Raw genomic sequence first — 57,671 nt, forward strand, 5'->3', positions numbered from 1 at the left:
TAATTATCAATTGTTTTTCACGTTTTTGGCTTCCATTAAAACATTTTAAAGCTCTATAAATTGAGGTTTTATATATTTTTTATCTCTTCAATAAATTTTACCAAATCACAACATAAACTTCTCTTTTCTATCTAAAAATATTTAAACTTCATGTAAAAATCGTTTAAAAATGAATCATCCAATTCGATAAATTATTTTATTTGTATAAAAAATCAAAACTACAATCTCATTATATCAATTGAATGAGCAAAATATTTCCACCCAAAATAATAGAGTAATAGGATAGACAGTCAGTCAGTAAAAATCATTTACTATAAAAAGCTTCTTCTTTTTCTCTCTTACAAAGAATACAAAATTAAAACCCAAGAATGTTCGTACATTCTCGGGTTAAATTCTTTAATATCAGTTTAGACAGGGATGAAAGCAATCCCTTGCAACGTTTAATAAGTTAAGTAGGAAATTGGTCCGTACCTTTCACCTTTCCAATCACTCTACTGTAAAATATAACCTACTCCGTATAACCCATCAACATTTTTGCATATGGTGAATTTTCAGGAAGAATAATCACAGTTTCACCATCAATTGTCCGCTTATAAGATTCCAATGTTCGGTACAAATTATAAAAACTTGGGTCTTTACTGAACGCTTCATTATAAATTTGTGCTGCTGTTTGTTCTCCTTCAGCCCTTATTTTCTCTGCATCCGCTTCAGCTTTTGCCAGCAACTCTTTTACTTCGCGGTCTGTGTTTGCAATGATTCTATTTTTCTCAGCATCTCCCATTGATAAATATTCTTGTGCCTTCGTTTCCCGTTCGGAAATCATCCGTTTATACACAGATTCTTCGTTTTCCGCTGGCAGGTCGATCCTTTTCATGCGGATATCAGTGACGACGATTCCATAATTGTCTTTTTTCAGCAGTTCGTTGACCGTTTTTGTAACTGTTTCATTAAAGCTGCCGCGTTTTGATTTTTCTTCATTAATAATTTCATCATAATTCAATTGTCCAAGTTCTGTTCGAACAACAGAATAAATAAATTCACTCATTTTAGCTTCGGCATTTTCCAACGTACGAAGATTCGAAATCATTTTTTTCGGATCTTCAATTTTCCAAACGGCATAATTGTCAATGAGAATTCTTTTCTTATCTTTCGTATTGATTTCAGCCTGATCGACATTAAAAAACTGTTGATATTTCGGCAATGTAGAAACCGTTTGAATAAACGGAATTCTATAGTTTAAACCCGGTTCATCGATAATGCGAACAATTTCACCAAATTGGCGAATTACCTTATATTCGCCTTCTTTTACTATAAAAATATTTGTTAAAATTAATGCAATGATAATGAAAAACAAAAATATGCCAATCCCGATCCTCGAGTATTTTTTCCACTCAGTACTTTTATTTTTCAAATCTTCAAGATTTACAATTTTTTTATCACTCATTTTTACCACTCCTTTCCGAATCTTGTTGTTTCGGAGTTGGTACAACTTGGTTTCCTTCAAGAGGACGAATCGGCAAATATTTGATCGTTCCACCGTCATCGCTCATAATATAAACATCAGCATTTGGCAAAACTTGGTCTAATGTTTCAAGCACTAAACGTTTTCTCGTAATTTCAGGATGTTTTTTATATTCATTGTAAAGAGCATTAAAAACTGCCACATCTCCTTTGGCTTTTTCAATGCGGGCTGCCCGGTCACCTTCAGCTTTGGAAATGATCGCATCTTTTTCCCCTTCTGCCTCTTGTCTTCGTTTATTAGAATATTTATTTGCTTCGTTAATTTTCGTATTCATCATTTCCCTTGCATCCGTCACTTGTGTAAATGCTTTGCGGACTTCCTCATTTGGTAATTCTACATCTTGTAGCTTGACGGCAAGAATTGAAATACCAATATCATAATCTTCCATTAGCTTTGTCAAAAGGTCGCGGACATTTGCCTCCACTTCGGCTTTTCCAGAAGTAAGGACATCATCAATTTTTGAACTGCCGATTACACCTCTTAAAGAAGCAGATGTCGCATTATATAAGATGTTTTCAGGATCTTTAGCATTGTATAAAAATTTGCCAGGGTCTGTTATTTTCCATTGGACGACTAAATCGGCAAGTACGATATTTTCATCGCCTGTAATCATTTTTGTATCTTCAGGAAATTCCTCAACAACTTCCCCATTTTCCTCTCGATAACCAAACTGTAGACTGAACGTTTCTTTTGAAAGCTTTTTTACGTCCTGAATCGGCCACGGCATTTTAAAATGCAAACCAGGGTCAATAATTCCTTCATCAATTTTTCCAAATGTTAACAGGACTGCTTGTTCCGATTCATCGACGGTATACCAGCTTGTAAAACCAATAATTCCAAGTAAAATAATTAGAAAAAATAAACCGATCGACGTATAAATTTTTTTTAATGTAACCATAAACACATCCCCCTCCTTTTAGTTCTGTTACTCATAATACGTAAATTCGACCCATTTTGTTTCATTGCTTCTACTTCCATCATACAATATTTTTGAGGTAAAAACTTTTTTATATTTAAAAAGTTAAAAAAAGCTGTCAAAAGCGCTTTTGTACCTTTTGAACAGCTATACAAAAAGAGTGGTATTAGATGAAGGGGTTTTCTATTTAATCGTACCCATTATTTGTAAAGGAATGGTTATCAATATGTTAATCATTTGTTAATATGTTTTTTTGGCAAAATTACAGAAAAAGTTGTTCCTTCATTTATTTTACTTATAACTTCAATTTCCCCATGATGAGCATCAACAAGATGTTTCACAATCGCAAGCCCTAATCCTGTTCCTCCAGAATTTCTAGTTCTTGCTTTATCAACACGATAAAATCTTTCAAAAATCCTTGGAATTTCATCTTTTTCAATACCAATTCCAGTATCGGAAATATTTATTTTACAACGATCAACAAAATTGAAACAATTGATTTTAACCTTTCCATCTTTTGGTGTGTATTTTATCGCATTCGTAATAAGATTGATAAAAATTTGTTTTATGCGGTACAAATCACCTTCGACAATTATATCGTCTTCAACATTCTCCAACTGCAGCAAAACTTCTTTTTCTTTAGCCTTATTTTGAAGCATTACTGCAACGTCCTCTAGAACATGTTTTATGTTTACTTCTGTAATATTCAATGTAAAGCTTTCTTGCTCAATATTTGATAAATCTAATAGATCGTTGATTAAGCTTTGCAAGCGATCTGTTTCTTTTAAAATAATGTTTAAGAAATATTTCGCCATCTCTTTATCTTCCAAAGCACCATCTAAGAGTGTTTCTGAAAAGCCTTTAATAGATGTCATCGGTGTTTTTAATTCATGTGAAACATTAGCGACAAAGTCTTTTCTCATTTGCTCTAACTTTTTTAAGCCAGTAATATCATGGAAAACGAGGACGACTCCTCTCCATTCTTCCTTCTTTCCGATGATGGGTGCTCCATAAACTTCAAAATGGCGTCGACTTGTATGAAAAGAGACCATTAATTGTTTGCGGACAGCTTTTTCAGTAATAAATATTTCTTCAACTAATTCTATGATTTCTTTATGTTCAATTGCTTCATAATATAATTTAGCCATAAATTGGTCAATGTTAATTTTAAAAATATCTTTAAAATATCTATTCACTAAATTAATATAGCCTTTACCGTCAATTAAAATAAGTCCGCTACCCATGTTTTCAATAAGCGCCTTCAGCCGATCCTGCTGCATTTCTTGGGAACTTTTAAGTTTTTGCAAATTCCGGGCCAAATGATTAATAGATCGGGCAAGGATACCTGTTTCATCCGTGCGGTATTCATATGTACGAGCTTGATAATTTCCTTTGGCAAGCTCGTTTACAACTAATACTGCTGATTCGATCGGGTTCAAATGCTGTTTACTAATAATTGTTCCTACCAATAAAATTAAAAAGTAAGCTGCCACAAAATAAATCACGAGCAAAATGCTCATTTTTTCCTTCATTATTTGAAAAGGTTCTATTTGTTGAGAAAATATTAAATAACCATTATATTGATTGTCATTTTGAATCGGCATTACATAATGGATAATCCCCTTTTCTTCATCCATGACATGAACATCTTTAAATTTCGTTCTTTTTTGATCGATGATTTCCTCTAGTTGTGGAAATGTCTGGTAAAGCTTCTCCAATGAATATTGATCATTTCCCTTAGAATAGATGGTACCATTTGACAAAATCACCGTTATGTCTGTTTTCATACTTTTTTCAAGTCTTCGAAGCTTTTCCTTCATTTCAGAGATATCTTGATCTTTTATCATGAGTTCAACTAATGATGCTTCATTTTTGATCTTTTGTACATATGTATTGTTATGAAAATTTTCTAATACCTTAATTGTCATTATTCCAAGACCAGCGAAAATACTTCCTATTACTAATAAAACTGAAACTATTATTTTCGTACGAAGCTTATTCATTCCCTTTTGGGGCCTCCATCTTATATCCGAGACCTCTGATCGTTTTAATATAAGTTGGTTTTTTTGTATTTTTTTCAATTTTATCTCGTAAATGACTTATGTGGACATCAACAATTCGTGTATCCCCCACAAAATCATAATTCCAAACTGCGCTTAATAATTGGTCTCTTGTCATTACTCTTCCTTTATTTTGAGCAAGATATACTAGTAATTCAAACTCTTTCGGTGTTAATTCTAATTGTTGTCCTTCAAAAAATGCTTCATATTGTTCCGGCAAAATTTCCAAATCACCGATTTTCAATTTTTTTGAAGCATTGATGTCTAGAGCGGTATGTTCTTCTGTTATAACCGTTCTTCTTAAAATTGCTTTAATACGGGCAATCACTTCTCGAGGACTAAAAGGCTTTGTCATATAATCGTCGGCACCTAGTTCAAGTCCTAATACTTTATCAAATTCATCGTCTTTTGCTGTCAACATTAAAATAGGTATGAATACTTTTCTTTGCCGCAGTCTTTTACAAACCTCAATCCCATCCAATTTTGGGAGCATTAAATCTAAAATAACTAAATCAGGCGATTCTTCAATCGCAATTTTCAGCCCAGTTTCCCCATCCATCGCTGTTTTTACTCGAAAACCTGCTTGTTCCAAATTGTATCTCAACAATGTAACAATCGACTGTTCATCATCAACGACTAAAATCGTTTTTTGCATGAAACACTCTCCTCAAAATCTCAATGCATAAAATTATGTTCTAGTAATTATCATACTATGTTTTTTTCACAATCACAAAAAAAGCTCCTCGACAATGAGGAGCTTTTTTCACTTTATATTTGTAAAATTGAAAAGCTATTATTCTAACACTTTCATTACATTTAATACAGATTGTACAGATTTGTCTAAAGCAGCTTTTTCTTCTGGTGTCAATTCAAGTTCAATGATTTGTTCAATACCGTTACCACCAAGAATAGTTGGAACACCAAGATAAATTCCTTCATAACCATATTCGCCTTCAAGATAAGCAATAGCAGGTAATACACGTCGTTGATCTTTAAGAATAGCTTCAGCCATTTCAACAAGAGAAGCTGCAGGTGCATAATATGCGCTGCCATTGCCTAATAAATTAACAATTTCGCCACCGCCTGTACGAGTACGTTGTACAATCGCCTCTAACCGATCTGCAGGAATTAATTTTTCTAAAGGAATTCCTCCTGCGTATGAATAACGTACAAGTGGCACCATGTCATCACCATGTCCTCCTAATACGAAACCTGTGATGTCTTTAACAGACAAGTTCAATTCTTGAGCCACAAATGTTCTGAACCGTGCAGTATCCAGTACACCTGATTGGCCGATGACACGGTTTTTCGGGAAACCGGATTCTTTATAAACAGTATAAGTCATTGCATCTACTGGATTTGTTAAAACAATGATGTAGCAGTTAGGTGAATATTTTACAATTTCTTTTGTTACAGATTTCATAATTTGTGCATTTGTCGTAACAAGATCATCACGGCTCATCCCTGGTTTGCGGGCAAGACCTGCTGTGATGATGACTAAATCTGAGTCAGCTGTATCTTCATAGTTTGATGTACCAATAATATTTGAATCAAATCCTAGAACAGGAGAAGACTCCAACATATCAAGTGCTTTCCCTTTTGTAGGATTTTCTAATTGTGGAATATCAACTAATACGATGTCACCAAGCTCTTTCTGTGCAGCGATAAATGCTGCTGTTGCACCTGTAAAACCTGCTCCAATTATAGAAATTTTCTTCCGCTTCATTGTCATTTTCCAGTTCCCCCTATATATGTGATTTTAAGACTGGTCCAAGGGAATGGACCAGTCTCGAAGGACAAACCATTGAAGACTACCTATGAATTGACATTTCTATTTTTAAAATTAATCCATGTTTTTAATTAATTCATTACCAAATTCAGAGCACTTAACTTCTGTTGCACCTTCCATGAGGCGAGCAAAGTCATAAGTAACTACTTTGCTTTCAATTGTTTTTTCCATAGCTGTAATAACTAGTTTAGCAGCTTCATTCCATCCTAAGTGTTCAAGCATAAGAACACCAGAAAGAATTACAGAAGATGGGTTAACTTTGTCTAAGCCTGCATATTTTGGTGCAGTACCGTGTGTTGCTTCAAAAATTGCATGTCCAGTTTCATAGTTGATGTTAGCACCAGGAGCGATACCGATACCACCAACTTGTGCTGCAAGTGCATCAGAAATATAGTCTCCGTTTAAGTTCATTGTTGCAACAACATCGAACTCACGTGGACGTGTTAAAATTTGTTGTAAGAAAATATCTGCGATTGTGTCTTTAATAATAATTTTTCCAGCAGCTTCAGCATCAGCTTGAGCTTTGTTAGCAGCTTCTTTACCTTCAGTTTCTACGATGCGGTCATATTGAGCCCAAGTAAATACTTTATCGGCAAATTCTTCTTCAGCCACTTCATAACCCCAAATTTTGAACGCACCTTCTGTAAATTTCATGATATTACCTTTGTGAACAAGCGTAACGCTCTTACGATTGTTATCAATCGCATATTTAATAGCTGCACGAACTAAGCGCTTTGTACCTTCTTCTGAAACAGGTTTAATACCGATACCAGAAGTTTCTGGGAAGCGGATTTTCTTAACACCCATTTCGTTTTGTAAGAAATCAATAACTTTTTTAACTTCTGGAGTTCCTTTTGCCCACTCGATACCAGCATAAATGTCTTCAGTGTTTTCACGGAAAATAACCATATCAGTATCTTCAGGACGTTTCACAGGTGATGGAACGCCTTTGAAATAACGGACTGGACGCAAGCATGTGAAAAGATCCAATTCTTGACGGAGGGCAACGTTTAAAGAACGAATACCGCCACCAATTGGTGTTGTAAGAGGTCCTTTAATTGCAATTATGTATTCTCTGATTACATCAAGTGTTTCTTGAGGTAGCCATTCGCCAGTTTGGTTGAATGCTTTCTCACCAGCTAATACTTCTTTCCAAACGATTTTTCTTTCGCCTTTGTAAGCTTTTTCTACTGCTGCATCTAATACGCGAGACGCTGCTGCCCAAATATCTGGTCCAATACCGTCACCTTCAATGAACGGAATAATCGGATTGTTTGGTACATTTAATACCCCATTGTCTACAGTAATTTTTTGTCCTTGTGTCACTTTCCCTTACCTCCTAAACAATTTTAAACGGCCGATATTCTTTCTCTAAACACGGCCTTTTTTTCACAGCGAGAAGAGGGAAGTAATGATTCCCTCCTCCAACAAAATCTAGTATAAAATTTTTATGCACGGTTTTCAATCGGAATCCATTGTTGTTTTGTTGGGCCGACATAATCCGCGCGTGGGCGAATGAGGCGGTTATTGTCATATTGTTCTAAAATATGAGCTAACCATCCAGATGTACGGCTGATCGCAAAAATTGGTGTAAATAAGTCATGGTCGATGCCTAAGCTATGATAAACAGATGCTGAATAGAAATCAACATTTGGCGGTAAGTTTTTCGCAGCTCTAACAAGTCCTTCCATTTTTTCTGACATTTCATACCATTTTGGTTCGCCAGTAAGTGCTGTTAATTGCTTTGACATCTTTTTCAAATGTTTTGCACGAGGGTCGCCTTGACGATATACACGGTGGCCAAAGCCCATAATTTTTTGTTTATTAGCAAATGCATTTTCAACATATGCTTCTACATTTTCGATAGAACCAATTTCAGTAAGCATTTTCATTACTTGTTCATTTGCACCGCCGTGCAATGGTCCTTTTAATGCGCCGATTGCAGCAGTAATACCGGAATAAACATCTGAAAGAGTAGCTACACAGACGCGTGCTGTAAATGTTGAAGCATTAAGCTCATGATCAGCGTGTAAAACAAGAGCTTTATCGATAGCTTCTACAGCGATTTTATCTGGTTCTTCTCCATTAAGCATATATAAGAAATTTGCAGCAAAAGATAAGTCTTTACGTGGAGCAACTGGCTCTAATCCTTTGCGAATTCTTTGGAAAGCAGCTACGATTGTAGGCATTTTAGCTTGAAGACGAATCGCTTTACGATAATTTGCTTCTTTATCCATAACGTCAGCTTCTTCGTCAAATAATCCAAGCATAGAAACAGCTGTCCGCAAAGCAGCCATAGGATGAACTTTATTGATAGGATATGATCTAAAATGATCAATTAATTCTTGTGGGATGCTGGCATTTTCCGCAAGTTGTTGTTTTAATTCAGCTAATTCTTCTTTGTTTGGCAATTTAAAGTGCCATAAAAGATATACCACTTCTTCAAAGCTAGCATTTTCAGCCAAATCATCGATGCTGTACCCCACATAAGTTAATTGATCATCAATAATTGAGCTAACTTTAGATTGCGTGGCTACAACCCCTTCTAGACCACGAGTTACTGTCATAATACCCCTCTCCTTTACTAATAAAATTTTTACTAATAAATTCCCCAACCCAAAAGAATTTTTCTCTAAAAGAAAATGCTTTCATTTCTTTCTTGCGAAAAATGTCGGAAGGATAGACACAACACCATTATAAACAATTATCAGACTTTTGTGAATGCAATCTAAATAAAAAAATTGCGTAAAATACTAACTCGTTATTAATGTAAACAATTTTATGAGTAAATATGCAATTCCTGCGGCAATCAAAGGTCCAACGGCAATTCCTTGTAAAAATACTACAGCAAGAATCGTGCCAAGAACAAGCGCCGCCGTTAAATGGGGATCGTTGCTAAGAAGCCCGACTCCATACTTTGCAATTAGCGCAACAAAGATCCCTGAAAAAAGAGCAATCCACGCATATGCAGATTTCAATGAATCAAACAGCTCTTTAAAGCCAATATCTCCTGTTGCAATTGGTGTCAATACAGCAATAGTAATGACAATGACACCTAAGTTAATTCCTTTGGTTTGGAGAAAAGGAAATATTTTCCCATCCAATCCAATTAATTTAATTATTAAAAGCACTAAAATTGAAATAACTAGTGATTGGTTTTTACCGATGATACCTATCAGTAATAAAAGCAATAAAAATAAAACCGGATGTGAAATCATGGAGCCATCCTTCCTTTTTTTTCATAATAAATCGTAACATAATTGTCAAACTTTCGCCACACTCCATTTAACAGTCCATTTACTTTTTTACTTTCTTTCAAGTTTTATACATTGTAAAATATTACTAAGATAACAAAATGAAAGGGCGTTGCCATTGAATTCAACATATTTACATGCAACATTGAGGTTTTTGTTAGTACTTGCAATCGTCGTCATCACACCGATTGTCATTTACTACATCTCAACTGTTACGTATCCGTTCATCATTGCTTTCTTTATAGCTTTAATGATGAATCCTCTAGTCAACTTTTTAGAAGCGAAGACAAAAATGCCGAGAACTCTTGCTGTCATTATCGTAATGGTATTGATCATCGGAGGAGTTGCAGGACTGTTAACCTTATTAATCGCGGAAATTATCTCTGGTTCCAATTACTTAGCTAAAGTTGTTCCAAAACAATTCGAAAATCTTGTTGTCTATATCGAACAATATGTTACTGATCAAATCATACCATTTTATAATCAAATATTAATCTTATTTAATGATTTAGATGCAGGACAACAAGAAACAATTATAAAAAATATTCAAGATGTCGGTTCTGCTATTGCCTCTAAAGTAAGCGCTTGGATTGAAGCTGTTCTTCGAGCGATTCCTGATTTTCTTAGCGTATTGCCAAACATTGCTACTGTTCTAATCTTTTCTCTGTTGGCAACATTTTTCATTAGTAAAGACTGGTACCGCTTTAAAGCTTTTTTCAGCAAGATCTTTCCTAAAAAATTTCAAACGAGCGGAAGAACGGTTTATGATGATTTAAAAAAAGCGTTGGTCGGTTTTATAAAAGCCCAAGCAACGTTGATTTCGATTACAGCCATTATCGTTTTATTAGGTCTGCTTATCATACGTGTAGATTATGCCGTAACAATTGCATTAATTATCGGTATTGTCGATGTGCTTCCATATTTAGGTACTGGCGCCATCTTTGTTCCTTGGATTGTTTATTTAATCTTTGCGAATGATATTGCCTTAGCTATTAAGTTAGGCATTCTATACATCATTGTATTGGTCGTAAGACAAGTAATGGAGCCGCGTGTTTTGTCATCAAGCATCGGCCTCGATCCGTTGGCAACGCTGATCGCCTTGTTTGTCGGTTTTAAACTTTTCGGCTTTTTAGGTTTAATTATCGGACCTGTTGCATTAGTGCTATTTAATACGTTACACCATTCCAACGTCTTTTCAGATATATGGGCGTTCATAATTGGAAAAAAAGATGCGTAGTAAGCAGCAGCCTGCCTACTACGCCTTTTTTATCTTCGAAAAATATAAAACTGACCATTTTGCAACATTTTTTCAAGCCGTTTCTTAATTAATTTTTTAAAAAATTTACGGGTAATAGGGATTAATAAAAATAGTCCAAGGACGTCTGTGAGAAACCCTGGAAATAATAATAGAATTCCACCCAAAAGGATGCATAATCCATCTAAAATTGTTTCGCCAGGCAACCGTCCATACGCCATTTGTCTTTGTGCTTCCTGAAAGGCTTTTAAACCTTGATTTCTCGATAGTCCCGCTCCGATAAATCCAGTTGCAATCATAAGAATAATGGTAGGGATAATACCAATTGCACTCCCAGATACAATAATTACCCCAACTTCAAGTGCAGGTATAATAATTAACAAAGCTATTAATATAGGCAAAGTCATTTAACTCCTTTAAATTACACTTGCTAAACCGTTGTAAATATCTCCGCGGGCTGCATCGACTGTCACTTCTTGTCCATCTGTAAACAATGAAGTTGCATTTGGTACACCAACGATTACAGGAATGCCAAGACTTAGTCCAATGACGGCAGCATGGCTTGTTAATCCGCCTTCTTCTGTAATAATCGCTGCTGCTTTTTCAATTGCATCCATCATATCACGATCAGTGCCAATGGTTACAATAACCGCTCCATCTTTCATTTTTGTCTCTGCATCTTTGGCATTTTTAATAATAACAACTTCACCTGTTGCTGTTTTTCTGCCAATTCCTTGACCTTTCGCAATGATATCACCGATTATATGCACTTTCATTAAATTCGTAGTTCCCGGCGTGCCAACTGGAACACCTGCGGTTAAAATGACAAGGTCTCCATGGGAAACGAGCCCTGTTTCCAATGCATCTTGAACGGCATTATCAAGCATTTCATCAGTTGTTTTTGCAGGACGACCAACTTTTGTAAACACACCCCATAGGAGGGCTAATTTTCTTGAAATTTTATCGCTAGGTGTAACAGCGATAATCGGTGCTTTCGGACGGTATTTAGAAATACTTTGGGCAGTTGATCCGCTTTCTGTTGGTGTTATGATCGCATTAACATTTAAGTTCAATGCTGTATGGGCAACAGATTGACTGATAGCATCCGTGATGGTTACTTCACTTTCTTTGCGGCGATTTGTTAATAAATCATGATAAGATAAAGCTGTTTCTGCTTTATAAGCAATTCGGTCCATCGTCCGGACTGCTTCAACCGGATATTGTCCAGCTGCCGTTTCACCCGATAACATAATGGCATCCGTTCCATCAAAAATGGCATTGGCAACATCGCTTGCTTCCGCACGTGTTGGGCGTGGATTTCTTTGCATAGAATCAAGCATTTGTGTAGCTGTAATAACTGGCTTTCCGGCAGTATTGCATTTTTTAATCAACATCTTTTGTACGAGAGGCACTTCTTCCGCAGGAATTTCAACACCTAAATCCCCCCGCGCAACCATCAGTCCATCTGATACCGCTAAAATTTCGTCAATATTTTCAACACCTTGCTGGTTTTCAATTTTTGGAATGATTTGAATCGAAGCGCCGTTGTTTTTTTCCAACAGCTCACGAATGGCGAGCACATCTTGGGCTTTTCGAACAAATGAAGCTGCAATAAAATCAACGTTTTGTTCAATTCCAAATAAAATATCTTGGGCATCTTTCTCTGTCATCGCAGGAAGATTAATGACAACATTCGGCACATTGACACCTTTTCTATTTTTTAAGACACCGCTATTTAAAATTTTTGCTCTTATTTCATTGTTTTCTTTATGTAAAACTTCCAGCTCAATTAAACCATCATCAAGCAAAATTTTCGAACCCTTGTCAACATCATTAATTAATCCAGAGTATGTAACAGAGATTTTTTCTGGTGTACCGACAACTTCTGTCATTGATATTGATATTTCTTTGCCGGCTTCAAGAAAAATTTCTCCGCCCTCCATCGTATGTGTACGAATTTCCGGTCCCTTCGTATCTAAAAGAATAGCAACTGTTTTTCCTAATTTATGGGCAGCTTCACGGATATTTCGAATCCTCATTCCATGTTCCTCATAATTACCATGGGAAAAATTGAGGCGTGCAACATTCATTCCAGCTTTCATTAACTCCATTAAAGTTTCAACTGATTCACTTGCTGGCCCAATCGTACAAACAATTTTCGTTTTTCTCATTTTGTCAGGCCTCCTAATTATTAAACTTAAATTGATAACTCTTGGGAAAGTTTATACATTTCTTCATCAATTTTATGGGGTTTGTCTAAGACCTCTAAAATATCGTGGTCAACAATTTTATTTTGTTGAATTCCAACCATCCTGCCAGCTTTTCCTTCTAGCAGCAATTCAACTGCTCTTGCCCCAAGGCGGCTTGCTAGCATGCGATCAAATGCAGTCGGTGTTCCACCTCTTTGTATATAACCAAGGACTGTAGCCCGTGTTTCTAATTTTGTTGCTTCTTGTATTTTTTTACTAAACTCTATGCCGCTGCCAACCCCTTCAGCAACAATAATAATACTATGTTTTTTGCCACGTTCATGACCACGTAAAATTCTTTTTACAATTTCGTCCATATCATAATCAACTTCAGGGATGATAATTGATTCCGCTCCTCCTGCAAGACCAGCCCATAAAGCGATATCTCCGGCATTTCTGCCCATCGTTTCAATCACGTATGTTCTTTCATGAGAAGTTGCAGTGTCACGAATTTTGTCGATCGCATCTAAAACTGTATTCAGGGCTGTGTTAAAGCCGATCGTGAAGTCTGTGCCAGGTATATCATTATCGATCGTTCCAGGAACGCCAATACAAGGAAAGCCTTTTTGTGTTAGGGCGGCAGCACCACGGAAAGATCCATCTCCTCCTATTACGACAAGCCCTTCGATTCCATATCTTTTCATTTGCTCAATCGCTTTTTGCTGCCCTTCTTCTGCTTTAAATTCATTACATCTTGCAGTGTACAAAATCGTTCCACCACGATGGATAATATCACCTACAGAGCCAAGCTCTAGTTTCCTCATATCTCCGGCAATTAATCCTGCATATCCATAATTAATTCCGTAAACTTCCAACTCATGATATATCGCTTTTCTTACAACAGCACGAATGGCTGCATTCATGCCAGGCGAATCTCCGCCGCTTGTTAATACACCGATTTTTTTCATTAAGGTCACCTCTTTTTTGTCTATATATATAATTTATCCGATTGATATTGATTGTAAAGTCTGTTGTGACCATCAATTCGTTACCTTTCGTATAAGAAAACGTGCTTTCGTCTATTTGAAAGCACGTTTACAGCCGATTATTTTGCCCCTATAAATTGGTCATTAAACGAAATTCGACCAATATTCTTATACTTCTCATATCGAGTTTCAACAAGCGTATTTTTATCTAGTTTCATCAAATTTTGCAATGATTCGTTGATCACTTTGTCGATTTCTTCTGCTTGTTTGACGACATCACGATGGGCACCGCCTCTGATTTCAGGAATAATAGTATCAATAATCCCAAGTTCTTTTAAATCAGGGGCAGTAATTCTCATTGATTCAGCAGCTCGTTTTGCCTGTGTTGCATCACGCCAAAGAATAGAAGCCGCTCCTTCTGGAGAAATAACGGAATATGTAGAGTTTTCCAACATATGAATATGATTGCCTACTCCGATTCCTAAAGCTCCACCACTTCCTCCTTCTCCAATTACAATACTGATTATTGGAACAGTAAGACCAGCCATTTCAAATAAATTTCTTGCGATCGCTTCACTTTGGCCTCTTTCCTCAGCAGCTTTTCCAGGGTAAGCCCCTTTTGTATCAATAAATGTAATAATTGGACGGTTAAATTTTTCCGCTTGTTTCATTAACCGCAAAGCTTTTCTGTAACCTTCCGGATGGGGCATGCCGAAATTACGACGAATATTTTCTTTCGTATCTTTCCCACGCTGATGCCCTATAACGGTTACAGGAATACCTCGGTATTTCGCAATGCCGCCAACAATTGCTTCGTCATCGCCATAACAACGATCCCCGTGCAATTCAATAAAATCTGTAAAAAGGTGTTCAATATAGTCAAGAGTCGTTGGTCTGTTTGGATGGCGGGCAATTTGTACACGATCCCAAGGCTTTAAATTGCCATAGACTTCTTGTTCCACTACTTCCAATCTTTTTTCTAATTTAGCAATCTCATCAGAGAGATCGATATCTTTATCTTCCATAAATTTTTTTAGTTCGGTAATTTTCTTTCGCAGTTCAATTACCGGACGTTCAAATTCCATTTCTCCTGCCAATCAGAACACCACCTAGTCAATTTTAAATTGATGAATGTCGAGGACCGTTCTCAATGTTTCTTTTAATTCTGACCGTTTGATGACCTTGTCTAATTGGCCACGTTTTAACAGAAACTCAGCCGTTTGGAAGTCTTCAGGAAGCTCTTCGCGGATCGTTTGCTCAATGATCCTTCTGCCTGCAAATCCGATTAATGCGCCTGGTTCTGCGAAATTATAATCGCCCAGTGAAGCAAAACTTGCAGATACCCCTCCTGTTGTCGGGTGTGTCATCACTGATATAATCAAGCCGCCGCTGTTGCTAAATGCTTTCAAAGCAGCACTCGTTTTCGCCATTTGCATTAAACTTAATACACCTTCTTGCATTCGCGCTCCACCGGAGGCAGTGAAAATGATGAAGGGAACTTTTCGCTCCATTGCTCTTTCAATAGCACGTGTAATTTTTTCTCCAACAACAGATCCCATGCTGCCCATACGGAAGTTTGAATCCATAACGGCGATGACTGCTTCAAAACCGTCAATTTTCCCTATACCTGTAACAACCGCTTCGTTTAAACCGGTTTTTAACCGGTCTTGTTCGAGCTTTTCTAGGTACCCAGGAAAGTTTAATGGATTTTCTGACACCATCTCTGCATCAAATTCTACAAAAGTTCCTTCATCAATTAAACTTTCAATCCGGTCACGGGAATTCATTGGAAAATGGTACTCGCATGTTGGACATACCATTAAACTTTTCTTTAATTCTTTTGTATACATAATTTTTTTGCATTCCGGACATTTCGTCATAATTCCTTCTGGAACATCTTGCATCATTTGTTCAGTAGGAATCGAGGCATATTTTTTCTTCTTTTTTCCAAATAAATCCTTGATATGCAACCAAATCCCCCCTTACAGCCTCCATTATAAAGGAAAAACGCGAATACAAGCAGCTTAATTTTGTCCGATGGCAGCTAGTCTTCTTGTTTTTTCTCTAATTTCTTCCGGATCAACGATTTTTCTTGCTACACCTGTTTCGATTGCTGCTTTTGCTACTGCACTAGCTACGGCAGGGGCTACTCTTGGATCAAAAGGAGCTGGGATGACATAGTCCGGTGAAAGTTCATCATCTGAAATCAAGTTTGCAATAGCATGAACAGCCGCCACTTTCATTTCTTCATTAATGTGAGTGGCATGTGTATCCAAGGCTCCTCTGAAGATACCTGGAAACGCCAATACATTGTTAACTTGATTTGGGAAATCAGAACGTCCTGTTCCAATCACTTTGGCACCATATTGTTTCGCAACATCCGGCATGATTTCCGGTATTGGATTTGCCATTGCAAAAATGATTGGATCTTCATTCATTGATTGAACCATTTCAGGAGTTAAAGCTCCTTCAACTGATACACCAATAAACACATCCGCACCCCGGATCACATCCGCTAATGTTCCTTCAATTTTCTCCAAATTTGTCATTTTCGCAACTTGCTCTTTTATTTCATTCATGCCGTACGTACGACCTTCAAAAATTGCACCTTTTGTATCGCACATAATCGCGTTTCTTACACCAAAATGATATAAAAGTTTAACAATTGCAATCCCGGCTGCACCTGCTCCATTTAATACTACTTTAATATCTGAAATTGATTTACCAACGAGCTTCAATGCATTTAATAAACCAGCAACCGTTACAATTGCAGTTCCATGTTGGTCATCATGAAAAACAGGAATATTTGCTTCTTTTTTTAGTCTTTCCTCAATTATAAAGCAGTTTGGAGCAGCGATATCTTCTAAATTGACGCCGCCAAAAGTTGGCTCCAACAATTTGACAGTTTCAACAATTTTGTCAATATCGGTTGTTTTTAAGCAAATCGGAAAAGCGTCAACACCAGCAAAGCTTTTAAATAAAACAGCTTTTCCTTCCATAACCGGCATCGCTGCTTCAGGTCCGATATTGCCTAAACCTAGTACAGCCGTACCATCTGATACTACTGCTACCATATTACCCTTCATTGTATATTCATAAACTTTATTTTTATCTTCATAAATAACTTTACAAGGCTCTGCAACCCCTGGTGAATAAGCTAAGCTTAAATCATAGGCATTGAGTACTTGAACCTTTGATTTTATTTCCAATTTACCTTTGTTTACTCGATGAATATGCAGTGCTTCCTCCCGTAGAACGGACATCCCTTTCACTCCTTTAAGTATTCCGATAAAAATTATGACCTAGTCTTAAACATTAGTTCTAAACTCTTTTATTATATCAAAAGTGAAATTCATGTAAAGATGCTATATTTTTTTACCTTTTTTTTATTTCTCCAATTATTTTTTTATTACAACATTTTTCGACCCTAAGACGATCTTTAATTTTTTCAGACATTCATCTGACAATTTTACAGACCATTCCTTTGGCAATAACACTGTTTTTTGTTCCTCTGCATAATAAATTAATACATCCGTTGTTCCAGGATATTGTTTTAATATATTTTTTATTTGGTATAATTTCCCTGACTCTTGTTGATTTTTGTCAACTTTTAAATATAACTTTTCAAAAGCATGTTCTTTAATGTCGGTAATTGATATTACTTCCTGTACAATCAATTGCACCTTTTGTTCCCTTTCATCTACCTTGCCATTGACTAATAGTATTTCTCCTTTTTGAAGCAAGTGTGCATATTTTTGGAATACAGCGGGGAATATAACAGCTTCAATCCCTCCTGTTTCATCACTTAAAACTAGAAAGGCCATTTGGTCCCCTTTTTTTGTTTTAATTACCTTGACCTCTTCAAGCAAAGCTCCGAAATAGACATTTGTGCCAAATTCCGTTTTTATATTCGCAGCTTTTCTTGCATTCATGCGGGTTAATAAATGATGGTAAGGTTCAATCGGATGATTGGATAAATAAAAACCGAGCACTTCTTTTTCAAACTGCAATTTAACTTCTGTTGTGAACGGATCTATCTGCATATATTGTGGTTTTGGAACGATGTCATCCGATAAATAAAAACCACCCTCTTCTTCTTTTGCTAGTTCAGCATATTCGATTGCCCGGTCTACACTTGCCAAGAGTACAGCTCTGTCTTTCCCAAATTCATCAAAGCTTCCTGACAGAATGAGCGATTCAATAACACGTCTGTTTACTACACGCAATTGAACCCTTGCACAAAAGTCAAATAAATCTTTAAATGGACCATTTTGCTTGCGCTCATGAACAATTTCTTTTAATGCTTGAATACCGACATTTTTAATCGAGCTTAAACTAAATCTTATTTTTCCATCTTCTACTGTAAAAGTCACACCGCTATTGTTAATGGATGGAGGCAAGATTTTAATTTGTTTTTGCTTCGCTTCACCGATGTATTGGGCAATTTTTTCTTCATTACCGATGACGCTTGAGAGAAGCGCAGACATAAAATAAAGCGGATAATTAGCCTTTAAGTAAGCAAGCCAATAAGCGATCAAACTATATGCAACAGCATGGCTTCGGTTAAAGCCATAGTTTGCGAAACGAACGATCAGGTCATACACTTTTTTCGCAACATTTTCATCATACCCGTTGGCAAGGCAGCCTTTAATAAAATGATCTCGCTCTTTTTCTAAAATTTCCCTTTTCTTTTTACTTACAGCACGCCGCAAGAGATCCGCTTCTCCTAGTGAAAAACGAGCCATCTTTGAAGCAATTTGCATAATTTGTTCTTGATAAACAATAACCCCATATGTCGGCTCTAATATTTCTTTTAAATCCGGGTGAGGATAAGAGATCTTTTGTCTTCCATGCTTTCTAGCAATGAAAGTTGGGATATTTTCCATAGGGCCTGGACGATACAATGCATTGACCGCTGCAACGTCTTCTAAATTCGTTGGCTTAAGTTGCCTAAGTACGTTTCTCATTCCGGCAGACTCGAGTTGGAAAACTCCTGTCGTATCTCCGTCACCTAACAAGGCAAATGTCTTTTCATCATTCATCGGAATTTCGTTAAGATTAATCGTTTGATTTAATTCTTTTTGAATGAGCTCTAGGATGTTCTCTATTAAAGTCAAGTTTCTTAATCCTAGAAAGTCAAATTTTAAGAAACCAATTTCTTCGAGAATATCCATCGGATACTGGGTTAAATTAATCCCTTCATGACCTTGCTGCAAAGGAATAAAATTTGACAGCGGCAAATCGCTAATAACGACACCAGCTGCATGTGTGGAAGTATGGCGCGGCAGCCCTTCTATTTTTAAAGCGATTGAAAAAACTTTTCTTGCATCTTTATTCTGTTTAAGCTCCGCCTGAAGAGCTGTCGATTCCTTGATAGCCTCTTTTAAAGTAATGCCAGTTCGTGCCGGAATAAGTCTTGTATACTGATCAATCTCTGGTGATGGCACACCCAGTACTCTGCCAACGTCTCGAATAGATGCACGTGCTCCCAACGTTCCAAACGTAATAATTTCAGCAACATGTTCAATTCCATATTTTTTAGAAACATATTGAATCATTTCATCACGGCGATGGTCTGGAAAATCGATATCAATATCTGGCATCGAAACTCGCTCTGGATTTAAAAATCTTTCAAACAATAAATTGTATTTCAATGGATCGACGTTTGTAATTCCAAGGACATAACTAACTAAAGACCCCGCTGCCGATCCCCTCCCTGGACCAGTTAAAATTTTATTTTTATGAGCGTAATTCATAAAATCCCATACAATTAAAAAATAATCGCTGAAATTCATTTTTCGAATAACAGCAAGTTCATAATTTAAGCGGTTGATCGCTTCCTCGGGCACCTCACCTTTATACCTTTTGGAAAGCCCTTTGAAACATAGACTTTTTAAATATTGATCGCTGGTGATGCCGCTTGGTAACGGGAACTTCGGTAACATCTTCTCACCGAGAGAGATCGTCACTTCACATTCATTTGCAATTTTCACTGTATTGGCAAGTGCCTCAGGAAGATGGCTAAATTGCTGAAAAATCGTATTTTCATCTTTGAAATAGTGCTCCCATCGAAACATACTGAAATCGGATTCGGATAATTTTGTTCCATCCTTAATACATTTCAAACACTCATGAATCATCGCATCATCCTGTTTTAAATAGTGAACCGGATTTGTAACAACAGCCGGAAAATTATTTTCTTGGCAAAATTGGATAACACGACTGTTCAAGAGTTCATCATGCTGTGTCCGACTGGGCTCTATCGCTATATAAAAATTGCCAGGAAACAATTGTGCATACTTTTCATAAATTTGTACCACCTCATGAAAAGGGTGGTACAATAAACTATTGTTAATTTCTCCTAAAGCTGGGGAAATGGCAATTAAATGATTGGCATAAAGAGCAACGACATTGAGCGGAACACCGTTTGGATAATCGGTTTGGACAAATGTTGTAAGCTTCAATAAATTGCGGTAGCCATCATTATTTTTTGCCAGAAGTAAAAGCGGGAAACTCTTTTCTTGATTGTCTTGTTCCGAAGTGGATTCAATCGAGAGAATGATCCCGATGATCGGTTTGATCTTGTGTGCCTTGCACGCTTTGTAAAAAGGAACAACTCCGTACATGGCATTTTCATCAGTAAGCGCCAATGCTGAATAGCCCAATTCGGAAGCAGACTTGACAAGTTCCTCTATCGTTAACGTACTATTCAACAAGCTATACGAACTATGGACATGAAGATGGACAAACTTCATTATTCTCACACCTTTTAGCCTTGTAAGACACTTCTATATAATAAAACAAACATACTTCGCCTTTTTTGTCCATATGTATTAATAGATTTAACTTTGTTCAACGGGCTTACACTTCTTTAGTTCAGGGAGATGGCATGATGGAACAAGAACGCTTTATGGCAACAATGATCAACTGTTATTTTATTGCCCTCGGTATTTTATTGGGCGGCTCTTTAATCGGAGGGATTGCTGCTTTTCTGATTGGGGAACCTCCACTTACAATGATAGGAAGAATTGCAAAAAGCTTAAAAATATGGGCAATTGTTGCGGCTATTGGCGGAACTTTTGATGCCATTACGAACTTCCAGCGCGGTTTATTTGATGGGGTGCCCCTTGATATTTTTAAGCAAGTCCTTTTAATTGTTTCTGCCATGGGTGGAACGCAAACTGCTTCAAAAATAATTAGCTGGCTCATACAGGAGAATGTTTCGTAATGAGAATCCCGCCTTTTTATCTAAAACAATCTTGGCAACGATTGTTGGCCGGATTTTTTATAGGATTCCTCGCCGGCTTCCTTGTTTTTTTATTTATGTATGGCCATGTGCAAGACAAACAAGTCCAATTAATTATGGAACAGCAAGCAAAAATTAAACAATTGGAAAGAGAGAAAGAGATTTGGCAAAAAGATTATGAAAAGTTAAATGAAGAAAACAAAAAGAAATTAATTATTGAAGAAATTAATATTTATTTTACAAATGAAAAGAAATTGATGCTCAATGAATTTACAAAATTCAACTTGCAGCAAGCGATTAAAGAAGATATTAATACGATCATCAAAAAAGATATTGAAACGGTCGCTGAAAATGTAAAATTACTTATCAACACGATTGAAAATAAGACGATCACACTAGAAGAACAAAATTATCGTCTAAAAGTAGAGCAGCTCCATTTATTTACAAGACTTGATCTCTATTTAAAAATTGAGATTCAGTAATAGGGGACGGTTCCTTTTTTACTACTAAAGAACCGTCCATTGCTTCAAATATCATTTATTCCTTCTTAAATTCCAAGCAAGCTTTTTCTAAATCTGCAATGATTAAATTTCGATCCTCCCAATTGTATATCGTAGCTCCCGATGCGAGTGGGTGGCCCCCTCCATTGTATTTTTGGGCAATCGTATTTACAATCGGTCCTCTTGAGCGAAGACGCACACGGATTTCTTTGTCTTCTTCAATAAAGAATACCCATGCTAACACATTTTCAATATTTCCTAATGTTCCAACTAATTGGGAAGCATCAGCAACTGTAACGTTAAATTTTTCGAGCATTTCTTTTGTGATCGAAATATGAGCAACCCCTGATGGTGTATGAACAAAGTTTTGCAAAATATATCCTTGCAAATGAGCGACCTCTAATTTCGTATTATAAAGTCCGTCGTACAATTCTGTCCGATTAAAATTATACTCTAACAAATCAGCGGCATATCTAAATGTTTTTATATTAGTGCTCGGAAATAAAAATCTTCCTGTATCTCCGACAATGCCGGCATACATTAACCGTGCCGCTTTTTCATTCATTTTTAATCCTTTATCTTTTCCAGATAAATAAAATTCATAAATTAACTCACTGGTTGAACTGGAAGTTGTATCAACCCATATAAGATCGCCATATTGATCATGGTTTGGATGATGATCAATTTTTATGATCTTTTCACCGAGTTTATACCGTTGATCGCTTATTCTTTCTTGATTGGCTGTATCACAAACAATAACTAAAGCTCCTTCATAAGTTTCATCAGCTATTATGTCCATTTCATTTAGAAATCGTAAGGAATCATACATTTCTCCAACAACATAAACTTTTTTATCCGGAAAAGATGCTTTTAAAATTTCAGCTAATCCACCTTGGGAGCCTATTGCATCTGGATCAGGACGTACATGGCGATGAATAATAATCGTATCGTATTGCTTAATGATTTCCAAAATCTCTGCTTTCATATGATCCTCCATTTATTTAGCTATTTTTTATTATCATTGTTCAACAACAGTCAAATCAATTAAAATTAAACATAGACTTTCTTTTAATGGTACAATAAGTTACGTAAAAAGAGAAATATAATATGGAGGAATTTACATGCCTATCTTTGCCGTACTTTCCGTTCTATGTATCACTGCATATGTTTTTTTCAGGATTAAATATTTTCGCATAAAACTACCATATTATCGACAATGGACATCAAGTAAAGCAACAATCGCATTAGGTCTTTTTATGTTTTTCTTCGGACTTGATCAATTAATTATTTGGAGAGATAAAGTCGCTATTATCGTAGGCATCGTTTTTGCGGTTGTTGGTTTGGTGTATGCGTACCAAGGATACAGAGCTTTTAAATATTACCAAGTGAAAGCGATAGAAGAAGCTGAAGAACAATATAAAAATAAAGGCTGACAAATATGCCAGCCTTTTTCTTTCTATCGATCAATCAATTGAGCCATCAATAAGGCTTTTCCTACATTTTTGCCATCTTGATAAACATCGACATCAACCTTCCCGAACTTTCGTCCCACTTCCAACACTTTTGGATGTATTTCCAACGTCGTATCGATTTGAACAGGCTTAATAAAATAAATCGTTAAATTTTCAATAACTAAATCGCCTTTTTTATAATTGCGCAAAACACGGCTTCCTGCCTCGGTGACAATCGTTGTAAAAACCCCGTAGGAGATAGTGCCGAGATGGTTCGTCATTTGCGGTGTAACTTTAATAAGATAAGAATGTGGAGGGCCATCATTGTTTTCTGAAAACTGGCTTGTCACAATATCGTCAATTGTATCGCCAACTTGAGGCTGTCTCTGAATCACCTGCAACGCTTTTAACACATCTTGACGGCTGACAATTCCAAGCAATCGATTATGATCATCAACAACCGGCAAAAGTTCAATTCCTTCCCAAACCATTAGGTGGGCAGAATTGGCTACCGATGTACGGGCATTGACAGTGATCGGATTTTTCGTCATCACTTTTTCAATTGGCAACTGCCGGTCAACCCCCATAATATCTTTCGAAGTGACCATTCCATACACTTTCATATTTTCATCTACAACCGGGAAGCGGCTATGCTTTGTTTCTGAATTTAATTCATACCATTTATCAACCAAATCTGTTGTTTTCATAAAAAATGTACGATCAACAGGTGTTAATATATCGTCAACTACAACAATTTCTTTTTTTATGAGTTGGTCATAAATGGCCCGGTTAATCATTGTGGCTACTGTAAATGTGTCATAGCTTGTTGAGATAATCGGCAGCTTTTTCTCATCGGCCAACTGCTTTACTTTTTCTTCAGCATCAAAACCGCCTGTTATTAGAACGGCTGCCCCTGCTTTCAATGCTTCTTCATGAGCACGATCGCGGTTGCCCACAATTAATAAATCTCCGGCCCCAACATACCTCAACATCGCCTCTAATTTCATCGCACCAATTACGAACTGATTTAAAGTTTTATGTAGCCCTTCTTTTCCTCCTAAAACTTGCCCATCAACAATATTTACAATTTCAGCATAGGTTAACTTTTCTATATTTTCCTTTTTCTTTTTTTCAATCCGAATCGTTCCAACGCGTTCAATAGTACTAACTAATCCTTTATTTTCAGCATCCTTGATCGCTCGGTACGCTGTTCCTTCACTAACATTTAAATCTTTTGCCACTTGCCGTACGGAAATTTTATGACCAACTGGCAATGATTCTATATGCTGCAAAATTTGTTCATGCTTTGTCGCCAACTCAATCACCATACCTTCAGCGAAATAGATTTGAAATCAATCATTCGCAATATATCTTTTATATTATACCTTGGCGATAGAGTTGACTTCAATGCATTGCCGTGATAAATAGTAGTAGTTTTGCTAAAATTTTATGAACAATTTTTATAGTTCTATAAAATCACCAGGTTTTAATAGTTTTCCATTAATATTTTGTTGTGAAAGTCTGGAAACAAATGCCTCTCCATCTTGCTGAATGACTGGGAACGTGTTAAAGTGGATTGGCACGACCGTTTTCGCTTTGACCCATTGAGCGGCAATCAGAGCATCATCTGGTCCCATTGTAAAGTTATCACCAATTGGTAAAAACGCAACATCAATTTCGTTCAGTTCCCCAATTAATTTCATATCGGAGAATAGCGCTGTATCGCCTGCATGATAAATTGTTTTTCCTTCGTTTGTAAATAAAATTCCTGAAGGCATACCGGTGTAAATAATTTCTTTCGTATCATCTTTTATAAATGATGAACCATGAAATGCTTGTGTAAACTTAACTTTTCCAAAATCAAATTGATAAGAACCGCCAATATGCATCGGATGTACTTTCAATCCTTGCCAGCCTAAATAAACAGCTAATTCATTAGGAGCAACTACAAGAGCATCATTTCGTTTTGCTAGTTGCACTGTATCTCCGACATGATCCCCATGACCATGAGTTAATAGAATTGCATCTACCTTTAGTTCTTCTGCGTTTAAGTCACTTAATCCATTTCCGGTAATAAACGGATCGATAATGATTCGTTTCCCTTCCGTTTCAATCAAAACAGCAGCATGACCATGATAAGAAACTTTCATTTGTATTCGCCCCTTTGCATTATTTTTTCATTCAATTACTCATATACAACAAAAATCTTTAAAATTCCTTTAATTAATCCTTCATTATTTTAATAAATTTACATCCATCTGTTCAAATTTGGAAAACGCTTGGATTGTGCTTCCATATATTTTAAAATATTTTATCAAATGATTATTTTAGAAAAAGAGGGGATCTTTAATGGTGCAAAAACGAATTAGTGAACTAGTAAAATGGATGAAACAAAAAGATATAAGTGCCTCGCTTTTAACATCAACAGCCAATATTTTTTATATAAGTAATTTTTATACGACACCACATGAACGAGTTGCCGCAATTTTCCTTTTCCAAGAAGAAGAACCATTTTTAATTTGTCCGAAAATGGAAACTGGTGAAGCTAAAGCAAGCGGTTGGGGTTTCGAGATTATAGGTTATAGTGATACAGATAATCCATGGGAACTGATTCAAAAAGCGTTCCAAAAAAGAAACTTAAACGTCAATACGTTGGCAATTGAAAAAGAACACCTCAATGTTAGCCGCTGTGAAAATTTACAATCTATTTTTCCAAATGTAAAGTTTGAATCTTTAGAAGAAATCATGCACGAACTCCGTTTAATCAAAGACGAAAAAGAAGTTAGTTTATTAAGAGAAGCGGCAAAGCTCGCAGATTTAGGTGTAGAAATCGGTATCAGTGCTATTAAAGAAGGGAGAACAGAATTAGAAATCGTAGCAAAAATTGAATATGAGTTGAAAAAGAAAGGCGTTAAAGATATGGCTTTTTCAACAATGGTCTTGACTGGCAAAAAAACAGCATCCCCTCACGGTTCACCAGGCCTTCAAGACATCCGAAAAGGAGACCTTGTCTTATTTGATCTTGGTGTCGTTTTAGATGGCTATTGTTCTGATATAACCCGCACTGTTGCCTATTACTCTATTAATGAAAAACAGAAAGAAATTTATGATACTGTCTTAAAAGCTCAATTAGCCGCCCTAAAGGAATGCAAACCGGGAATTGAAATCGGAAAAATTGATCAGGTCGCTCGAGATATTATTACTAAAGCAGGTTATGGGGAATATTTCACCCATCGAATTGGACATGGTCTTGGTATTGATGTCCATGAATACCCTTCCATGCATGCAGCAAACAAAAATCTATTAAAAGAAGGGATGGCATTTACAATCGAACCAGGAATTTATGTTGCTGACGTTGGAGGCGTTCGTATTGAAGATGATATTATTATTTCAGCTGACGGAGCAGAAGTGTTAACGAATTTCCCGAAAGACCTGCAAATTATTAAGTAAATCGTTAAGAAATGAAATAAAGAAAGTGAAGAAAAGACATTCAATTTTCTCCACTTTCTTTCTCCATATTCCACAATTAAGCAGCTATTTCTTAAAAGTTTCGTACTTATTTACTTCTTCAATAACTCTAATGGGTCACAATATTCTAAGCCGTGTGCTTCAGCAACAGCTTTGTATGTGACATACCCATTCAACGTATTCAACCCTTTTAATAAGGCTGTATTTTCTAAGCAAGCGTTTTCAAAACCTTTATTAGCAATTTGTAATGCATAAGGTACAGTTACATTTGTTAAAGCAATGGTTGCTGTATGTGGCACTGCCCCTGGAATATTAGCCACTGCATAATGGACAACACCGTATTTTTCATAGGTAGGATTTGAGTGAGTTGTAGCATGATCGATCGTTTCTACAATACCGCCTTGGTCTACGGCAACATCAACAATAACCGAACCTTTTGGCATCGACTTAACCATTTCTTCCGTGACAAGCCGCGGTGCACGGGCTCCCGGAATGAGTACAGCTCCAATGAGTAAATCAGTCTCTTTAAGTGTTTCAGCAATATTATAAGGATTTGAAATTAAAGTTTTGATTTGATTGCCAAAAATATCATCTAATTGACGCAAACGTTCCGGACTGATATCAATAATCGTCACATCAGCGCCTAAACCAATGGCAATTTTAGCAGCATTTGTTCCAACAACTCCGCCGCCAATAATCGTCACTTTTCCTCTTTTCACACCTGGGACGCCCGATAGTAATATCCCTTTTCCCCCTTTAGGCTTTTCCAAATACTGCGCCCCAATTTGTGCAGCCATACGTCCGGCAACTTCACTCATCGGAGTAAGGAGTGGCAGCGAGCGATTTGGGAGTTCAACTGTTTCATAAGCGATCGAAACAACTTTTTGTTTTATTAATTCTTTCGTTAATTCAGCTTCTGCTGCAAGATGCAAATAGGTAAATAAAACTAAACCTTCACGAAAATAGCGATATTCTGATTCAATCGGTTCTTTTACTTTCATGACCATTTCCATTGACCATGCTTCTTCAGCAGTTTTTACAATCTTTGCACCTGCATTCATATACTCTTCATCTGAAAATCCAGAACCTAAACCTGCTCCACTTTGAACATAAACTTCGTGTCCAGAATTCACTAAATGAACAACGCCTGCAGGAGTCATTGCCACACGATTTTCATTGTTCTTGATTTCTGTTGGTACACCTATTCGCATTGATATTCCTCCCAGCTATTCTATTAAGTCAATATCACAACTATTTTAACATATTATTCAAACTGATGAGAAAAAATTTTCATGAATTACCATTATATTCATAAATCTTATTTATCCACCATTTCTTAACCAATTTGTCAATTTATTTTCAATTTTTGAACAAATTAAATTGAATTGTATGGTATAATAAATTTATAAATTACCTTACATTGCCAATGAGGGGGAATTATCATGAGTTTTTCCTATAAAAATATTTTAGTGGCAATTGATGGCTCTAAAGAATCAGAAAGAGCATTTAAAAAAGCGGTTTCAATTGCAAAAGCCAACAATGCAAAATTGATGATTACCCATGTAATTGACACAAGATCATTTGCAACTGTTGAAGCATATGACCGCACCCTCGCTGAACGTGCAGAAGAATTTGCCACAGATTTGCTTGAATCTCATAAAAAAGAAGCAGAAAAAGAAGGCGTCCAAAACGTCGAAACAATTGTAGAATACGGCTCACCGAAAGTAAGGATTGCAAAAGAAATTGCTCCAAAACATAATGCTGATCTAATCGTATGCGGAGCAACTGGATTAAATGCAGTTGAACGCTTCTTCATTGGTAGTGTTTCAGAACATATAACCCGGTATGCAAAATGCGATGTTTTAGTCGTGCGCATTGAGGGAGATGTCGAGGAATAAAGATTCATAGTAAACCTTCATAGAAAAAAAAGCGTTGGAACTATTCATCCAACGCTTTTTTTGCTTTCTCTAATGCCAATTTAACTTGTTCGAACCCCGTACCACCTAAGCTGTTCCGTCTAGAAACTACCGTTTTGGGTTGTAAAACTTCATAAATATCTTCTTCAAACAACGGGGACGCTTCTTTATACTCATCGATCGTTAAATCTAACAAAAATACACCTTTTTGAATACAATATAAAACTAATTTTCCAACAACCTCATGAGCCTCGCGGAATGGCATGCCTTTTGTTGCCAAGTAATCTGCCAATTCCGTTGCATTTGAAAAATCAGCTTTTACCGTTTGCTCTAACACATCTGTCTTAATTGTTAATGTCTCAATCATGCCCGCAAAAATTTGCAATGACCCTTTAACTGTCTTAACCGCATCGAACATTCCTTCTTTATCTTCTTGGAAATCTTTATTATAGGCTAACGGTGTTCCTTTCATGACGGTTAATAAACCAAATAGAGCCCCGTAAACCCGCCCGGTTTTTCCGCGGATTAATTCTGCCATGTCAGGGTTCTTCTTTTGCGGCATGATGCTTGAACCTGTCGCAAATGTATCATCAATTTCAATAAAATTGAATTCTGAACTAGACCATAAAATTAATTCTTCGCAAAAACGGGACAAGTGCATCATCAAAATCGATGCGTTGCTTAAAAACTCTATAATATAATCCCTGTCGCTAACAGCATCTAAACTATTTTGATAAACCCCATCAAATCCTAATAGTTTCGCAGTATATTCGCGATCTATTGGAAAGGTTGTCCCAGCTAACGCACCAGCGCCAAGCGGAGAAATATTGATTCTTTTATACGCCTCTTGCATACGTTGATAATCACGCTCTAACATCCAAAAATACGCTAAAAAGTGATGAGCTAGCGACACCGGCTGGGCTCTTTGCAAATGTGTGTATCCTGGAATAATTGTTTCAATATGTTGTTCCGCTTGTTTTACGAGCGCTTTTTGTAAAGCCCGAATCGATTCTAAAATTTCATGAACTTGATTTCTTAAATACAAGTGCACATCAGTAGCAACTTGATCATTACGGCTGCGGCCAGTATGAAGCTTGCCTCCTACTGGGCCTATTAAATCAATGAGCTGTTTTTCGATATTTAGATGAATATCTTCATAACGAACAGAATATTCTAATTCGCCGTTTTTTGCTTTTTCTAATAAAGTTTGTAAGCCAGCCTTAATTTGCTCAACTTCGTCATTCTTTAAAATCCCGCATTTACCAAGCATTGTTACATGGGCGAGACTTCCTTGGATATCTTCTTCGACGAGCTGTTTATCAAAGTGGATCGATGCTCCAAACTCATCGACCCACTCTTCGGCTGTTTTTTGGAAACGTCCACCCCAGAGCTTTTTCACACATTCACCTTCTTCTTGCCGTTTACCATGCTGTGTACTTGTGTTGGAAGACCCCATAATTTCGTAAAGCCGATCGCTGCTGTATGATCAAATGTATCTTCCGTTGTGTAAGTAGCAAGTTTTTCATTGTATAAAGAGTAGTCTGATTTACGTCCATCTACAATGGCATTGCCTTTAAATAATTTTACGCGAACAACGCCTGTAACTGTTTTTTGCGTTTCAGTTAAAAATGCTTTTAATGCGTCAGTTAAAGGTGAAAACCATAAACCATTATAAATAACTTCTTCTAATTTCATTTCTATAATTGGTTTGAAATGAGCAACTTCGCGAGTAAGTGTTAAATCTTCTAGTTCTTTATGAGCCTTAATTAAAGTTACTGCAGCAGGTGCTTCATAAACTTCACGAGATTTGATTCCCACTAAGCGGTTTTCAACATGGTCAATTCGTCCAACTCCGTGTTTTCCTGCCAATTTATTTAATGTAAGGATTAACTCATCTAATGGATAATATTTGCCATTAAGTGCAACTGGCTTCCCTTGAACGAATTCAATTTCAACATATTCCGGTGTATCCGGTGCATTTTCAATTGAATTTGTCAATTCATAAGCATCTTCCGGCGGAGCAGCCCAAGGATCTTCCAAAATACCGCATTCATTCGCACGTCCCCAAAGATTTTGGTCGATTGAATAAGGGCTGTCTAAATTGATTGGAATAGGAATACCATGTTTTTTAGCATATTCAATTTCTTCTTCACGAGACCAGCTCCACTCACGAACTGGTGCGATCACTTCTAATTCTGGATTTAATGCTGCAAATGATACTTCAAAACGAACTTGGTCATTACCTTTTCCAGTACAACCATGAGCTACCGCTTGAGCACCTTCTTGTTCAGCAATTTCCACAAGTTTTTTCGCAATTAACGGACGGGATAGAGCTGATACTAAAGGATACTTATTTTCATACATCGTATTTGCATAAAGAGCAGGAAGAACATATTGTTCCGCAAATTCATTTTTTGCATCAATAACGATTGATTTAATTGCACCAACTTTTAAGGCTTTTTCTTTAATAAAATCTAAATCTTTTCCCTCACCGACATCGAGGCAAACCGCAATTACATCATATCCTCTTTCAGCAATCCATTTGATTGCTACAGATGTATCTAAACCTCCAGAATAAGCAAGAACACATTTTTTGTTAGCCACTGCTGACTCCTCCTCAGATTCTGTATAAAGATTCTTTATATTTTATATTTATTCATTCGAAAACAAAAATGTAAGAGGAAAATCCCTCTTTGAAAGAATGTTTATTCATTAATACACTATACTCTAACAACTTTTTTTTAATTTTTCAATAGGTTTTATAAAAATTATTTTTAAAAATTACTAAGATTGGTCATCCTATGAAAATTCATGTACAATGGATAAGTAATAGGGGGAGAGTCTAATGCGGGAATATTTTCAAGAAGATTCAAGATTAGGAATCTTGTTGCCACGCTTACAAAAAGAATGGCATGAACATAGTCTTAATGAGCAACAACAAATTTTAGCTTTTTGGGAAACGGAACGAGGAAAAATTCCAGACCGTATAAAAGAGTTAGAAACAACAATTAATTCAAAACAAGCAGAATTAGATAAAGAAGAAGATTTTCGCCGTTCATGCCAGCTAAATGCTGAAATATCAGAACTGGCATCAATTATTAATGATTTATGGATTTGGTTCCGTATTGATCAAAATGTAATAGAAGAAAAAATCCATGGATAAAGTTTAAGAAGCAACGGAAACCGCTGCTTCTTTTTATTTGTTTTTCCGTATTTCACGTACGACGTGAGTAAGTTCTGGCAAAATTAATTTGTTCATCGCAAGTTTAACTGCACCGGATGAACCTGGTGTTGAAAAAATCGCTTTCCCCATTGCAACACCGGCAATCGCCCGGCTTAATATCGCTGCAGATCCAATATCCTCGGTATAACTGAGCATCCTGAATATTTCTCCAAAACCGACCATTTCTTTTTCAATAATTTCTTGGACGGTTTCAATGGTCACATCCCGTTTGGCGATGCCTGTGCCGCCATTGATTAGTATTACATCCACTTTTTCATCAAGGCACCCCATTATGATCGCACGCTTAATTTCTGCTTGTTCGTCTTTAACAATTAAATAATTCATCACTTCATGTCCGTGTTCTTGAAGCAAAGTCCTCATTAAGGCGCCGCTTTTATCGGTTTCTTCCGTACGAGTATCGCTAACGGTAATAACCATGCAGCGAACAGATTTAGGTGCTTCTTTTTTATGTTCTAAAACGCTCACGAAATCACCTCAAGACTTCTTTATTTGTTTTTATCAATTAAATATCGCATCTGATAGTAACGATTAGCAAATTCCGTTACTTGACGTGATAGCCGATAATTCATGCCAGCGCCGACAGCCATTCCGATTAACGGGAGACCTTGGATTAGTTTTTTTCTAAACATCATAATCACGATTGATTTCATTATTTGAATCAATGGTTGTTCAAGCCAACTTTCATTTGTTAATTGCTCATCTTTTTCGTAAAAATAATAAAGCTGTTCATCAAATTGCTGCGCTTCTTCTAAAAGCTTTGACCATCCTTCTGCCCGCATTCGTTTAGGTAATGTCGCCGCATGAAAGACTTTTAAAGAAGTCATCATTTCAAACGGGATGTTGACATCATATCCATATACAAGGGCAATATTTTGAACAGCTCTCAAGTTTAAAACAATAATTGCTGGAATATCTACCCCTAATAGGATGCCTCCAGTACCAGCAAGCCCGCCTTGCATAAGAGAATAAATACGGTATTTGGCAATTTGTTGATCTGCTAAATAAGAAAGCTGATCGATCGTCAACCTTTTCATATCTGATATTTTTTTGATGCTTTCATCAAGTACACGTGCAGATTTTAATAAATGCTCTTTCGCTTGTATTTGTGAATCGGACCCTTGGATAAAAGCATGAAGATGAAATAGCCACTGATCCAAGTTTTTGAAAAATTGCTCTTTAATATTTTCATCAAGCTTATTGAAACTGGCTTCCACCCACTTATCAATGGTGCGTTCGATATCGCTCGGAATATATTCGAATAAAGTACGCTCCCATGAGGCAATATCCTGATAAACCTGCTTTTCACGATCCGACCATTTCATTCAACGTCCCCCTATAATTGGATAGTACCTTCCTAACTTACTTATACTTTTATTTTGCCTTGTTGACTCACGAAATGGAAGATCAAAGAAGCTTTTATAACGCAAGACGTACAGTGTCTCTCGCAATCATAACTTCCTCATTTGTCGGGATCACAAGCACTTTCACTGGAGATTGCGGCTGATTGATGAACGCTTCTTTCCCGCGGACTTTATTTAATTCTTCATCCCAATAAACACCCATGAATTCAAGGCCTTGTAAAACACGCGCCCGGACAACATCGCTATTTTCCCCGATGCCGGCAGTAAAGATAATTGCGTCTACCCCTCCCATTCTTGCAGCATAAGATCCGATATATTTATGGATGCGAGAAGCAAACACATCGAGGGCAAGACGGGCGCGTTCATTTCCTTTTTCAGCTTCAGCCTCTATATCACGAAGGTCGCTTGAAAAACCTGAAATAGCAAGCAAACCACTTTGTTTATTAAGAACTTCTAGCACTTCATCAGCAGTTTTTCCCGTTTTTTCCATAATATACGGAATTAAAGCTGGATCTATATTTCCTGAACGTGTTCCCATCGTCACCCCGGCCAACGGTGTAAATCCCATCGATGTATCAATGGATTTCCCACCTTGTATAGCAGCTATACTTGCCCCATTTCCGAGATGACATGATAATAACCGAAGGGTATGGAGCGGTCGGTTTAACAGTTCCGCAGCACGCTCTGACACATATTTATGAGATGTGCCGTGGAAGCCGTATTTTCGAATCCCAAATTTTTTATAATATTCATAAGGCAAGCTATACAAAAAAGATTGCTCCGGCATTGATTGATGAAAAGCTGTATCAAAAACTGCCACAGCCGGAACATTTGGCAAAACTTCCTTAAACGCCCGAATACCAACAAGATTTGCTGGATTATGCAATGGCGCCAATTCAGATAATTGTTCAATCGTCTCGATAACTTCATCAGTAATTAGTACGGAGTCGCTAAATTTTTCACCGCCATGGACAACACGATGGCCAATGCCCTCGATCTCATTTAGTGAAGAAACGACATTTAGTTGAATCAATTTATCAAGAAGCATTTTAACAGCGACAGCATGGTTTGAAATGTCTGTCACTTCTTTATATTTCTCTCCATTTACAGTAATACTAAAAATGGAATCTTTTAATCCAATTCTTTCAACAAGTCCTTTTGTTAAAACTTGTTCGCTCGGCATTTCAAATAATTGAAATTTTAACGATGAACTTCCTGCATTTACTGCTAAAATTTTAGCCATGAAGCGGTCAACTCCTTTTCCTAACTCATTCTATGATGTATAAATTTTTACATGTTGACGAAATAAAAAATTTAATTATGAAAGATTGTCACGAAACCAATTTTCAATCATGCGGACCATTCCTTTCATTGCATCTTTTTTTGAAAAACTAGGAAGTTCCGCTAAGAGCGCTTGTTTCGGAGGTTGAACATTTTCTCCTCTTTTCCGTAAAATAAATATGCTTTTAGCATGTTTATGATTTTTAAACAATGATAATGGAAGTTGCAGCAATCCGATAATGACTGCATTTTTCTTAATATATTCATGCAAATTTTTGGCCGTCTCACCATCAAACATGAAATTTGGAATCATTGCTATTAAATAGCCGCCTTCTTTCAAATGGCGCAAACTTTTTTCTATGTATAAATAATGAATAAAAGAATGGCCTTCAGATGATTTTAGTTCGTATTCAGAGGCAACAACGTCATTTGGATAATAACCGACTGGTAGATCGCTTACGATTAAGTCAACGTCCTCTACGAATAAAGGCTGAAGCGCGTCCTGTCTAAACAATTCGATCTCATGCTTTTGTAAATTAGCTCCGATATAGGCCAATTTTATTAATGTTTCATCAAATTCAATGCCGTAAGCTTGAATCTTTTTTTTCGAATTATTCAATATGGCTGTTAGTAAATTTCCTGTTCCACAAGCTGGATCAAGTAAACGAAACATCTGTTTGTCGTGTGTAAATTTATCTACTAAATAGCTCATAAAAAGACAAACAGCATCAGGAGTCATTTCATGATTCGGTTGAACGGCCTCCTTCATTCCTTTTAAAATTGCCAACTGAAATGCTTTTCGAATCGTTTCGTTTGGAATTTGTTCTAAATTTATCTTTTCATACTCATTCATGAGCTTTTCTATTGTATTCTTCGATAAATTTTGCAACACTTGACCTTCAAACAAATTTTCCCCTGTTTCAGCCAAAGCTTCCAAATAAGTTTTATTACTTTCATTCATAATTAATGTCGTCGAATGGTCAAAGACTTGAAATAGTTTTTCAATATCACCAAACATTGAATCCACCTGTATCCTCCTCTCAGAAAATATTTCCGAGCAGTATTTTAACATTAGAAAAGGGCTGTCTCAATCGACAGCCCCATTTTGTCACTTTATTTTGCGTTTTTGGCAGCTTCAATAGCCGCTTCATAGTTTGGATGGTTAGTAGCTTCTGTTACATATTCTACGTATGTAACTGTATCAGAAGAATCTACTACAAATACTGCACGTGTTAATAGTCGTAATTCTTTAATAACAACCCCATATGCTTCCCCGAATGAAAGATCACGGTGATCTGATAATGTTTGAACATTTTCAATTCCATTTGCTCCGCACCAACGTTTTTGCGCAAATGGCAAATCAACACTGATTGTTAAAATTTTTACATTATCAAGCTTTGAAGCTTCTTCATTAAAGCGTCTCGTTTGCGCATCACAAACTCCTGTATCCAATGATGGTACGACGCTAATTAATCGTACATGTCCTTTTGTATCATCTAATGTTACCTCTGATAAATCATTTGCTAATACCGTAAAGTTTGGTGCTTTATCACCAACTTTTACTTCATTTCCGATAAGAGTAACAGGATTTCCTTTAAAAGTTACATTTGCCATCTATGTTTCCTCCTTGTATAAGTTTCATCACTACTCCTACAATACCACTATTTCCATATTGTTAAACCTAAAAATTTAAAAAGTTAGCATTAAGCTAACTTTTTGATTAAATAGGCAGTTGTTCATTTCCGTTATTGCCTTGAGGCTGATCTTGTTTTTCCTCCTTTAAATCTTCACCATTTTTATTATTTTTACTAATCATACTTTGAATTTTTTCTACAGCTTGCGGCGCCAAATCAAGCAGCCTTTCAAATAAGTGGGTGCTTTCATCTAAATGGATCATTTTTACACCGGAAGCATTAACAACTAAAAAAGCAATCGGTGTAATTGAAACTCCCGCTCCGCTTCCGCCGCCAAAAGGAAGGCCTTGGTTATTTCCTTCACTTCCGCCATTTTGTCCTTGTATTTGAAATTCACTACCACCGGCCGCAAAGCCGAATCCAACTTTTGATACGGTTAAAATAACACTGCCATCAGGGGTTTCAACCGGATCGCCAATGATCGTATTAACATCAATCATTTGCTTCAAGCTTTCCATAGCTGTATTCATCAAACCTTGAATTGGATGTTCTGACATGTCGTTGGCCTCCTTTTACACTTTTCCAATATTTCACGACTCTGAATGCTCCGACCATAGCATGCCCTATTCGAAACGAAAAAATACATATTAATCTGGTGGTTGCGAAACGATCTTGAAAGGATGGGGTTATCGAAAGCTGCGGCATCGTCATTAGATTCATAGCTTTGCTTAATAAACCAACAATTGTTCCTTTTGCTGACCATAATAAACCGCTTGCAATGCCAGTTTGTGCCGCATCACCTAGTCCGAATGATGTATGCCATTCAAATTTATGTATAGAAATTTTCTTCAAAAATTTTTTTACGATTTCGTGAAAGTGGATGACATGATCAATAAATTCTTTTACTTGTTCAATTTTTTTCAAAATATCATTTACAGTAATTCTTTTCGTGTTTTCCGAAATTGGTACATGACTTTTCCCAACTTTTTGCTCATTTTTTACTATTAATGACGGATGGTCCGTATCTATTTTTAATAAAGGGACATCAATTGTGTAGGAGATGAGGCCGAATAAAGCCTTTATCGTAATTTTAAAGTGATTAGATTCATTATTGTGGCTAAGATCAACTTTTATTTTCAGTTTTGTAAAGGATAGAAGAAAAAGTAACACAATAATTACTAATACTATTAATAAAAACAACATCATCCCTTCACATCCTTTCTCTACCATTATCACCCCGCAAAACTTTAAATAAACCTGCTGTTCAATGAACGAGCAGGCTTCTTTTTTATTTTTTTATTTAATATCTAGAATAGGGGATTAAAAAACCTTTCCGTTCTTGAATAACGATTGTATCAGCAAAATAATCATGCCACCCTTGTTTTTTGCTTGATAGGAGAATGGCAATAAAACCAAGGAATAAAACAGTTTTGCTAATAAATTTTCCAATTAATTCCCTAAATATAACCGTACTCCATGTTAGTTTTTGAGAATTTTCATGTATAACCTTCATCCCGAAAACCATTTTCCCGAGCGTCTGTCCGAAAAATTTTGTCATTAGAATAAAGTAAGCATACATAACAGCAGCCGTTGCTATAACGATTGTAGAGAACATGCTTGTTTCTGATAATGGGATATCAAACATGCGAAACAATGGATATATAAAAATTCGATGCAAACTCCCGACAACAACCATATCTAATATATAAGCCCATAACCGAATCCAAAAGCCAGCGAGGACAACATAGTGCTGTATTTCCGGTTTCCAATTGTCTGTTTGCTTATATTCTTTTAATGGTTCTTTTTTTTCGGTGAATGATTCATCAACGATATGATCCACCCAATTCCTCCTTTTTTCATTAACGTGTATATAAGTACATGAGACGTGGAGCATTAGGCTGGTTTAATAATTTTGCTAAACCAATGATTTCAAAATCATTTGAAAAAAGCTTGTAGCTTGCCATTTTAAACAGCGAATTCAACGAAAAAGAAGGCTCATATTCAATGACGCTGACATCGCCGATCCCTTTCAATTTTTTCATCTCTCGAATGGCATCCTCTAAATAACCGAACTCGTCAATAAGTCCAAGATCCTTCGCTTGTCTACCATCATAAATTCGACCATCAGCAATTTTTCGCACTTTTTCAACCGGCATCTTTCTTCCTGTTGCAATGACATTGACGAATTCCTCGTAAGAATGATTGACCATCTCTTGTAATATTTTTCTTTCTTCTTCCGTCATTTCTCTCGTTGGACTTAAAATATCTTTATAGGGCCCGCTTTTGATCGTTTCAAATTTTACTCCGTACCGTTTAGCTAACTCGGCATAATTGATGCTTTGAATAATGACCCCAAGCGATCCTGTTAATGTTTCAGGACTGGCAAAAATTTTGTCTGCTGCTGTTGAAATATAATAACCTCCAGATGCAGCTAGGCTGCCCATTGACACATATATTGGTTTTCTTTGTTTTTCTTTAATATCGATCAATTTATCATATATTTCTGCACTTTCGAGCACTCCGCCTCCGGGAGAATTTACTCGAATTATTATTCCTTTCACATTTGCATCCTTTTGTGCCCGGTCAAGCATTCTCATAAATGTTTTGTGACGATATCCTGGCGTTGATATAAATGATTCGACCTCCCCCGTATCTTGGATAACGCCATTTATTTCCAACACAACTATTCTTCCTTGCTCTGAACCTGCTTCAAGGACGGTTTCTGTAAATTCTTCGTCAAAATCATTAAAAAAACTAACTTGCCATTCATCTATTTCTTCAAATGCTAAAGATGAAAGTACATTGACACCTAAAGAAAAGAAAAAAAGTAAAGTTGCTAATCCTAAAGCCATCCATCGTTTACTGTTCATAAAATACTCCTTTAGCATAGAATTTGATAAAAAAATATTTGAAAAAAGTTTCTTCAAACTTTATCTTAAAATAGTGCACCAACCCCTTGTAATAAAATCTTAAAAAATGCGCTCTTTTGAATTTTATGTGAGATGTTAATATAGTATGTAGGGTTAACATCAAAGGAGGACTAACAAAATGTCAGATTTGCGGAATATTTTCTTTTTTTATAAGCCAACCGAAAAAGCAGCAGAACTTTTGAAACCATTATTCAAAATTATGGAAAACCATGGATTTACCATTGTGCATGACTACAGAAAAGCAAATATCATTGCAAGTATTGGCGGCGATGGAACATTTTTGCAAGCGATCCGCAAAAGCGGATTTCGTGAAGATTGCTTATATATTGCAATTAATGATACGAATATTCCTATGCTTTATGCTGATTTTTCTATTCATGATACTGATAAAATTGTCGATGCGATCATCAATAACAATGTGGAAGTCCGCCGTTATCCTACAATTTTAGCAACTATTGATGGACATACATCATTTTATTGTTTAAATGAATGTACGGTACGTTCTTCTATTATTAAAACTTTCGTACTTGATGTATATATCGATGACTTATATTTTGAAACGTTCCGAGGGGATGGCATGATTGTCTCAACTCCAACTGGAAGCACTGGTTATTCAAAATCTGTAAAAGGTGCTGTCATCGATCCACTGCTCCCTTGCTTCCAGGTTAGTGAGTTAGCATCGTTAAACAATAATGCTTACCGTACGCTAGGAGCTTCTTTTATATTAAGCGGTGATAGAAAACTAACATTGAAGTTAGCTCAAGATGGCAATGATTATCCTGTCATCGGAATGGATAACGAAGCTTTGAGCATTCAACATGTGGAAAAAATCGAAGTTTCTTTAGGTGACCGAAAAATAAAAACGATTAAATTAAAAGACAACTCATTTTGGCAAAAAGTGAAGCGGAAGTTTTTATAATTAAAAATATCACTTTTTCCGAGCTAAAAGTTCTACAAAATGAGCAGTTGATTCCAGAGGATTCCTAACGGAACTAAAGTGGCTTTTTTACTTAAAATTACATAGTTCTTGAACAAAATCATTGTTTCCGAAATTTTATACTGATATTAACTCGCACGTCTCAACTAAGAGCATAAAAATGTAAAAAAGGGGCAATTAGACCCCTTTTTTCTTGTATTTTATTTTATTTCGTTTGTTTTTGGAATTCTCTTTGACGCAGCTCCACACGTCGAATTTTTCCTGACGTTGTCTTAGGCAATTCTTCAACAAATTCAATTTTCCGCGGATACTTATAAGGAGCTGTTAAGTTCTTAACGTGTTCTTGCAATTCTTGTACTAATCCTTCTCGATTAGGATCTACGCCCTCTCTTAGAACGATGAAAGCTTTTACGACAGCACCGCGAATTTCATCTGGGCTTGCGACAACTGCACACTCTTTTACAGCTGGGTGTTTAACTAATGCATCTTCAACTTCAAATGGTCCAATCGTATATCCCGAGCTAATAATGATGTCGTCGCTGCGGCCTTCAAACCAGAAATAACCGTCTTCATCTTTTCTAGCACGGTCACCGGTAATATACCAATCTCCACGGAATTGCATCGCTGTCCGTTCTGGGTCTTTATAATAATGTTTAAATAATGCCGGTGTTTCCCGATGAACAGCAATGTCTCCTACTTCTCCAACCCCGCATGGTTCGCCTTCATCATTGATAATCTCAACGCGATTGCCAGGAGTTGGTTTACCCATTGAACCAGGTTTCACTTCCATTCCCTCTAAAACGCCGACTAACAATGTATTCTCTGTTTGTCCATAACCGTCGCGAACAGTAATATTGAAATATTTTCTAAAAGTATCAATAACTTCTCTGTTCAACGGTTCACCCGCAGAAACAGCACTTCTGAGACCAGACAGTTTATAATCGCCAATATTGTTTACTTTCGCCATTACACGGTATTCTGTTGGCGTGCAGCATAGAACATTTATTTGATAATCTTGAAGCAATTGCAAATACTTATTAGGATCAAATTTTCCGTGATAAACAAATCCTGTTGCGCCAGAACCTAACACGGAAACAAACGGACTCCAAATCCATTTTTGCCATCCTGGAGCAGCTGTTGCCCAAACGATATCATTCTCACGGATACCAAGCCAACCGCTTGCTGCTGTCCGCAAATGAGCATAAGCCCACCCATGAGTATGGACAACTCCTTTTGGATTTCCAGTTGTTCCTGATGTATATGACAAAAAGGCCATATCATCTGCTTTTGTATCAGCGATTTCGAGAAGATCACTAGCAGCTTCTTCTAATGAATTTAAATGCAGCCATCCTTCTGTTGGTTTGCCGATTACAAACTTAAGGAAATTAATATCATTAATTCGATCGAATTCGTTTACTAAACTATCAACGCTGATGACCGCTTTCATTTCGCCGTGTGTTAGACGATAGCGAATGTCTTTTTCGCGAAGCATCTCAGAACCTGGACTTACGGCAATACCGACTTTTAAGCACCCTAAATAAATGGCGTATGCATCAATCAAACGAGGAACCATGATAATGACTTTATCGCCTTTTTGTAACCCCGCTTCAATTAAAGCGTTTCCAATTTTGTTTACTCGCTTCATTAAATCTACATATGTGATTTCAGCTTTTTCGCCTTGCTCATTTTCCCATTTAATTGCAACCTTTTGAGGATCTACTGCAAAGCGCTCAACCTCTTGTACAATATTATAATATTCTGGTGCTAACAAATCTTCTCTCCGCATAAATGTCTCCTCCCCGCTAATTATTAATACCGAGCGGCCGCTCAGTTTCTTTGCGCAATCAATATGACTATGTTAATAAAAAGCCTTATTATGATTGTACTAAAAACTTTAAATTTTTAGAATACAAATTTTCAACTTTTTTAAAAAAATAAAAATTTTTCAATATAAAAGGGACAAGTCAAACCAACTTGTCCCAAAAGCCATTCTTATTCATTTTTATTTTATATTATTGCTGGCCTTGGAAACCAGCCATTTGCTGTTGAGCCATAGATACGAGGCGTTTAGTAATTTCTCCACCTACTGAACCGTTGGCACGAGATGTTGTGTCTGGTCCAAGATTTACTCCAAACTCTTGAGCAATCTCATATTTCATTTGGTCAAGAGCTTGTTGTACACCAGGAACTAACAATTGGTTGCTGCTATTGCTTCTTGCACTAGGCATTTGCTTTTCACCTCCTTTGTTGGTGTGTTTATAGAGTGTGAAAAAGCAAATGTTCTCATGCATAAAAGAAGCTGGTAATTGTTTGAAATCGTCTAAAATAAGTCTTGGAATTCGTTTTCTTTTTCTACCATCGTTGAATTTACATCAATCTCAATTGTTTCAGTTTCGTTAACCGCTTTTTCAATTAAATCTTCGATATTTTCTAATTTTGTCTCATAGTAATTGATACGATCTTTTTTCGGTTTTGTTTTTGGATCGGATGGAAGAAAAATTGTACAACAATCCTCATATGGACGTATTGAAATATCGAAAGTATCAATCTTTTTGGCAATATCAATAATTTCCAACTTGTCCATAGCAATTAATGGCCTGATAATCGGATAATTTGTAACTTCATTTATCGCATGCATACTTTCAATTGTCTGACTGGCAACTTGTCCTAAACTTTCACCTGTCGCAATAGCCAATGCGCCGTTTTTCTCCGCGATTCGAACTGCAATTCTTAACATCATGCGTCGCATCGCTGTCATCGTATAGCTTGATGGAATGAATTTGTGAATTTCTTGCTGAATTTCTGTAAATGGAACGATATGAAGGCGGATTTTTCCTCCATAATTGGAAAGCTTGGCCGCTAAATCGAGCACTTTTTGCTTCGCTCGTTCATTTGTATACGGCGGACTATAAAAATGAACCGCTTCGATTTTTACGCCTCGTTTCATTGTCATATAACCAGCAACAGGACTATCAATTCCTCCTGATAGCATCAAAAGCGCTTTGCCATTTGTGCCTACAGGAAAACCTCCAGCTCCCTTTACCACTTTACTAGTAATAAAGGTCATCTCTCGTCGGACATCTATGCGAACATTCACATCAGGATTGTGAACATCAACTTTTAACCCTGGAACATTTTTTAATATATGACTGCCTACTAAATGATTTAAATCTTGAGAAGTAATTGGAAATTCTTTATCACCACGTTTGGCAGTAATTTTAAATGTCCTTGCGTTCGTACCCGCTTCGAGAAATGCCGCTAAAGCTCCCTCTCTAATAGCTTCAAGCTCACTTTTTGTTTTAATAGCTAAACTAAAACTTTGGATCCCAAATACACCTTTTAGAATTTCCATTATCTTAACATGGTCTTCCCCATTTAAAACGATATAAATATGATCTCTAGTTCGATTAACTGTTATATTTGGAAAATCTTTTAACTTCTGTTTAATATTTTGTTTTAGTGCCTGCTCAAATCTTGAACGATTTCTCCTTTTCAGTGACATCTCACCATAACGTACTAAAATATGATCATATTCCATACTTTTTACCCCATTACCTTTTGTAAATTAGAAATACTATTTGTTAATATGTCTAAAAATTGATCTACTTCTTCAATTGTATTATCATAAGAAAAACTAACGCGGATTGCACTTTTCGCCCTTTCTTCTCCTAAACCACAAGCCATCAATACCCGGCTTGGTTTAGAAAGCTTAGAAGAGCAAGCCGACTGACTGGAAACATATATATGGTGTTTACTTAAATCTTGAATTAATACTTCTGGTTTCATATTTAAAACTGAAAAATTTATGATATGTGGTGCAGCCTTTTCTTTTTCCTCAGGCGTATTAATGATGACTCCATCTATTTTTTTAAGACCTTCAGATAGTCGCTCTTTTAATTGCCATAAATGTTCAATTCCACCACTATTTGCTTTTTCAAATGCTAAGCGAAGAGCTTTTGTCATCGCAACGATACCTGGAGTATTTTCCGTCCCTGAGCGAATAGACATTTCTTGACCGCCTCCGCTTAAAAGCGGCGCAAGTTTAATTCCTTCACGAATATATAAAAGCCCTGTTCCTTTTAAAGCATGAAATTTATGCCCAGATATCGTACATAAATCGATGCCGGAATTTTTCAGCGATAAAGGAACTTTCGTAATTCCTTGAACATGATCAACATGAAATAATATTTTTGGATATTTTTTTAACAATTGTCCAACTTCTATAATCGGTTGTATCGCACCTAATTCATTATTAACATGTATTAGCGACACTAATATCGTATCATCTCGCAACGAATTTTTTAATTGCTCAATCGAAATACGCCCTTTTTTGTCAACATCAAGGTATGTGACATCATACCCTAAAGATTCTAGTTGTTTAAATGCTTCTAAAACGGACGGATGTTCAACCGCTGATGTTATCAAATGTTTTCCGCGATTTCTGTACTCTATGGCAACACCTTTAATCGCCGCATTATTTCCTTCAGTTCCACCAGATGTAAAAATGACTTCCGATGGTTTTACTCCCAATAAAGAACTTGCCAGTATCCTTGATTGAGATAACAATTTCTCCGCTTCACTACCTAATGAATGAAGAGAGGAAGGATTTCCAAAATATTTTTCACTAACTTTTAAATAAGCCTCAACCACTTCTTTATACGGTTTTGTTGTTGCACTATTGTCAAAATAAATCATCGAATCACCTAAGTTTCGAATAATTTGCATTTACATATAATAGCACAAATATAGGTAAATTAAAATAAAGTTAACATATTTCCCACATTTGGAGAACTTGTTGTTCGCAAGACGGATAGTTAGACCAACCATTCAATAGGTTGTTATTTTATTGAAATATCAAAATATAACGAAAAATCTTAAAACAAAATTAATCATTAAGAAATATAAATAGCCATATTACCTGATTTATGTATAAACAATTCAATCTTGTTAAACTTTTTGAAATATTTAATTATTTTTTCGATATATCAATTATCATAAAATTATGATATGATGTATAAAGTTGTGTTTATTTTAATTATTGAAAGATTTAAGCAAATAGGGGGTTTTATTTTGTCTTTTAAGCATACATTATCAATCGGTTTGATGTTGTTCGCTTTATTTTTCGGTGCAGGAAATATGATTTTTCCACCGCTCCTTGGACAAGCTGCAGGTACCAATATATGGCCGGCTGTTTTGGGATTTTTAATGACGGGGGTTGGCTTGCCATTATTGGGTATTACAGCAATTGCTATTAGCGGTGGCGATTTAGAAAAACTTGCTTCCCGTGTGCATCCAATTTTCGCAATTGTTTTTACAATTGTTTTATATTTATCAATCGGACCAATTTTTGCAATTCCAAGAACAGGTACAGTTGCCTTCGAAATTGGTGCTGCACCACTCTTGCCAACTGAAATTGCTTCTTCAAGTATGAGCCTATTTATTTATACAATTATCTTCTTTGGTTTAACACTATGGCTTTCGCTTAACCCATCAAAATTAGTTGATAGTATTGGAAAAATTTTAACACCAGCACTGCTTATTACAATTGCCATATTAGTTGTGCAAGCATTTATTAATCCAATGGGACCACTTTCTACACCAGGAGAAGCATATGAATCAGCACCTTTTTTTAAAGGTTTTATAGAAGGATATCTTACTTTAGACGCTCTTGCAGCTTTAGTATTTGGTATTGTAGTAATCAATGCAGTGAAAGAAGTTGGAGTTACAGATTATAAAAAAATTGCATCTGCAACGATTAAAGCAGGGGTTATAGCCGCCTTAGGTTTAATGCTTGTTTATATTTCTTTGGCCTATTTGGGAGCTACTAGTCCTTCGGTTGTTGGTAATGTCGATAATGGAGGACAAATTCTTTCCAAATCAGCAGCTTATTATTATGGAGCAGCAGGAAATATCGTGTTGGGCTTAGCAATTACACTTGCTTGTTTAACTACTTCAGTAGGCTTAGTAACATCTTGTTCGGAATATTTTCATAAAATTTGGCCTAAATTTAGCTATCGACAATATGCAGTTATAATATCCATTATTAGTATGTTAATTGCAAATGTAGGTTTAACACAGCTAATTAATCTATCTTTACCTGTTTTATTAGTTATTTATCCAATCGCTATTACAATGGTATTTCTCGCATTCTTAAATAATTTCTTTAATGGATCTCGTTATGTTTATATCGGGGGCGTCATCGGTACAGCTCTTGTCAGCGTTTGGGATGGTCTTGTCTATAGTGGTATTGCAGGCGAGAAGGTGAAACAAATTTTATCAGTTCTATTGCCATTATATAACGAAGGAGTAGGCTGGATCGTTCCTGCTTTAATCGGTATTGCCATCGGTTATTTATTTTCATTCAAGGAAAAAAAGCAACAAAAAATACAGAAATATAAAAAAGTATCGTAAACATAAATGTAAAAAAGCTGCCTCTAATCTGTAATTTGAAGGACAAGGTAATGTCCTTTATAATTAACTGAGGCATATTGACATTGAATATTCTGTGCAGGAAATAATAATGGAGTACATCACTGTTTATAGTGGTGTATTTTTTGTTTTTAGACATTTAAAGATCTCAATTTTTGACTACGATTTCATTAGTGCTGAAGTTTATGCTGAATGTGATAATGAAGAAAGAGTGTTTCAGGAAGTGGATCAGATGTACCGAAAATATCTGTGGGTTAGATCCGAGGGATAAAATTTGTTCACTCAAAATAAAGAAAAAGTAAATTTATTTAATAAAAACGGCTCTTGAAGTAACGTAGACGACAGGTTTTGTTGTAGTAGAAACAATATGTAAAAAAAGATAGATAAAACAGGTAATTTTCTGCTTATCTATCTTTTGATCCCTTACAAGTCCGATTTTACTTTCGGGATTTCATTTTTATAAATTTTTTAACGGAAGCTTTATTAAATCGAACGGCTCTTCATAAGCTCTTCAACTTTTTTTAAAGCACCTGGCTCCACTTCTTCGAGAGCCGTTGCAGCTTGTTCCAGTGCCAAATCATAGTCATACATCCGGAAAATTTGTTCCGCTTCTAACAATTGCGCTGCTAGAACTGGATTTTTACTCCGGTAACGATTGCCATACTGGATAATTTGTTCTACTAGCATGGCTTTTTCAACCATTTCTACTGTTTGTTCATGAACTTTATTGACAGCATTTTGCGCTTCTTCGAGCAAGTTATTTACGGCATACATATCAAGCGGTGTTTCTTCAAGTTTATAAGAGACAGCTTTTAAATTAGCTTCTGCCGTCTCAAAAGCCTTAAGTAAATTGACAGGCAGCCCCGGTAAATGATTCTTTCTAATTAACGCTCTTGCCTCAACGAGAATCTTTTTCATTTGAGCAATCTTCTCTTTCGCTTCTCTTTCATCTTTTCTGAGCGTATGCATCATTTCGGAAAACTGTATGTACAATTCATTAATACTTTTAATATTCCCTTTTATTTCTTCCATTTCTTCACGAAGTTTTGTTGCCGGTTCCATATTTTCCTCAATTCTTCTTAGCAAATCTTCATATTTGGCAACCGTTTGGGCAACTTTTTTCTCAATTTTACGTTGGTCTTCCAAATCTTTATCTTTCAGATGATATATTTGTTGTACACTTTCAGACTCCATTTTTGCTTGTTCCGCTTGATCTTCAATTTCATTAATAAGAGGTTGAAGCATTGGTGTTTCTTTCGTAACGATTTGTTTAGCAATAGCTTCTTTTTCTAAGCAATCATAAATTTGCTCAATCCGTTCTTGAATATCGGCAATTCCTTCCTTCGCTTCGGCGATATCGTTTTGCTCAATTTTTCTTAAATAAGTAATAATTTCCCCTTCAATTTTTTCCAATTCTTTATCAATTTCGAGATGGTCAATCATATACCCCGCTTGAATCATCTCTTCTTTGCCATTTTTAAGATCTTGTATTTGCGAAGGAAGCTGTTGGTGGCAATATGAAAGGAGCTTTGGTATTTCATCAATTTTCCATGCAATATTTTCTAATTCGCTTCGGATTTTAAGGACAATTTCCCGTGCTTCTAAATAGTTTCCGCCTTTTGTTGCCTCATCAAATTGATGAAACATATCAACAATATCTTCTAAATTTTTTTCCAGTTGTATAATCGCACTTCCAAATGAGTGTCTTGAAACGAGCAAAATTTTTCTCTGTTCCTTAAGCAACCCTTTCAGTTCTTCAATCTCTACTTTGTTTTTTTCCTCGCTTCCAATTAGCTCTTGCAATTCTTCCAATATATTCGCTATTTTCTTTTCGATTTCTTCAAGAATGGACCGGATTTGGCGATTAATTTGATTCGCTTTTTTAAATCGGTATCGATCGGCTGCTTCCTCAGCTTCAAATAATAAGTCATCAATCGCTGGAAGTTCATTCGTAACGATTTCATCCCAAGTAACCCGCCAAGATTCAAATTTTTCTTCCGTCTGACCAGTCATATTTAATTGCTTTACTTTCGCAATTTCATCCGTTACAGGTTCATTCAATATTCGCAGTTTCCAACTTTCTAATCGATCTACTTCAGCATAAATTTTCTTTCTTTTTAAAAATCCGTAAACGATGATTGCTACTAATAGTAGTATTATTATCAACAGGTACTCCATAGATGCCCCTTACTCCTTCATTCGATTTCATATAATAATCTATCATGATTTCATTGTTCGAAGGTAACAGTTTGATTATGAACAAATAAATTAAAAATTCGAAGTATACTCTTTCATTGCTTTTATGATAACATGTAAACAAAAATTTTGCCCAAATTTTTTCAAAAAAATACAGAAAAATGGAGGACAGTAATGAAAGCTGATGGACATATACATTCACCTTATTGCCCACACGGGTCTAAAGACACATTTGAACAATATATTGAGCAGGCCATTCGTTTAGGATTTCATGAAATATCATTTACTGAGCATGCTCCTTTACCGGAAAACTTTGATGATCCAGCACCTACTAAAGACAGCGCCATGGATGAAAATGTTTTTGAATCATATGTAGGGGATCTTCAACTGTTAAAAGAAAAATACAAAAATAAAATAAAAATTAATATCGGTCTGGAAGTTGATTATATCATTCATTATGAAGAAGAAACGAAAGAATTATTGAACAAGTACGGAAAATTTCTGGACGATAGTATTTTATCAGTTCACTTTTTACATTTCGAAGGTGCTTATTACTGCTTAGATTATAGTGTTGAAGAATTTGATAAAATTATCTCTATCATTGGAACGACTGAAAAGGTTTATGAAATGTACTATGAGCTGATCAAGCAGTCAATTCTTTCTGATTTAGGACCATATAAACCGAGACGAATCGGCCATATGACACTTGTCCATAAGTTTCAACAAAAATTCCCTTGCAAAAAAGACTTTTCTAAAGAAATTTATCATATTTTAGATTTAATAAAAGAGAAAGAAATGGCTTTAGACTATAACGGTGCAGGTATTAATAAACCATTTTGCTTAGAACCTTATCCGCCGGATTGGATTGTAAAAGAAGCAGCAAAACAAAAAATCCCTCTCATATATGGGTCAGATGCCCATACGGCGAGGGACTTAAATCAAGGCTATGACCGCCTCGTTTCAAATGTTAAATTATCGTCGCCTACACTTTTGAAGGAAAATTAGCAATTTGTTGCGAGTAATTGACAACTGATAACGCAGGCCTTTCACTTGGAAGCGAAAGGTCTTCTTCAATCCATCGATAGATCTCTTTTTGGTATTTTGAAACAAAATACGGTTCTGCTGGGTTCAGATGTAGCACTTCAATCATGTATTGCGGCTGTAAATAAGGCATCGTTAACAAAGCTTTTAACTGCATGATCGTAATCATAAGCGGCAGCTTTCTAAATTCTTTTTGCTTCATGCCAACTTCAAGAACTGTTTGAAAAAAATATTTTTCTTTTGTTAAATAGGTGGACATGATTTCCCGGACAAGCATTGTGTCTAACGTAATTTCCCGGTGAACAAGCCTTGCTAATTGATGATTTTCACTTTGGAATTTCAGCACAGCAGTCACCATATTACATAAGACAGATTTTGCCGGCAAAACGTCCACCTTTTTAAATGCATCCCCTAAAACTACTAAATACTGCTCTAAAAAACTTATAAATAATTCTTCCAGTAATCCCTTTTTGCCTTTGAAATAATAGGAAATTAAAGCGATATTTACATTTGCCTTTTCCGCAATTTCACGTACGGATGTGCCGTTATAGCCTTTTGAATTAAAAATGGAAACAGCCGCATCAAACACCTTTTGCTTTGTTTTTTTCACATCTTTCATTAAACTATCACCCCAGTTCTACTTGAAGAATATGTTCTTCTTAAGAACTGGAAATCCTTTAAGTTTTTGTCGACAAAACTTACGCACTTTCCTAAGCTTTTCGACAAATATGAATATTTTCCAGAAGCAGATTGGAATACTTTATTAAATTTCAATCTGATCGATAATAACTTTATTTTTCCCTGTCTGCTTCGCCTTATAAAGGGCTTCATCTGCGCGATTAAACAACTTATTCGCAGAAGCTTTATTATCTTGATTCCAAACCGCTGCACCACAAGAGATAGTTGTTTTAGGGTTCGTATCCATTTCCACCTTCCTCACAAGCCTTTCGGCAACCATTATGCCGGTTTGCAAATCAGCTCTTGGCAGGTAAACAGCTAACTCTTCCCCACCCCATCTTGCTGCTATATCTTGGCTTCGTATATTTCTTTTAATGATATTAGCTACTTGAACGATCACATCATCGCCAACCTTATGTCCGTATGTGTCATTTATTGATTTAAAATTATCAATATCGAGCAGTAAAAATACACCTTGTGCGTCTGTGTTCATCGCTTGTTGAATTTTTTCATCGAGATATTTCCGATTATAAAGTTTTGTTAAGTGATCAGTTATAACCATTTTTTCTAATTTTTCTCTTAACATAGAATTTGTAAATGCTAATGTCGTATGATGGATCAATGATTGCAATAATTTAAATTTGTCAAAAGAAAAATGATATGCCTCTTTATTCAATACATAAACTGCCCCTACTAAAAGGTCGCTTTGAATCATCGGAACAACCATCAATGAACGAAATACTTTTTCCATTATATTTTCATCTACTGATAGATCACCAATAAAAATCGCATCCTTTTCTTGTTTCACTCGATCGTTTATATAGTTTAAGAGTTTTTTTGCATCGTCGGTAAAAAAATAGTCAGAGCTTCCGGTTAATACCTTATATTGATCATTTTCACGAAAGAATAAAAATCCTATTTCTTCTGCATCAAACAATGTTCTTATTTGCTCGGTCATGAAATTAATCGTGTCCGTTAAGCGTAAATTCATATTTAAACGGTGGGTTGTTTTATTGATTAACTGCAAATCGGAAATAAGGTTCCGTGATTGTTGATATAATTGGGCATTTTCTAACGCGCTTCCAGCTGTATTCGCCAATAATTCAATAAAACCAACTTCCTTTTTCGGAAAAACAAGGGTATTTGGTGCTGTCACTTGAAGAACACCGTAAATTCCTTGTCTACCTTTCATCGGTGCATATAAAACAGATTTACGATCTGTCAATGAATCTTCAAACTGAATCGTACCCGTTAAATAAGCTTGAGCTGCTGCCGAATTGGCTGAATCGAATCCGTATTGCAAATCGCGGATTGGCAAGCCTTGTTCAGTTGTCGTATCATGCGATAAAAGTAATACATAATCAAATGTTGGGTAAACTTCTTGAAGAGTTTGAATAACTTCTGCTAACACTTCATCCATATCCATGGAAGAGTGAAATTTGGCAGTAACACGATAAAGTTGTTTATAGCGACTTTCTTCATTAATAGCTGCAAAATAGCGCATCCACACATCTACTAATTTTGCTGCTTCAACACCAATCTTTTCAAGAAAATCATTTCTTTTAAAATAACTTCCACCTGGTGAAAAATCTAAATAGATAAAGCCAAATTCCTCTTGGGGTGTGCCACGTTTTTTTAATAGTATAATGTAAGAGGTTTCAATGTTTTTCATTCCTGTCAAGCAATCGGTTGGTAAAACAATCGAATTGACGGTGTTTTTCTTTTTTAGTTTATTTAAATATTCGTTCGAAAGGGAATAGGATTGGGATTGTTTATCAATTGGAGTAGTTGCTTCTTCTAGAAAATAGCAATCTTTCCATTTATCATATAAATATAAACGAACAATATTTGCACAAGTTGCTTGTTTAATAATATTTATTAACTCTCTATATAAATGGTGAATACTTTTTGTATCGGTTTCATTCATCATTAAATCAAAAAATAAGCTTTTGAGTAGATTCACATCATTTAGCAGCACTCCGTTTTCGTTTGGCATTTCAATCACCTTCATTAATAAATAGGTATGTTATCCAAATTTTCATCAAAACATATAATATAATAATTATAATCTTTGTAGTTATTTTTTCCTATATCTATTTTTTATTTTCTAGTATTTTTCTTTCATTCTCAAAAACAGATAGCCCCTTAGCTCATGGTAAAAGCTAAAGAAGATTGAATTATTGTTTGATCAATTTTTGAACAATTATTTTTATGTAGTAAAAAAATCCTATACAAACTAATAAATGGAAAAATTATTAATATAATGTGAAAGTACAATAAAATTTCACACTGTAAAATACTCATGTGCATTCGCCTTATACGAATAAATATATTGTTGAGTTAAATATACAGTGAGTTAAAATGAACATTTGTAGGGTGCTCATGCCTTTTGAACTGCTAGTCGTAGCATCTCTGAGGATAGACTGATGAAAATCTGGCGAATTCAATGATGTTAGCATGATTTTCCCGACTGTAATGTCTTTAGGAATTATTATGCAAAAAGTAAACGTAATTCAAAAATAAAATGCATTTACTTACTCAACAATAATTTATATACAAAATAATAGAATATACCTGATTTTAAAGTTTTCCAAGTATAAAAACAATATTTTTTAACATAATCTTGACATCTGTTTTCAAAAAAAATATAATAAATTTTGTGTGTAAAATAAAAGCAGCCTACGTATGCTTCCTTTTGTTTCATTTTGTTCCTCTTACTAAAAAGAGGTGTATCGAGTAACCTTAGCTGCTGGGGCGAGGATACATGAAAACAAAATGGACAAATGTTTGAGTGCATATGTCGTGTTTTTATTTTACCAAAAATAAAAACATCGAAGGAGGAGCTGTAATATGGCTCGTTATACTGGACCATCTTGGAAACTGTCTCGCCGTTTAGGCATCTCATTAAGTGGAACTGGGAAGGAATTAGAAAAGCGTCCTTATGCACCTGGTCAACATGGGCCTGGTCAACGCAAAAAGCTTTCTGAATACGGTTTACAATTACAAGAAAAACAAAAACTTCGTCATATGTATGGTGTGAATGAGCGTCAATTCCGCAATACATTTGTTGCTGCTGGCAAAATGAAAGGTAAACACGGCGAAAACTTCATGATTTTACTTGAATCTCGCTTAGACAATCTTGTTTACCGTTTAGGTCTTGCACGTACTCGTCGTCAAGCTCGCCAGCTTGTAAACCATGGGCATATCCTTGTTGACGGTTCTCGTGTTGATATTCCTTCTTATCGTGTAAAACCAGGTCAAACAATTTCTGTTCGCGAAAAATCTCGCAACTTAGAAATTATTAAAGAAGCAATTGAACTTAACAATTTCGTACCAGATTACTTAACATTTGATGCAGACAAGCTTGAAGGTACTTATACACGTTTCCCTGAACGTTCAGAAATGCCTGCAGAAATTAACGAATCTCTCATCGTTGAGTTCTATTCTCGTTAATAAATGCATATTAGAGAGCAAAAAAACCCTAGTTATGGTTGTTCTATCAACCTTTCTAGGGTTTTCTTATTATAATTATATGTATATGCTGCCCAACAAAGGGCAGCACTAAAATCTAGTACTTAATTAAATAATATTTCTTTTTGCCTCTGCGGATTATTGTAAATTGGCCTTCAATCCGATCTTCAGCTGTAATGACACGATCTACTTCCGTCGTCCTTTCGCCATTTACATAAATCGCACCATTTGTAATATCTTCTCTAGCTTGTCGTTTCGATGGACAAATTTTGCTTTCAACTAAAAGGTCGACTAAGCTGATTTCTGCTTGTTTACATTCATATGATGGAACATCTTTAAATCCTTGTTCAATTTCTTTAGCAGTTAAATCTTGTATATCACCGCTAAATAAAGCTTCAGAAATGCGGAGAGCTTGCTTAAGAGCTTCTTCCCCATGAACAAGCTTCGTAACTTCTTCTGCCAGTCTTTTTTGTGCAATTCGTTTTTCAGGTGCTGTTTCCACTTCAACTGCCAATGCTTCAATTTCTTCTGGTGATAGGAATGTAAAATATTTTAAGAATTTCACAACGTCTTTATCATCGGTGTTAATTAAGAATTGATAGAGTTCATATGGCGAAGTTTTATCTGCATCAAGCCAGATGGCTCCGCCTTCACTTTTTCCGAATTTTGTCCCATCGGCTTTTGTTACAAGAGGAATTGTAAATCCGTACGCTTTAGCCTCATCTTCCGTTGATTTACGAATTAATTCCAAACCTGCAGTAATATTGCCCCACTGGTCGCTGCCGCCAATTTGCAATATACAATTTTCATTTTGATAAAGTTTTAAAAAGTCATGGGCTTGCAAAATCATATAGCTGAATTCTGTAAAAGAAATTCCCGTCTGAATCCGAGATTCAACAGATTCTTTGGCAAGCATATAGCTTAAATTGAAATTTTTACCTACATCGCGAAGAAATGTAATAACATCCATCGTACCTGTCCAGTCATAATTGTTGACCACTTTCGCGCTATTTTCCCCTTCAAAATCGAGGAATTGCGATAATTGCTTTTTAATGCGATTGCTCCATTCTGCAACTACTTCTTTTTCATTTAAAGTGCGCTCTGCCTTTTTTCCGCTTGGGTCTCCAATTAATCCTGTAGCCCCACCGACAAGAGCAATCGGCTTGTGCCCAGCTAATTGAAAGCGGCGCAGTGTCAAAACCGTTAATAAGTGGCCGATATGCAAACTGTCAGCCGTCGGATCAAAACCGCAATACAAAGTAATCGGTCCTTTTTCAAGTTCTTTGCTAAGACCTTCAAGATCTGTTACTTGATTGATTAAACCTCGGTATTCTAAGTCTTTTAGTAAATCCATCATTTTCACTCCTTAATTCATTTATTAAAAGTAATTACAAATAGAAAGCGCCCCTCAAATAGGGACGAATCATTTAGATTCGCGGTACCACCCTATTTGAAGAACGCTCGTTTCTTCCACTCATTTGGATAACGGCCATTACCGTTTGCTTATACTAGGAATAAATAAAATTTATTCTGTTCCAAGCAAATGCTCAAGGATGTAATTCATGCATACCTATGTACCGGCTTGCACCAACCGCCGGTTCTCTAAAACAGGGAGGCATCCACTACTTATTCCTCTCAACGCATTCAATTATATTAAAATATATATAAGATTTACCATACTGAAAGGAAAAAAGTCAAATATAAATTGCCATATGGCGTCAATTATATCATTGGACAACCCTTTATGCTATAATAAGTCTGATTTAGGGGGAGAGTTTAAATGGATATAAATAATAATGAAAAGGTTAGAAAGTCTATTAGAATTTTCATAAAAGTCTTTTGGAATTTAACACTAATTTTTCTCATAGGCTGTCTAATGGCACTTTCATTTGCTGGAGGTGTCGGCGCTGGCTATTTTGCTTCACTCGTCAAAGATGAACCGATCAGAAGCTATGATAGTATGAAAAAAGATATTTATAACTATGAAGAAACATCTGAACTTTATTTCCGTGATAACAAATATCTCGGAAAATTGCGGACGGACCTTGACCGTGAAGAAGTTTCCCTATCAGATGTTTCCCAGCACGTCATCGATGCAATTATCGCAACCGAAGATGAACATTTTTATAATCACCCTGGTATTGTACCTAAAGCTATTATGCGGGCGATCATTCAAGAGTTTACCAATTCCTCTGTTAAATCAGGAGGCAGTACGCTAACTCAACAGCTCGTAAAAAATCAGATTTTGACAAATGAAGTGTCTTTTGAACGTAAGGCAAAAGAAATTATGATAGCCTTAAGACTTGAACGCTTTTTTGACAAAGACGAAATTCTTGAAGCGTATTTAAATGTTGTCCCTTTTGGCCGCAACTCATCAGGACGGAATATTGCCGGTATCCAAACAGCTGCCCAAGGCATTTTCGGCATTGATGCGAAAGACTTGAACTTGGCGCAAGCGGCCTATATTGCAGGATTGCCACAAAGCCCTTTTGGGTATACACCATTTACAAAGAATGGGGAAGTTAAAGAAGATTTAAGTCCAAGTCTCAACCGAATGAAAACAGTGCTAAAACGTATGCTTGATGCAGGTTATATTAATGAAAAAGAATATAAAGAAGCTTTAGCTTATGATATTAAAGCTGATTTTATTCCTCCAAAACCAAATACTGTTGAAAAATATCCATGGCTTACTTTTGAAATTGAAGAACGTGCCATCAAAATTTTAATGGAAATATTGGCCAAAAAAGATGGCTATATGATTGAAGACTTGCATCAAGACAATAATCTTTATAACGAGTATTATATGAAAGCTGATAAAAACTTGCGCCAAAATGGATATCGTATTTATACAACGATCGATAAAGACATTTACGATAAAATGCAGGAAATCAAAAATAATTATCAGTATTATGGCAGCGATAAAGTGGAAACAGTCAAAGATCCAGAAACGAATAAACTTGTAAAAGTCGTCGAGCCTGTTGAAGTTGGCGCAATTCTTATCGATAACGATACAGGTGCCATTTTAAGCTTCATTGGCGGACGTAATCACGAACTGAAACAATTAAATCATGCAACAAAAGGCTTGCGATCAAATGGTTCAACGATGAAGCCGCTTCTAGTTTACGGTCCTGCCATAGAAATGGGAGTCCTTCACCCAGGTTCGGTTATTCCGGATGTTCCTTTACAAATTAAAGCTGGACCAAGCATATGGGAACCAAAAAACTATGGGGAAGGTTACCATGGTTTAACGACAGCAAGATATGCTTTAGCCAAATCTTATAATATTCCAGCAGCTAAAATTTATTCATCTATAATCAATAGGGATCCTGTGCAATATTTAGAAAAAATGGGTTTTACTTCTTTAACAAATGGTGACCGAAGCCATCTCTCAATGGCTCTTGGTGCTTTAGATCGTGGGGTTACAGTTGAGGAAAATACGAATGCTTTTGCTACATTTGCGAACGGTGGAAAATTTGTTGATGCTTATATGATCGAGAAAATAGAAACAAAAGACGGTGAAATTATTTACCAGCATAAGCCAAATCCAGTACAAGTTTTTTCACCGCAAACATCTTATTTAATCGTAGATATGATGCGTGACGTACTTTCATATGGAACAGCAGCTGGCGTGCCAGGCAAACTAAAGTTCCGCTCCGACTGGGCAGGAAAGACAGGAACATCGCAAGATTATAAAGACTCTTGGTTTGTAGCTTTCAACCCGAAAGTAACTTTTGGACTTTGGATGGGATATGATACACCAAAATCTTTAGAAAAAAGTTATAAAGGATTCTCCTACTCCCAGCGCAACCAAAAATTATGGGCAGAGCTCATGAATGGCGTTTATGACGTTAAACCTGAAGTAGTTAGCACAAATGAAAAATTTACGATGCCTGGGGGAATTGTCCAAAAAGCTTACT

The 57,671-nt window shown here is 36.1% G+C and carries 50 protein-coding genes and 1 other annotated feature (1 of these 51 running past the window's edge); of the genes, 12 read left to right on the forward strand and 38 right to left on the reverse strand.

Translation table 11 applies throughout. The features are described 5' to 3' along the window. Positions 1-508 precede the first annotated feature (508 nt). From hflC to HR057_RS05745, 8 genes are all read right to left on the reverse strand, one after another. Entirely contained in the window at positions 509-1,444 is a 936-nt protein-coding gene (gene hflC, locus HR057_RS05710) for a protease modulator HflC (RefSeq protein WP_173730475.1), read from the reverse strand. Further along, positions 1,437-2,420 carry an FtsH protease activity modulator HflK gene (gene hflK / locus HR057_RS05715; protein WP_173730476.1) on the reverse strand — a complete coding sequence of 328 codons (984 nt, stop codon included), beginning with the start codon at positions 2,418-2,420 and terminating at the stop codon, positions 1,437-1,439. Before hflK ends, hflC begins: the two co-directional genes overlap by 8 nt. Positions 2,421-2,671: 251 nt before the next feature. After that, positions 2,672-4,441: a two-component system histidine kinase PnpS gene (gene pnpS / locus HR057_RS05720; RefSeq protein ID WP_173730477.1), complete on the reverse strand. Its 1,770-nt coding sequence runs from the start codon at positions 4,439-4,441 to the stop codon at positions 2,672-2,674. After that, a complete protein-coding gene (locus HR057_RS05725) occupies positions 4,434-5,153 on the reverse strand; it encodes a response regulator transcription factor (RefSeq protein WP_173730478.1) in 720 nt (239 codons plus the stop codon). The genes pnpS and HR057_RS05725 overlap by 8 nt, the downstream gene beginning before the upstream one ends. A gap of 138 nt (positions 5,154-5,291) precedes the next feature. Beyond that, the gene (mdh, locus tag HR057_RS05730) at positions 5,292-6,230 is read right to left on the reverse strand and encodes a malate dehydrogenase (RefSeq protein WP_173730479.1); all 939 of its coding nucleotides are present in this window, start codon (positions 6,228-6,230) and stop codon (positions 5,292-5,294) included. A gap of 111 nt (positions 6,231-6,341) precedes the next feature. Then, the gene (gene icd, locus HR057_RS05735) at positions 6,342-7,613 is read right to left on the reverse strand and encodes an NADP-dependent isocitrate dehydrogenase (RefSeq protein WP_173730480.1); all 1,272 of its coding nucleotides are present in this window, start codon (positions 7,611-7,613) and stop codon (positions 6,342-6,344) included. A 122-nt stretch (positions 7,614-7,735) separates the two neighbouring features. Further along, positions 7,736-8,854, reverse strand: coding sequence for a citrate synthase (gene citZ / locus HR057_RS05740; protein WP_173730481.1), 1,119 nt, complete (start codon positions 8,852-8,854; stop codon positions 7,736-7,738). 186 nt (positions 8,855-9,040) lie between these two features. Further along, the gene (locus HR057_RS05745) at positions 9,041-9,505 is read right to left on the reverse strand and encodes a DUF441 domain-containing protein (protein WP_173730482.1); all 465 of its coding nucleotides are present in this window, start codon (positions 9,503-9,505) and stop codon (positions 9,041-9,043) included. A gap of 154 nt (positions 9,506-9,659) precedes the next feature. Here HR057_RS05745 and ytvI point away from each other — a divergent pair, with 154 nt between their 5' ends. Continuing rightward, positions 9,660-10,778, forward strand: a complete 1,119-nt coding sequence (gene ytvI / locus HR057_RS05750; RefSeq protein ID WP_173730483.1) for a sporulation integral membrane protein YtvI — start codon at positions 9,660-9,662, stop codon at positions 10,776-10,778. Between the two features lie 29 nt (positions 10,779-10,807). Here the strand turns inward: ytvI and HR057_RS05755 are convergent, their stop codons facing one another. The 7 genes from HR057_RS05755 to dnaE all read right to left on the reverse strand — a co-directional run bounded on the left by HR057_RS05755 (position 10,808) and on the right by dnaE (position 20,726). Next, a complete protein-coding gene (locus HR057_RS05755; RefSeq protein ID WP_230474365.1) occupies positions 10,808-11,197 on the reverse strand; it encodes an FxsA family protein in 390 nt (129 codons plus the stop codon). A 15-nt stretch (positions 11,198-11,212) separates the two neighbouring features. Then, on the reverse strand, positions 11,213-12,967 hold the full coding sequence (gene pyk / locus HR057_RS05760; RefSeq protein ID WP_173730485.1) for a pyruvate kinase: 1,755 nt from the start codon (positions 12,965-12,967) through the stop codon (positions 11,213-11,215). Positions 12,968-12,993: 26 nt separating this feature from the next. Next, on the reverse strand, positions 12,994-13,953 hold the full coding sequence (pfkA, locus tag HR057_RS05765; protein ID WP_173730486.1) for a 6-phosphofructokinase: 960 nt from the start codon (positions 13,951-13,953) through the stop codon (positions 12,994-12,996). 137 nt (positions 13,954-14,090) lie between these two features. Beyond that, a complete protein-coding gene (gene accA, locus HR057_RS05770) occupies positions 14,091-15,068 on the reverse strand; it encodes an acetyl-CoA carboxylase carboxyl transferase subunit alpha (protein ID WP_173730487.1) in 978 nt (325 codons plus the stop codon). A gap of 12 nt (positions 15,069-15,080) precedes the next feature. Continuing rightward, complete coding sequence (accD, locus tag HR057_RS05775; RefSeq protein ID WP_173730588.1) at positions 15,081-15,878, reverse strand: acetyl-CoA carboxylase, carboxyltransferase subunit beta; 798 nt, start codon at positions 15,876-15,878, stop codon at positions 15,081-15,083. Positions 15,879-15,995: 117 nt separating this feature from the next. Continuing rightward, complete coding sequence (locus tag HR057_RS05780; protein WP_173730488.1) at positions 15,996-17,234, reverse strand: NAD(P)-dependent malic enzyme; 1,239 nt, start codon at positions 17,232-17,234, stop codon at positions 15,996-15,998. Positions 17,235-17,369: 135 nt separating this feature from the next. Next, the gene (gene dnaE / locus HR057_RS05785) at positions 17,370-20,726 is read right to left on the reverse strand and encodes a DNA polymerase III subunit alpha (protein WP_173730489.1); all 3,357 of its coding nucleotides are present in this window, start codon (positions 20,724-20,726) and stop codon (positions 17,370-17,372) included. A gap of 137 nt (positions 20,727-20,863) precedes the next feature. Here dnaE and HR057_RS05790 point away from each other — a divergent pair, with 137 nt between their 5' ends. Both HR057_RS05790 and ytrI read left to right on the forward strand, forming a co-directional pair. Next, a complete protein-coding gene (locus tag HR057_RS05790) occupies positions 20,864-21,199 on the forward strand; it encodes a YtrH family sporulation protein (RefSeq protein ID WP_173730490.1) in 336 nt (111 codons plus the stop codon). Beyond that, entirely contained in the window at positions 21,199-21,699 is a 501-nt protein-coding gene (gene ytrI, locus HR057_RS05795; protein ID WP_173730491.1) for a sporulation membrane protein YtrI, read from the forward strand. The genes HR057_RS05790 and ytrI overlap by 1 nt, the downstream gene beginning before the upstream one ends. A gap of 55 nt (positions 21,700-21,754) precedes the next feature. On the opposite strand, the gene HR057_RS05800 is transcribed toward ytrI, so the two are convergent. Next, positions 21,755-22,702 carry a DHH family phosphoesterase gene (locus tag HR057_RS05800; protein WP_173730492.1) on the reverse strand — a complete coding sequence of 316 codons (948 nt, stop codon included), beginning with the start codon at positions 22,700-22,702 and terminating at the stop codon, positions 21,755-21,757. Positions 22,703-22,838: 136 nt separating this feature from the next. Between HR057_RS05800 and HR057_RS05805 the strand changes: the two genes are divergently transcribed. Next, positions 22,839-23,150, forward strand: coding sequence for a YtpI family protein (locus HR057_RS05805; protein ID WP_173730493.1), 312 nt, complete (start codon positions 22,839-22,841; stop codon positions 23,148-23,150). Positions 23,151-23,173: 23 nt separating this feature from the next. On the opposite strand, the gene HR057_RS05810 is transcribed toward HR057_RS05805, so the two are convergent. Both HR057_RS05810 and HR057_RS05815 read right to left on the reverse strand, forming a co-directional pair. Beyond that, entirely contained in the window at positions 23,174-24,484 is a 1,311-nt protein-coding gene (locus HR057_RS05810) for a DRTGG domain-containing protein (protein WP_173730494.1), read from the reverse strand. A gap of 144 nt (positions 24,485-24,628) precedes the next feature. Continuing rightward, positions 24,629-25,318: a metal-dependent hydrolase gene (locus HR057_RS05815; protein WP_173730495.1), complete on the reverse strand. Its 690-nt coding sequence runs from the start codon at positions 25,316-25,318 to the stop codon at positions 24,629-24,631. Between the two features lie 202 nt (positions 25,319-25,520). On the opposite strand from HR057_RS05815, the gene HR057_RS05820 reads away from it, so the two are divergent. Next, complete coding sequence (locus tag HR057_RS05820) at positions 25,521-26,618, forward strand: M24 family metallopeptidase (protein WP_173730589.1); 1,098 nt, start codon at positions 25,521-25,523, stop codon at positions 26,616-26,618. Positions 26,619-26,728: 110 nt separating this feature from the next. On the opposite strand, the gene ald is transcribed toward HR057_RS05820, so the two are convergent. After that, positions 26,729-27,847, reverse strand: a complete 1,119-nt coding sequence (ald, locus tag HR057_RS05825) for an alanine dehydrogenase (RefSeq protein WP_173730496.1) — start codon at positions 27,845-27,847, stop codon at positions 26,729-26,731. Positions 27,848-28,078: 231 nt separating this feature from the next. On the opposite strand from ald, the gene HR057_RS05830 reads away from it, so the two are divergent. Then, entirely contained in the window at positions 28,079-28,534 is a 456-nt protein-coding gene (locus HR057_RS05830; RefSeq protein ID WP_173730497.1) for a universal stress protein, read from the forward strand. Positions 28,535-28,574: 40 nt separating this feature from the next. Here the strand turns inward: HR057_RS05830 and argH are convergent, their stop codons facing one another. Together argH and HR057_RS05840 are read right to left on the reverse strand one after the other, a co-directional pair. Further along, on the reverse strand, positions 28,575-29,951 hold the full coding sequence (gene argH / locus HR057_RS05835; RefSeq protein WP_329955844.1) for an argininosuccinate lyase: 1,377 nt from the start codon (positions 29,949-29,951) through the stop codon (positions 28,575-28,577). Further along, on the reverse strand, positions 29,948-31,156 hold the full coding sequence (locus HR057_RS05840; RefSeq protein ID WP_173730499.1) for an argininosuccinate synthase: 1,209 nt from the start codon (positions 31,154-31,156) through the stop codon (positions 29,948-29,950). The genes argH and HR057_RS05840 overlap by 4 nt, the downstream gene beginning before the upstream one ends. A 241-nt stretch (positions 31,157-31,397) precedes the next feature. On the opposite strand from HR057_RS05840, the gene HR057_RS05845 reads away from it, so the two are divergent. Then, entirely contained in the window at positions 31,398-31,715 is a 318-nt protein-coding gene (locus HR057_RS05845; RefSeq protein ID WP_173730500.1) for a hypothetical protein, read from the forward strand. Positions 31,716-31,748: 33 nt separating this feature from the next. Here the strand turns inward: HR057_RS05845 and HR057_RS05850 are convergent, their stop codons facing one another. From HR057_RS05850 to sppA, 9 genes are all read right to left on the reverse strand, one after another. Then, the gene (locus HR057_RS05850) at positions 31,749-32,261 is read right to left on the reverse strand and encodes a MogA/MoaB family molybdenum cofactor biosynthesis protein (RefSeq protein ID WP_173730501.1); all 513 of its coding nucleotides are present in this window, start codon (positions 32,259-32,261) and stop codon (positions 31,749-31,751) included. A 20-nt stretch (positions 32,262-32,281) separates the two neighbouring features. Continuing rightward, complete coding sequence (locus tag HR057_RS05855; protein WP_173730502.1) at positions 32,282-33,118, reverse strand: EcsC family protein; 837 nt, start codon at positions 33,116-33,118, stop codon at positions 32,282-32,284. A gap of 94 nt (positions 33,119-33,212) precedes the next feature. Further along, positions 33,213-34,400 (reverse strand): acetate kinase, encoded by a 1,188-nt coding sequence (locus HR057_RS05860; RefSeq protein WP_173730503.1) that lies wholly within the window; start codon positions 34,398-34,400, stop codon positions 33,213-33,215. Positions 34,401-34,475: 75 nt separating this feature from the next. Beyond that, positions 34,476-35,456, reverse strand: coding sequence for a class I SAM-dependent methyltransferase (locus tag HR057_RS05865; protein ID WP_173730590.1), 981 nt, complete (start codon positions 35,454-35,456; stop codon positions 34,476-34,478). Positions 35,457-35,551: 95 nt separating this feature from the next. Further along, positions 35,552-36,052, reverse strand: a complete 501-nt coding sequence (gene tpx, locus HR057_RS05870; protein ID WP_173730504.1) for a thiol peroxidase — start codon at positions 36,050-36,052, stop codon at positions 35,552-35,554. Positions 36,053-36,158: 106 nt separating this feature from the next. Further along, entirely contained in the window at positions 36,159-36,629 is a 471-nt protein-coding gene (ytfJ, locus tag HR057_RS05875) for a GerW family sporulation protein (protein ID WP_173730505.1), read from the reverse strand. Next, positions 36,565-37,302 carry a DUF2953 domain-containing protein gene (locus tag HR057_RS05880; RefSeq protein WP_173730506.1) on the reverse strand — a complete coding sequence of 246 codons (738 nt, stop codon included), beginning with the start codon at positions 37,300-37,302 and terminating at the stop codon, positions 36,565-36,567. Before HR057_RS05880 ends, ytfJ begins: the two co-directional genes overlap by 65 nt. Before the next feature lie 70 nt (positions 37,303-37,372). Continuing rightward, positions 37,373-37,912, reverse strand: coding sequence for an RDD family protein (locus HR057_RS05885; RefSeq protein ID WP_329955845.1), 540 nt, complete (start codon positions 37,910-37,912; stop codon positions 37,373-37,375). Between the two features lie 19 nt (positions 37,913-37,931). Further along, entirely contained in the window at positions 37,932-38,942 is a 1,011-nt protein-coding gene (gene sppA, locus HR057_RS05890; RefSeq protein ID WP_173730508.1) for a signal peptide peptidase SppA, read from the reverse strand. Between the two features lie 178 nt (positions 38,943-39,120). On the opposite strand from sppA, the gene HR057_RS05895 reads away from it, so the two are divergent. Continuing rightward, positions 39,121-39,921 carry an NAD kinase gene (locus tag HR057_RS05895; RefSeq protein ID WP_173730509.1) on the forward strand — a complete coding sequence of 267 codons (801 nt, stop codon included), beginning with the start codon at positions 39,121-39,123 and terminating at the stop codon, positions 39,919-39,921. 223 nt (positions 39,922-40,144) lie between these two features. On the opposite strand, the gene mbcS is transcribed toward HR057_RS05895, so the two are convergent. From mbcS to HR057_RS05915, 4 genes are all read right to left on the reverse strand, one after another. Next, positions 40,145-41,725: an acyl-CoA synthetase MbcS gene (mbcS, locus tag HR057_RS05900; protein WP_173730510.1), complete on the reverse strand. Its 1,581-nt coding sequence runs from the start codon at positions 41,723-41,725 to the stop codon at positions 40,145-40,147. A 226-nt stretch (positions 41,726-41,951) separates the two neighbouring features. Continuing rightward, a complete protein-coding gene (locus tag HR057_RS05905) occupies positions 41,952-42,167 on the reverse strand; it encodes an alpha/beta-type small acid-soluble spore protein (RefSeq protein ID WP_173730511.1) in 216 nt (71 codons plus the stop codon). Between the two features lie 92 nt (positions 42,168-42,259). After that, a complete protein-coding gene (gene thiI, locus HR057_RS05910; RefSeq protein WP_173730512.1) occupies positions 42,260-43,477 on the reverse strand; it encodes a tRNA uracil 4-sulfurtransferase ThiI in 1,218 nt (405 codons plus the stop codon). A gap of 5 nt (positions 43,478-43,482) precedes the next feature. Then, the gene (locus tag HR057_RS05915; protein ID WP_173730513.1) at positions 43,483-44,634 is read right to left on the reverse strand and encodes a cysteine desulfurase family protein; all 1,152 of its coding nucleotides are present in this window, start codon (positions 44,632-44,634) and stop codon (positions 43,483-43,485) included. 315 nt (positions 44,635-44,949) lie between these two features. Here HR057_RS05915 and brnQ point away from each other — a divergent pair, with 315 nt between their 5' ends. Then, positions 44,950-46,350 (forward strand): branched-chain amino acid transport system II carrier protein, encoded by a 1,401-nt coding sequence (gene brnQ / locus HR057_RS05920; RefSeq protein WP_173730514.1) that lies wholly within the window; start codon positions 44,950-44,952, stop codon positions 46,348-46,350. Between the two features lie 501 nt (positions 46,351-46,851). On the opposite strand, the gene ezrA is transcribed toward brnQ, so the two are convergent. Next, positions 46,852-48,546, reverse strand: coding sequence for a septation ring formation regulator EzrA (gene ezrA / locus HR057_RS05925; RefSeq protein WP_173730515.1), 1,695 nt, complete (start codon positions 48,544-48,546; stop codon positions 46,852-46,854). A gap of 192 nt (positions 48,547-48,738) precedes the next feature. Here ezrA and hisJ point away from each other — a divergent pair, with 192 nt between their 5' ends. After that, positions 48,739-49,569 carry a histidinol-phosphatase HisJ gene (hisJ, locus tag HR057_RS05930; protein ID WP_173730516.1) on the forward strand — a complete coding sequence of 277 codons (831 nt, stop codon included), beginning with the start codon at positions 48,739-48,741 and terminating at the stop codon, positions 49,567-49,569. On the opposite strand, the gene refZ is transcribed toward hisJ, so the two are convergent. Beyond that, the gene (refZ, locus tag HR057_RS05935; protein ID WP_173730517.1) at positions 49,547-50,224 is read right to left on the reverse strand and encodes a forespore capture DNA-binding protein RefZ; all 678 of its coding nucleotides are present in this window, start codon (positions 50,222-50,224) and stop codon (positions 49,547-49,549) included. The two genes, hisJ and refZ, sit on opposite strands and share 23 nt — an antisense overlap. A 144-nt stretch (positions 50,225-50,368) precedes the next feature. Then, entirely contained in the window at positions 50,369-52,279 is a 1,911-nt protein-coding gene (locus HR057_RS05940; RefSeq protein WP_173730518.1) for a sensor domain-containing diguanylate cyclase, read from the reverse strand. Positions 52,280-53,133: 854 nt separating this feature from the next. Between HR057_RS05940 and rpsD the strand changes: the two genes are divergently transcribed. Further along, positions 53,134-53,736 (forward strand): 30S ribosomal protein S4, encoded by a 603-nt coding sequence (gene rpsD, locus HR057_RS05945; RefSeq protein WP_173730519.1) that lies wholly within the window; start codon positions 53,134-53,136, stop codon positions 53,734-53,736. Between the two features lie 115 nt (positions 53,737-53,851). Here the strand turns inward: rpsD and tyrS are convergent, their stop codons facing one another. Beyond that, positions 53,852-55,111: a tyrosine--tRNA ligase gene (gene tyrS, locus HR057_RS05950; protein WP_329955846.1), complete on the reverse strand. Its 1,260-nt coding sequence runs from the start codon at positions 55,109-55,111 to the stop codon at positions 53,852-53,854. Positions 55,112-55,165: 54 nt separating this feature from the next. Beyond that, positions 55,166-55,402: a binding site (T-box leader), on the reverse strand. Between the two features lie 132 nt (positions 55,403-55,534). Between tyrS and HR057_RS05955 the strand changes: the two genes are divergently transcribed. Further along, positions 55,535-57,671, forward strand: partial view of a transglycosylase domain-containing protein gene (locus HR057_RS05955; RefSeq protein ID WP_173730521.1) — the 5' portion only. 644 nt of this gene lie beyond the right edge of the window; 2,137 of the gene's 2,781 nt are visible here — the first part of the coding sequence; its start codon is at positions 55,535-55,537; its stop codon lies off the right edge, out of view.

The organism is Calidifontibacillus erzurumensis, assembly GCF_013303125.1.
GTDB classification, from domain to species: Bacteria; Bacillota; Bacilli; order Bacillales; family Bacillaceae_J; genus Calidifontibacillus; species Calidifontibacillus erzurumensis.

What these genes read in the sequence shown, in the direction of transcription:
- hflC (WP_173730475.1), bottom strand. Translation starts at nt 1,444, where the DNA reads ATGAGTGATAAAAAAATTGTAAATCTTGAAGATTTGAAAAATAAAAGT.
- hflK (WP_173730476.1), bottom strand. Translation starts at nt 2,420, where the DNA reads ATGGTTACATTAAAAAAAATTTATACGTCGATCGGTTTATTTTTTCTA.
- pnpS (WP_173730477.1), bottom strand. Translation starts at nt 4,441, where the DNA reads ATGAATAAGCTTCGTACGAAAATAATAGTTTCAGTTTTATTAGTAATA.
- HR057_RS05725 (WP_173730478.1), bottom strand. Translation starts at nt 5,153, where the DNA reads ATGCAAAAAACGATTTTAGTCGTTGATGATGAACAGTCGATTGTTACA.
- mdh (WP_173730479.1), bottom strand. Translation starts at nt 6,230, where the DNA reads ATGACAATGAAGCGGAAGAAAATTTCTATAATTGGAGCAGGTTTTACA.
- citZ (WP_173730481.1), bottom strand. Translation starts at nt 8,854, where the DNA reads ATGACAGTAACTCGTGGTCTAGAAGGGGTTGTAGCCACGCAATCTAAA.
- HR057_RS05745 (WP_173730482.1), bottom strand. Translation starts at nt 9,505, where the DNA reads ATGATTTCACATCCGGTTTTATTTTTATTGCTTTTATTACTGATAGGT.
- pyk (WP_173730485.1), bottom strand. Translation starts at nt 12,967, where the DNA reads ATGAGAAAAACGAAAATTGTTTGTACGATTGGGCCAGCAAGTGAATCA.
- pfkA (WP_173730486.1), bottom strand. Translation starts at nt 13,953, where the DNA reads ATGAAAAAAATCGGTGTATTAACAAGCGGCGGAGATTCGCCTGGCATG.
- accD (WP_173730588.1), bottom strand. Translation starts at nt 15,878, where the DNA reads ATGATGCAAGATGTTCCAGAAGGAATTATGACGAAATGTCCGGAATGC.
- HR057_RS05780 (WP_173730488.1), bottom strand. Translation starts at nt 17,234, where the DNA reads ATGTCCGTTCTACGGGAGGAAGCACTGCATATTCATCGAGTAAACAAA.
- dnaE (WP_173730489.1), bottom strand. Translation starts at nt 20,726, where the DNA reads ATGAAGTTTGTCCATCTTCATGTCCATAGTTCGTATAGCTTGTTGAAT.
- HR057_RS05790 (WP_173730490.1), top strand. Translation starts at nt 20,864, where the DNA reads ATGGAACAAGAACGCTTTATGGCAACAATGATCAACTGTTATTTTATT.
- ytrI (WP_173730491.1), top strand. Translation starts at nt 21,199, where the DNA reads ATGAGAATCCCGCCTTTTTATCTAAAACAATCTTGGCAACGATTGTTG.
- HR057_RS05800 (WP_173730492.1), bottom strand. Translation starts at nt 22,702, where the DNA reads ATGAAAGCAGAGATTTTGGAAATCATTAAGCAATACGATACGATTATT.
- HR057_RS05805 (WP_173730493.1), top strand. Translation starts at nt 22,839, where the DNA reads ATGCCTATCTTTGCCGTACTTTCCGTTCTATGTATCACTGCATATGTT.
- HR057_RS05815 (WP_173730495.1), bottom strand. Translation starts at nt 25,318, where the DNA reads ATGAAAGTTTCTTATCATGGTCATGCTGCTGTTTTGATTGAAACGGAA.
- ald (WP_173730496.1), bottom strand. Translation starts at nt 27,847, where the DNA reads ATGCGAATAGGTGTACCAACAGAAATCAAGAACAATGAAAATCGTGTG.
- HR057_RS05830 (WP_173730497.1), top strand. Translation starts at nt 28,079, where the DNA reads ATGAGTTTTTCCTATAAAAATATTTTAGTGGCAATTGATGGCTCTAAA.
- HR057_RS05845 (WP_173730500.1), top strand. Translation starts at nt 31,398, where the DNA reads ATGCGGGAATATTTTCAAGAAGATTCAAGATTAGGAATCTTGTTGCCA.
- HR057_RS05855 (WP_173730502.1), bottom strand. Translation starts at nt 33,118, where the DNA reads ATGAAATGGTCGGATCGTGAAAAGCAGGTTTATCAGGATATTGCCTCA.
- HR057_RS05860 (WP_173730503.1), bottom strand. Translation starts at nt 34,400, where the DNA reads ATGGCTAAAATTTTAGCAGTAAATGCAGGAAGTTCATCGTTAAAATTT.
- HR057_RS05865 (WP_173730590.1), bottom strand. Translation starts at nt 35,456, where the DNA reads ATGTTTGGTGATATTGAAAAACTATTTCAAGTCTTTGACCATTCGACG.
- tpx (WP_173730504.1), bottom strand. Translation starts at nt 36,052, where the DNA reads ATGGCAAATGTAACTTTTAAAGGAAATCCTGTTACTCTTATCGGAAAT.
- ytfJ (WP_173730505.1), bottom strand. Translation starts at nt 36,629, where the DNA reads ATGTCAGAACATCCAATTCAAGGTTTGATGAATACAGCTATGGAAAGC.
- HR057_RS05880 (WP_173730506.1), bottom strand. Translation starts at nt 37,302, where the DNA reads ATGGTAGAGAAAGGATGTGAAGGGATGATGTTGTTTTTATTAATAGTA.
- sppA (WP_173730508.1), bottom strand. Translation starts at nt 38,942, where the DNA reads ATGAACAGTAAACGATGGATGGCTTTAGGATTAGCAACTTTACTTTTT.
- HR057_RS05895 (WP_173730509.1), top strand. Translation starts at nt 39,121, where the DNA reads ATGTCAGATTTGCGGAATATTTTCTTTTTTTATAAGCCAACCGAAAAA.
- mbcS (WP_173730510.1), bottom strand. Translation starts at nt 41,725, where the DNA reads ATGCGGAGAGAAGATTTGTTAGCACCAGAATATTATAATATTGTACAA.
- HR057_RS05905 (WP_173730511.1), bottom strand. Translation starts at nt 42,167, where the DNA reads ATGCCTAGTGCAAGAAGCAATAGCAGCAACCAATTGTTAGTTCCTGGT.
- thiI (WP_173730512.1), bottom strand. Translation starts at nt 43,477, where the DNA reads ATGGAATATGATCATATTTTAGTACGTTATGGTGAGATGTCACTGAAA.
- HR057_RS05915 (WP_173730513.1), bottom strand. Translation starts at nt 44,634, where the DNA reads ATGATTTATTTTGACAATAGTGCAACAACAAAACCGTATAAAGAAGTG.
- brnQ (WP_173730514.1), top strand. Translation starts at nt 44,950, where the DNA reads ATGTATAAAGTTGTGTTTATTTTAATTATTGAAAGATTTAAGCAAATA.
- ezrA (WP_173730515.1), bottom strand. Translation starts at nt 48,546, where the DNA reads ATGGAGTACCTGTTGATAATAATACTACTATTAGTAGCAATCATCGTT.
- hisJ (WP_173730516.1), top strand. Translation starts at nt 48,739, where the DNA reads ATGAAAGCTGATGGACATATACATTCACCTTATTGCCCACACGGGTCT.
- refZ (WP_173730517.1), bottom strand. Translation starts at nt 50,224, where the DNA reads ATGAAAGATGTGAAAAAAACAAAGCAAAAGGTGTTTGATGCGGCTGTT.
- HR057_RS05940 (WP_173730518.1), bottom strand. Translation starts at nt 52,279, where the DNA reads ATGCCAAACGAAAACGGAGTGCTGCTAAATGATGTGAATCTACTCAAA.
- rpsD (WP_173730519.1), top strand. Translation starts at nt 53,134, where the DNA reads ATGGCTCGTTATACTGGACCATCTTGGAAACTGTCTCGCCGTTTAGGC.
- tyrS (WP_329955846.1), bottom strand. Translation starts at nt 55,111, where the DNA reads ATGATGGATTTACTAAAAGACTTAGAATACCGAGGTTTAATCAATCAA.